The following is a 54,626-nucleotide window of genomic DNA, read 5'->3' as shown; positions in this document are numbered from 1 at the left end:
GCGCTCAGCGCGCAGGCGCGGGCGCAACTGACGGTGCAAGAGAACCTCGGCTATGGCGACACGCCCGCGCAGGTGCTGGATTTCTTTCCCGCCCGCACGCCCAATGCGCCGCTGCATGTGTTCATCCATGGCGGCTATTGGCAGGCGCTCAGCCAGCGCGATTCGGCGATGATGGCGCCCGCGCTGGTCGAAGGCGGGCAGGCCTTTGCAACGGTGAACTACACGCTCGCCCCCGACGCGCGGCTGGACCAGATGGTCGATGAATGCCGGACCGCGCTGCTATGGCTGGCCACCCGGGCCAAGTCGCTGGGGTTCGATGCCTCGCATGTCACCCTGTCCGGGCACAGCGCCGGTGCGCATCTGGCAGCGATGGTCATGGCGACCTCGGCCGACCAATTCGCCCGGATCGGCCTGCGGGTGCGCGAAGTCATCCTGATCAGTGGCGTCTACGACCTGGAACCGATCAGCCTGACCCCGGTCAACGATCCGCTGCAGCTGACCCCGGTCGAGCTGCACGACCTGTCCCCCATCCTGAACCTACCCGCGCCTGGGCCACGCTATCGGGTAACGGTGGGCGAGCGGGACACGGGCGAGTTCATCCGCCAGAGCCGCGACTATGCCGAAGCGTTGCGCAAGGCCGGCCATGCCGTCAGCTTTGACCTGCAGCCGGGCACGCACCATTTCGACATCATCCTCAAGGACGGGACGTTTCTGAACGACCACCCCTGAAAACGAAAACGGCGGCCCCAAGGACCGCCGTTTCTTTCAATTTCGACCGGATCAATCCAGCGTGCGGGTAACTTCCTCACGCTCGAAGATCTCGATCACGTCGCCGGGGCGGATATCGTCGTAGTTCTCGAACGCCATACCGCATTCCTGACCCGACTGAACCTCGGCCACTTCGTCCTTGAAGCGCTTCAGCGTCTTCAGCGTGCCTTCGTGGATCACCACGTTGTCGCGCAGCAGGCGCACGCCGGCCGAACGGCGGGCAACGCCCTCGGTGACCAGACAGCCGGCAACCTTGCCGACGCCGGTGACCTTGAACACTTCCTTGATCTCGGCATAGCCGATGAACTTCTCGCGGATCTCGGCGCTCAGCAGGCCCGAGGCGGCGGCTTTGACGTCATCCACCAGATCGTAGATCACCGAGTAGTAGCGGATCTCGACGCCCTTCTGGTTGGCGGTGTTGCGTGCCGAAGCATTTGCCCGCACGTTGAAGCCAAAGACCGGAGCACCCGACGCTTCGGCCAGGCCGATATCGGTTTCGGTGATGGCGCCGACGCCCGAGTGCAGCACGCGCACGCGCACCTCGTCGTTGCCGATCTTCTCCATCGCCTGCACGATCGCCTCGGCCGAGCCCTGCACGTCGGCCTTGACCAGAATGGGCAGCTCGGCCACGTTCTCGTCTTCCTTGGCCTTCTGCATCAGCTGTTCCAGCGTGGTCGCGGCACCGGCGGCGGCGCGCTTGTCCTTGGCGACCTGCGCGCGGTACTCGGCGATCTCGCGGGCCTGCGCCTCGGTCTCGGTCACGTTCAGAACGTCACCGGCCTCGGGCGTACCGTTGAGACCCAAGACCTCGACCGGAACCGAAGGACCGGCCTCCTGAACGCGCTCGCCCTTGTCGTTGATCAGCGCGCGGACCTTGCCGTACTGCTCGCCCACTACGAAGATGTCGCCCTGGCGCAGCGTGCCCTTCTCGACCAGCACGGTCGCGACCGGGCCGCGGCCCACATCCAGCTGCGCCTCGATCACGGCACCTTGCGCGGCGCGGTTCGGGTTGGCCTTCAGCTCCAGAATCTCGGCCTGCAGCGCGATGGCTTCCAGTAGATCGTCCAGACCCTGTCCCGTGATGGCCGAAACTTCGACATCCTGAACCTCGCCGGACATCTTCTCGACGATCACCTCGTGCTGAAGCAAGTCGGTGCGCACCTTGTCCGGGTTGGCCTCGGGCTTGTCGACCTTGTTGATCGCAACGATCATCGGAACACCGGCGGCCTTGGCGTGGTTGATTGCCTCGACCGTCTGCGGCATCACCGCGTCATCCGCCGCAACAACCAGCACCACGATGTCCGTTACCTGAGCACCGCGCGAGCGCATCGAGGTAAAGGCCGCGTGGCCCGGCGTATCCAGGAAGGTCAGCGTAGTGCCGTCGTTGGTCTGCACCTGATAGGCGCCGATATGCTGGGTAATGCCACCGGCCTCGCCCGCAACGACTTTGGCGTCGCGGATCGCGTCCAACAGCGAGGTCTTGCCGTGGTCGACGTGACCCATGATGGTAATGACCGGCGGACGGGGCTGCAGGTCTTCATCCTTGTCCTCGACATCCGAGATGACATCCTCGACATCCGCATCCGAAACCCGCACGACCTTGTGGCCGAATTCTTCGATGATCAGTTCGGCAGTGTCGGCGTCGATGGTCTGGTTCTGCGTGACCATCATACCCATGTTCATCAGCGACTTGACGACATCGGCGACGCGTTCGGCCATACGGTTGGCCAGTTCCGATACGACGATCGCCTCGGGCAGTTGAACCTCGCGGATCACCTTTTCCCGTTCGACCGAGCCGCCCATGGCTTTCTGCCGCGCACGCTCCTGCTTGCGCTTCATCGATGCCATCGAACGCTGCCGACCACCTTCACCGCCCGAAAGCGCCTGATTCAGGGTCAGCTTGCCCGAACGGCGGCCATCGTCACGGCCCTTGCCGCGCGTCTGACGCTGTTCGCGGTCCGCCTTGCGGGGCGTTTCCGCTGGCGCAGGCTTGCTGGCCGCGGGGGCCTTGGCCTTGGGCGCCTCTTTCGCGGCCGCGGCTTCTGCTGCGGCGCGCTGAGCGGCTTCTTCGGCCTCTTTCTGCTTGCGCTCTTCTTCCTCGGCTTTCTGCCGGGCTTTCTCCTCGGCCTCGCGCTGTTCGCGCTCTTTGGCCTCCTGTTCGGCGCGGCGGCGTTCACGCTCTTCGGCGCGCGCCTTTTCCTCGGCCTCGCGGCGTTCGGCTTCCTCGACCTCACGGGCCTTGGCCGCCTGCAACGCCTTCAGGCGCCGATTCATCTCGGCATCGGAAATCCCGGCCGGCCGGCGCGAAGGATCACCCGACGGCGCAGCGCCACCGCTGGGCTTGGACGCTCCCGGCTTGGGAACCACCACGCGCTTGCGTTTTGTTTCCACCACGACATTCTTGGTGCGTCCGTGGCTGAAACTCTGTTTCACATTCCCGGGGCGTGCCCCACCACGAAGACCCAATGTCTTTTTGCCGTCACTATCGCTCATAAAGCTTCTTACCCTTCCGCGCGGCCCTTGCCGCCGTCATCCATATCGCGCAAGCCACGCAGGCGCTGCGCTTCCTCTACAACACGTTTGGCGAGTCCGCCAGAGGCGAGCGCCGCATGAATCACCGTTTGGCGCCCAAATGCCGCCCCAAGCTCGTCTGCGGTCAGCCAGCCGATGTATTTCCCGAAATGCGGCGTGCTCAGCTTGGACTTGCCGCGCCCGGAACCATCGACCGCCTGAATCAGAACCCAGGCCTCTTCGCGATCAAGCCAGGACTTGACCTTTTCATACCCGGCGACCGCATCGCCGGACTTTCGCGCCAGGCTGATCAATTCGATCACGCGGCGCGACAATTGACGCTCCACCTCGTCCACAAGGTCCTGCGGTACAGTCACCTGCGCCTTGAACCCGCGTGCAAACAGCTTCTTGCCGACGGCCGTGTCCAGCGCCTTGCGATCCGCCGAGACATAAACGCCCCGACCCGGCAACTTGGACGCGACATCCGGGAAAACCTGCCCATCCGGGCCGGTTACAAAGCGGATCAGCCCGTACCGAGGCTGCACCTCGCCCGTGGCGATGCATTTCCGCTCTGGCCCTTCGGACCGTTCCTTATGGACGCCACCGCGACCCATGTGTGCCACCCGAGGCCTGGAATCAGGCCTCGGCCTCCTCGTCTGCTGCTTCGTCCTCGAGTTCTGCCTCGGGCTGCTCCAGATCGGCGGGGTCGACCCAGCCCAGCATGACCCGGGCGGTCATCACCAGATCCTGTGCCTCTTCCAGCGTCACGCCAAAGGGTTCGAGAATACCGTCATCCTTGACCCGCTGGCCATCAACCGTGGTCCAGCCTCCGGCCAGTTCCCAGTCAGCGCAGGTTGCAAAGTCTTCCAGCGTCTTGACGCCGTCCTTGGCAAGCGCCTCAACCATTTGGGGTGTCAGGCCCTCAAATTCAATAAGGCTGTCCTCGGCACCCAGGCTGCGGGCGCTGTCCAGCGCCGCCTTGGCCTGTGCCTCAAGGAATTCGCGCGCACGGGCCTGCAGCTCGTTTGCGGTGCCTTCGTCGACGCCATCGATCACCAGCAGTTCGTCCAGCTCGACATAGGCCACTTCTTCCAGGTTGGTGAACCCTTCCGAGACCAGCAGCTGGGCAAAGAATTCGTCCAGGTCCAGGCTGTCCATGAACAGCTGCGTGCGGGCTTCGAACTCCTTCTGACGGCGCGCCGATTCTTCGGCCTCGGTCATGATGTCGATGTCCAGACCGGTCAGCTGGCTGGCCAGACGCACGTTCTGACCACGACGACCGATCGCCAGAGACAGCTGTTCCTCGGGCACGACGACCTCGATCTTGCCGGCCTCTTCGTCCAGAACCACCTTGGAAACCTCGGCGGGTTGCAGCGCGTTCACCAGGAAGGTCGGCTGGTCTTCGTTCCACGGGATGATGTCGATCTTTTCGCCCTGCAGCTCGTTCACGACGGCCTGCACGCGGCTGCCGCGCATACCAACGCAGGCGCCGACGGGATCGATCGAGTTGTCATACGAGATGACCGCGATCTTGGCACGCGAACCGGGATCACGGGCCACGGCCTTGACCTCGATGATGCCGTCATAGATTTCCGGCACTTCCATCTTGAACAGCTCGGCCATGAACTCGGGCGCCGTGCGCGACAGGAAGATCTGGTGACCGCGCGTTTCGCGGCGCACTTCCTTGATGTAGGCGCGCACCCGGTCATTGGGGCGATAGCTTTCACGGCCGATCTTGTCGTTGCGGCGCAGGACAGCCTCGGCCCCGCCCAGATCGACGATCACGTTGCCGAATTCTTCGCGCTTGACGGCGCCATTGATGATGGTGCCGACACGATCCTTGAAGTCTTCGTACTGGCGGTCACGCTCGGCCTCACGAACCTTCTGCAGGATCACCTGCTTGGCCGACTGAGCGGCGATCCGGCCCATTTCCACCGGCGGGACCTCTTCCACGAAGACATCACCGATCTCGGGCGATTCCATGTATTGCTTGGCCTGCTCGACGGTCATCTCGGCCTGATAGTTCTCAAGCTCGTCATCCGCGACCACGGTGCGGACCCGGGTAAAGGTCGCCTTGCCGGTCTTGCGGTCGATGGACACACGGATGTCCATTTCCGCGCCGTAGCGGCTCTTGGCGGCACGGGCGAGCGATTCCTCCATCGCTTCGACGACCAGACCGGGGTCGATCATCTTTTCGCGGGCCACAGCCTCGGCGGTCTGCAACAGCTCAAGCTGGTTTGCTGAGGTGATTGCCATCAGTTCGTCTCCTCTTCGGACCCTTCGGTCTCAATCTCGTCGAAAGCGTTTTCGTTCAGGGCGCCGGCATCCTTGCGCTGGCGCAACATTTCCTTGATCAGGTCATCAGTCAGGACCAGCTTGGCATCGCTCAGCCAGTCGAATTGCAGACCGATTGTCACGGTATCTTCGCCGTTGGGGATGTTGATCAGAACCTCATCCCCTTCGACACCGGCCAGTTCCCCTTTGAAGCGGCGGCGGCCGTCGATCAGTTCGGTGGTTTCCAGCTTGGCCTCGTAGCCCTCGAACATCTCGAAGTCCTTCAGCCGCGTCAGCGGGCGGTCGATGCCAGGGCTGGACACCTCGAGCGTATAGGCGTCGAGGATCGGGTCCTCGACGTCCAGCGTGGCGCTGACCGCGTTCGAGATCTCGGCGCAATCATCCACCTCGATGCCGCCATCGGGCTTGTCGGCCATGATCTGCAGCGTAGTCTGCTTGCCGCTCATCAGGCGGATGCGGACCAACTCATACCCCAGATCCTCGATCACCGGAGTGATAATCTCGGCCAGTCGTCGGTCGATCGCCGCCTTGGCTATCAGGTCGTTTGTCATATGGTGCTCTACCCTTCAATCGGGCACAAAAAAACGGGCGCGCGGCCCGTCGAATTTTCCGGTGGAGCCTCGGACCAGAAGTCCGACACGCCGCTGTTGCAACTGCATATACGCAGGACGCCCCGAGTCTGCAACCCCTGCCGTCAACCAACGGACAATCCGCGTCAGTTTTCAGGCCGGTCTCAGGCCATCCACCAGCGTTCCGCGATGCGCCCATCGTCCAACGGCGCGCCCCGCCCGATCCGGCGTGGCAGACCCACGGTGCCGGAGATTGCCAGCGACATCTCTGATTCGTTGGGGAAGAACCGCACGCCACCCAGACCGCGCAGCCCTTGCGCCGCCGGCAGCACCGACACGTCCACATAGCGGTCACGCAGCGCCTCGGCCCGCACGGCCGGGTCGGGGATCACGATGATGTCGACCGCCTCCAGCCAGCCAGCATGGCCATCCTTGTAGTGGCCCGCGACCCGGCGGCCGCGGAAATGGCGCCCGTCTTCGGCCCGTTCGACCCGGTAACACCCGGTGCCGTTCGCCTGCTGCAGCGGAGAAACGCTTTGCCCGTCGCGGGTAATGACGAACCGGGTATCGGCCAGCAGGAAAGGCAGGCCGGGGTTGGCCACGGCCAGTTCGATCCGGATGCGGTCCGGCGCCAGGGCTTCGGCGCGCCCGACCTCGGACAGGACCGCCAGAACATCCCCAGCCGTCAGCGCCGCGCCGTCGTGAAACACCGCATCGGCACGCAGGTCGAAGGTCCAGACACGGGCTTCGGAATCGGTCTGCCATGCGGTCGCCAGCTCGCCGCGCAGAGTGCCGTCCGGCGCGATCTCGGTCAGGGTGTCGAACACCGCACCCCGGGCCAGCCGGTCCAGGCTGTCATCGCGCGGCACGGCGATGCGCAGCACGCCGCCCGATTTCGGCGTATCCGCCAGCGAGGCCCCCGTCGCGGCCAGCAGGGCTGCGGCGGCACCCGAGGTGAACAGAGCACGGCGGTCGATGCGGGTCATGCAACCTCCTGCGCGGTTCGGTCCATGATGCGCACCAGTTCGGCGCTGATCCCAGGCTCCGACAGGGCGTGACCGGCCTGCCGCACCATCTTCAGCTCGGCCTCGGGCCATTTCTCGGCCAGGCTCCAAGCCGCCTGCGGGGGGCAGATCATGTCGTACCGGCCTTGCACGATATGGCCGGGGATATGCGCGATCCGGTCCATCCGGTCCAGAATCTGGCCGTCATGTTCCAGAAACGCCTTGTTGATGAAATAGTGATTCTCGAGCCGCGCGAAGGTGCGCGCATATTCGCCGGGGCTTTCACCGACGGCCCCGTTCGTGTGGATCGAGGCCAGCGCGTTTTCCCAGTGCGACCAGGCGCGGGCGTACAGGATCTCAGTCGCGCGATCGCCCGAAAACAGCCGCTTGTTGTAGGCGCCGATTGTGTCGGACAGTTCCGAGTCGCGCAGCAGGGAGGTGAAGCGCGCCCATTGCTCGGGCCAGAACTTGCCGGCCCCGCCGCCATAGAACCAGTCAAGCTCCGCCTGCGTGGCCAGAAACACGCCGCGCAGAACCAGGCGGGTCACCCGGTCGGGATGGGTTTGGGCATAGATCAGCGCCAGCGTGGCGCCCCAGCTGCCGCCGAATACGATCCAGTCGTCGATCTCGAACAGTTTCCGCAGGCGCTCGATATCGGCCACCAGGTGCCACGTCGTGTTGTTCTCGACCGAGGCCGTGGGCCGCGACCGGCCGCAGCCGCGCTGATCGAACAGAATCACCCGGTAGACCTCGGGATCGAAATAGCGCCGCATGGCCGGGCTGCAGCCGCCGCCTGGGCCGCCATGCAGAACCACCACCGCAATCCCGTCGGGATTGCCGCATTGTTCCACATAGATGCGGTGCCCGTCGCCCATATCCACCACGCGCTGGTCGAACGGATCGACCGGCGGGTAAAGATATTGCACTGCGCGCTTTTGGTCCGGGTACTTGTCCATTATGGCCCTATATAGTCCTACAGCGTAAAAGAGCACACGGAGACAGGAATGCAAGCGCATCCGAACACGGTTGACCCGTCCGAGATCGCAAAATTCGAGGCGATGGCCGCCGAATGGTGGGACCCGCACGGGAAATTCAAACCTCTGCACATGCTCAATCCGTGCCGTCTGGACTATATCACACAGCAGATCGCGGGCGAATTTGACCGGGATCTGACGGCAGCGAAACCGTTCGCGGGCCTGCGCCTGCTGGATATCGGCTGCGGCGGCGGGTTGCTGAGCGAGCCGATGGCGCGGCTGGGCGCCGAGGTCGTGGGCGCCGACGCGGCCGAGCGCAACCTGCCCGTGGCCCGCATCCATGCCGAGCAATCCGGCCTGCAGATCGACTATCGCCACACCACCGCCGAGGCGATGGCCGACGCGGGCGAGCAGTTCGACGTGGTTCTGAACATGGAGGTGGTCGAGCATGTGACCGATCCGCTGGCCTATCTGACAGCCACGCAACAGCTGTTGAAACCCGGCGGGCTGGAAATCTGTTCCACCATCAACCGCAACCCGAAATCCTATGCGATGGCGATTTTCGGGGCCGAGGTCGTCATGCGCTGGCTGCCGCGTGGCACGCATGAATGGTCCAAGTTCATCACCCCGGACGAGCTGTTCGATCTGCTGCGCCAAGCCGGTCTGGACCCGGTAGACCGCAAGGGATTCGTCTTCAACCCGATCACCTGGAGCTGGTCGATCTCGGACCGGGATCTGAGCGTGAACTATGTCACCGCCAGCGTGAAGCCGGGCTGAGGCCTATTCCTCTTCCAGCTTCATGCGCAGGTCGCGCAGAACCGGCAGGGTCGTGCGCACACGCTCAAGGCCCAGCTCGCCCACGACCCGGTTGATCAGAGGTGCGATGGCCGAGATCGCCTGATCGCGCGCCCGGCGGCCGGCCGGGCTGATCGCCACCATCTTGCGGCGGGCATCGTCCCAATCGGGGCGGATGTGGATGTATCCGGCCCATTCCAGCTTGGCCAAGGTATTGGTCATCGCCCCACGCGTCACGTGGAATGTGCTGGCAAGTTGGGCAGGCGTCCGCTCGCCTCCGACGAACACCAGGTGGTTCAGCACCGAGAAATGCGAGATCTCCATGCCCTTGGGCAGCACCCGGCTCAGCCGGTTCCGCAGCAATTGGTCCGCGGTCAGAATCTCGCTGAACAGCGCGACCGCAAGGGCGTTGGTTTCGTCAGTCATTACCCGGTTCTGGATCAGGGCCCGTCGAACGGGCGAACATGTGTCAGGGACGGCACGCGCCGCCGTGCCTCTGTAACAGACCTATCATCCAGATCAAAAAAGTGAATGCCGGTCTGAGTGCCTGCGTCGATCAGCACCTCGCCCCAGGGCGACACGACCATGCTGTGCCCGTGGGTATGGCGCGTTTTGCCCCGGGTCTTGGGGTGTTCTCCGGTCTGAGCGGGGGCAATGACCCAACAGCCGGTCTCGATGGCGCGGGCGCGCAGCAGCGGCTCCCAATGGGCCGCCCCGGTCACCGGAGAGAACGCCGCCGGAACCGTCAGGATCGTGGCCCCGCCCTGTGCCAGCGCGGCGTGCAGACGCGGGAACCGGATGTCATAGCAGATGGTCATGCCGACCTTGCCGAAGGCGGTCTCGGCGATCACCGCCCGCGACCCGGGGCGATAGCTGGCCGATTCGCGAAAGGTCTCGGTCTCGGTGACCTGCACGTCGAACATGTGGATCTTGTCATAGCGCGCGACGATCCCGCCCTGTGGGTCGATCATGAAAGACCGGTTGGCGAACCGCCCGTCGGCGTCATGAGTCTTCAGCCCCAGCGATCCGATCAGCAGCCATACGCCCAATTCCGCCGCCTGTTCGCGCAGGCCCGCCAGGGTGATGTCGTCTTCCTCGTGCTGCAGCACCTCGCGTTGGCGCGTTCCGCTGGTCGAGACGCAGTTGGTGACCTCGGGCGTCAGGATGAACCCCGCGCCCCGGTCCGCGGCCTCGGCCATCATGGCGCGCACCATGTCCAGGTTCGCGGCCGGGTCGTCCGACGAGGTGATCTGCAGCAGCGCGGTTCTCATCAGGCGGCCAACAGCGGGTCCAGTTTGCCGGCCTGTTCGAGTTCGTACAGGTCGTCGCAGCCACCGACATGAGTGTCACCAATGAAGATCTGAGGCACCGTGCGCCGTCCGCCCGCCCGCTGGATCATCTCGGGTTTGCGTTTGGGGTTCATCAAAACGTCGATTTCCTCGAAGGCGACGCCTTTCTGATTCAGCAGCCGTTTGGCCGCGTGGCAAAAGCCGCACAGCGGCGAGGTATAGATGACAACCGGTTTCATGGTCCGTTCCCTTGGATTTCGCGCAATCTAGGGGGAATTAGGCATCCTTGGCAACGCGCGCCAGTACCAACACGGAAATATGAGCCGCACCGGCCTCTCGGCAGGCATGGGTGCAGGCCGCCAGTGTCGCACCCGATGTCATCACGTCATCGACCAGCAACACATGGCGCCCCTTCAGGCGGTCCGCCCGGCGCGGATGCACGGTGATCGCATCGCGCAGCGTATCCGCACGCTCGGCGGCCGTTTTCCCTTCCAGCGGTGGGGTGCGCCGCTTGCGTATCAACAGATCCGGACAGACCGGCAGGCCCGTCTCCTTTCCCAGTTGGAGCGACAAAAGCGCGGACTGGTTGTATCGGCGCTTCAGCAGCCGCGACCAATGCAGCGGCACCGGTGCGATCACCGTATCCGGTCGAAACAGAGTGCGACCGGCCTGCGCCATCCAACGTGCCGCAGGTTTTGCCAGTTCGGAACGATCCCCGTGCTTCAGGGCCAGAATCAGTGACCGCGCCCGTCCCTGATACAGCAATGCCGCGCGCCCCTCGGCCCACGGTTGTGGGCGGCGCAAACAATCGTCGCAGTCGATTCGGTGACCATCATCGCTGCCAGGCACCGGCGCACCGCAACTGTGGCAGACCGTCCCGCCGATGAACGGGGTCTCGCGCCAGCACGGCCCGCACAGGCCGAAATCCGAGGCCGCCATCTCGCCGCAGCCGATGCAGCGTGGCGGATACACGACCTCGATCGCGGTTTGAATCCGCTGCCATATGCGATAATTGCGGCTTATGGATTTGCCAGCACCCAATGCACCCTCGCTGTTCGATCGCAAAGCGCTTGCGGCACACCGCGCGCGGATCAGCGACGAAGCCCTTTTTCTGCACCACGCCGCCATGGACGAGGTGCAGGATCGCCTTTCCATGGTTAACAAATCCTTTACTGCGCCAGCGATCGTAGCCCCCTACCCCGAGATTTGGGCGCCGGTCCTGCCGGGCGCCCGGGTCGTGGCCGATGCCGACGTGCTGGACCTCAAACCCGCTGCGCATGATCTGGTGGTCCATGCGATGGCCCTGCATTGGGCCAACGATCCGGTGGGACAGCTGATCCAATGTGCCCGCGCGCTGCAGCCCGACGGGTTGTTGTTGGTGGTGTGTCTGGGCGGTGAAACGCTATACGAATTGCGGGCCGCGCTGGGTCAGGCCGAGGTCGAGGTGACCGGCGGTCTCAGCCCCCGTGTCGCGCCGATGGCCGAGTTGCGAGATCTTGGCGCGCTGCTGCAGCGTGCGGGTTTTGCATTGCCTGTTGCGGACAAAGTGCCCCTGACGGCGACGTATCGCGACCTGTGGCACCTGATGCGGGACCTGCGCGCGATGGGTGAAACCAACGCCATGACCCAGCGGTTGAAACACCCGTCGCGCCGCGCGGTCTTTTCCCGGGCCCAAGAGATTTACGCCGCGCATTTCACATCTCCCGAAGGCCGGCTGAGTGCCACGTTCGAGCTGATCTGCCTGACGGGCTGGGCGCCGGATGCCAGCCAGCCCAAGCCGCTGCGCCCCGGCTCGGCCCAGATGAGACTGGCCGACGCCCTAGGCACGAAAGAAGGCAAACTGTCCGATTGACCCGCTGACCGAACCGATTATTTCAGCCTCTAAACCAGAATTCAGGAAGCTCACCATGTTCGATGCCACCCGCCCGGAACACGCTCCGGCAGACCACCCAAAAGTGAAGATGGGCCGCGTCGGCGTTCTTCTGGCCAATCTCGGCACCCCGGACGACTACAGCTATTGGCCGATGCGCCGCTATCTGAACGAGTTCCTGTCCGACCGGCGGGTGATCGACTATCCGGCCTGGAAATGGCAGCCGATCCTGCAGGCGATCATCCTGACCAAACGTCCCTTCAGCTCGGGCGCGGCGTACAAGTCGATCTGGAACCACGACAAGGGCGAAAGCCCGCTGATGACCATCACCAAGGACCAGACCGGCAAGATGCGTGCGGCGATGCAGGACCGGTATGGCGACAAGGTCATGGTGGATTTCTGCATGCGTTACGGAAACCCCTCGACCAAGTCGAAGGTCCGCCAGATGGTGGCCGAGGGCTGCGACCGCATCCTGTTCTTCCCGCTCTATCCGCAATATGCCGGCGCTACGACCGCCACCGCGAACGACCAGTTCTTTCGCGCACTGATGGACGAGGCCTGGCAGCCCGCCAGCCGCACGGTGCCCGCCTATTTCGACGAGCCGGCCTATATCGACGCCCTCGCGCAGTCGGTCGAGACGGCCTATGCCGCGATGGAGACCAAGCCGGACGTTTTGGTGTGCTCCTATCACGGCATGCCGGAACGCTATCTGATGCAGGGTGATCCGTACCACTGCCAGTGCGCCAAGACGTCACGCCTGCTGAAAGAACGGCTGGGCTGGGCGGATGATCAACTGGTGACCACCTTCCAGTCACGATTCGGGCCCGAGGAATGGCTGAAGCCCTACACCGTCGACCACGTCGCGGAACTGGCTCGGCAGGGCAAAAAGAACATAGCCGTCATCGCCCCGGCATTTTCGTCGGACTGCATTGAAACGCTGGAAGAGATCAACGAAGAGATCCGCGAAAGCTTTGAGCACGCCGGCGGCGAAAGCTTTACCTACATTCCCTGCCTCAACGACGAGGACGCGCATATCGCGGCCGTGGGCAAGGTTGTCGAGGACAACCTCAAAGGCTGGCTGGACTGAACCGGCCCGGAAACAAGCACGAAAAAAGGCGGTGGAAATCCACCGCCTTTCTTTTTTGTCGTAGTCCGTTGGACTTAGCCTGCGGCAACAGCTGCGGCAACAACGACCAGCAGGATCAGCGGCAGGATGATGCCCTGCGACGAGCCCTGGGTTTCTTCGACGACAACAGGTGCCTCAACAACCGGCTCTTCCAGGTTGCCAGCATATGCGGTCGAAGCAGCAGCGGTCAGTGCAGCAGCGAGTACAAGTTTCTTCATATTAACCTCCAGAGTTTGCGCGATCCCAATTGCGGAACCACACACCTAAGACTTACCTCGTGGTTTTTTCTAATCAGCAAAGCAGAACGAATGCAATTGCAACTTGCAGTGCAAGCGGGTTGGCGCGCGAAAATGTCGTCAAATTAGCAACACTTGCGTCCCGACCTTCGCCATGGCGTACAGCTCTGCGATGTTCTCATTGAACAACCCGATGCACCCGTTCGACGACCGGCGGCCGATTTTCCGCGTATCGTGGGTTCCGTGGATCCGGTAATACTTCCAGCTGAGATACAAAGCGTGCGTTCCCAGCGGGTTATCGGGCCCCGGAGGGATGTAATCCGGCCATTCCGGGTTTCTTTTCTTCATCGACGGCGTCGGCGACCAGCTGGGCCCCTCGACCTTGCGGATGACACTCGTGCGACCGCGGCGGGTCAGTTCTTCGGTCAGCGGAACCGACGACGGGTACAGCTTGTAGACGGTCTGGTCTTCCGACCAGTAGTGCAAAGCGCGGGAAACGGTGTCGACCAGAATCGCCCCGTTCCGGGTGTTCGAGAAGTAGGGCTGCCATTGCTGCGCCTTGAAGCCCGACACGTTACGGCGAACGGCCGGTTCAGGATCGGGTGCAGGGCGCAATGGGTCGCCCGGGATGTATTGGGCGATCGCCGGGCTGGCGAGCAAAGACGATGCGCCTGCGAGGAATCCGCGGCGGGACGAAGAGAAAACGCGTTTCTTGACCATGGTGACAGGTCCTCTGCGAAAGATGTGCAAGAATCCGCTCTATGTTATTGCCAGAATGCTTCAGTCGCAAATCAAACCGGCAGAATCATGCGGGTTCGTGCATTTGAGCCTTTGCTCATGGGCCGCTGGCAGGGTATTGCCAATTGGAAACAAGCAAACCGGACTCATCATGACGCGCATTTTTTCCCTGCTCTTGATTTGCCTTGTCGCACTGGCGGCATGTACCGACGTGAGCGGCACTTCAACCCTTGGTGCGGATGGGCGCCCGCTGCCCAAAGCCTACAAGATCCGGGGAAATCCCGAAAAACTGCAGTTCCGCATGCTTGATTCCGTAAACGCCCTGCGGCAGGCGTCGGGACTGCAGTCGGTGCAGTTGAACGCGCAGTTGAACGCAGCGGCGGCGACGCACGCCAAGGACATGTCGCGGCAGAACCGGCCCTGGCATTTCGGCTCGGACGGATCTTCGCCGCTCGACCGGGTGGCCCGTGCCGGTTATGCGGGGCGTTTCCTGGGTGAAGCGATTTCCGAGACCTACGAGACCGAAACCGAAACCCTGGCCGCGTGGATGCAGGAACCGGGTCCGCGATCGGTGATCATGGACCCGCAAGCAACCCAGATGGGGTTTGCATGGCACCAGGAAAACGGCGGGAAGATCTGGTGGACGCTCGAGATGGGAACCGGCGGTTAAGCATGGCCCCAGACGAAAAAAGCCCCCGAAAACCGGGGGCTTTTTTCTTTCTAACAAGTCTCAGGCAGCTTGCATGGACTGAGCTGTGGTCAGGATCGCATACAGCTTGACCGGATCCGGGTTGGCCCGAAGCTTCGAGCAGACCGCGCTGTCGCGCAGCGTGCGCGATACCAACGCCAAGGCCTTAAGATGCTCGACACCGGCATCTTCCGGGGCGAACAGCGCAAAGGCCAGATCCACGGGCTGACGGTCGACCGATCCGAAGTCGATGGGCTTTTCGAGCATGACGAACACGCCGGCAACCGAGTCGATCTCGGACAAACGGGCGTGGGGCAGGGCAACACCATGGCCAACGCCGGTTGGCCCAAGGCTTTCCCGCTCCAGCAGGCAGTCTACGATGGTCTGCGGATCAAGTCCGAGTGCGCCCGCGGCGACGTCACCGATTTCCTGAAACAACCGCTTTTTGCTGGACGCTGCAGATAGCACGCGCACCGCTTCGGGCTTCAGTATGCTCGACAAATCCATGTTTTGCTCCACGGCGACGCCCCCAGAATCCGGGGGCCCCGCCCAATTCTTGCCTGTTACGGATCGATCCAGCCGATATTGCCGTCATCCCGGCGATACACGACGTTCAATCCGTCCTTGTTTTCATTCCTGAACACCAACACCGGGGCGCCGGCCAATTCCATTTGCATGACAGCTTCGCCGACACTCAACGATGGGATCTTGGTTTCCATCTCAGCCACGATGATGGGCTGCAATGAGTCGGGTTCGTCGGCCACGTCCGATTCGTTCGAGGCGAGGATATAAGATGACGCTCCGAAGAGTTCAACCGGCTGAGCCCGTTCACGATGGTGGTCCTTGAGGCGACGCTTGTAGCGACGCAGCTGTTTCTCCATCTTTTCGCAGCACGCCTCGAATGCTGCATAGATTTCGGTTGCATGTGCCTTGGCCTGGGCTGTCAGGCCCGTGGACATATGTATGGTGGTTTCGCACACATACTCATGCGCTGAACGGGAAAAGACGACGTTGGCATCCGTCGGTCGCTGAGCATATTTGCTCACGACCTCGCCCAATGCGTCCTGCACGTGTGTCTGCAAGGCTGCACCAATGTCGATCTGTTTGCCGCTGATTTGGTAACGCATGTGATCTCCTTCACAATTCACACCCATTATGACGTCACGTCAGGTGACATGCTTGTTTTTATCGGGTGGGGGGTAGAGACATGTTTCGCGGTTGTCCTCGGTAGGGCCCTTCGGAGAAGGGAGATCGAGATCCAGTCTGGAACCGCGAAAATGCCATGTCCCAATTGAGCCAAGAGGCGGCAGAAGAGTCAATCAAAACAGGAGTGTATATACGCGAATTCTGTCATGCGCCTAGCGCAATCACAGCTAAGCCTATGAAATCTTGAAGTTTTCACCCAAATACACGCGGCGGACATTTTCGTTTTCCACCACCTCGTCGGGCGATCCGGACATCAGCACCTGCCCGTCGTGCAGGATATAGGCGCGGTCCACAATTTCCAGCGTTTCCCGCACGTTGTGGTCGGTGATCAGTACGCCGATTCCACGCTTTTTCAGATCCGCCACCAGATGCCGGATATCGCCCACGCTGATCGGGTCGACGCCGGCAAATGGCTCGTCCAGCAGCAGGTACTTGGGGTCGGCGGCCAGACAGCGGGCTATCTCGACGCGACGGCGCTCACCGCCCGACAATGCAAGGGCAGGCGCCCGCCGCAAATGCTCGATCGAAAAATCCGAGAGCAGCTCTTCCAGACGTTCCTTGCGGCGGTGCACATGCTTCACCGCAATGTCGAGCACGGCCGAGATATTGTCCTCGACACTCAAGCCGCGAAAGATCGACATTTCCTGCGGCAGATACCCAATGCCCATGCGCGCCCGGCGATACATCGGCAGCGTGGTCACATTCTGACCGTCCAACGTGACCGTTCCGGCCTCGGGGAACACCAGCCCGGCAACGGAATAGAACGTGGTCGTCTTGCCTGAGCCGTTCGGCCCTAGCAACGCAACGACCTCGGACCGGTCCAGCGTCATCGACACGTCCCGGATCACGGTCTTTTTGCGATAAGATTTGCGCAGTTTCTGAATCTTCAGACCCTGAGACCCTTCGGCAACGGACAGTTGCGGGCCCGCCATCAATTGCCGCCCTGCTGAAGGATCGTCTTGACCCGCCCCGACATGGTCGCGGTTCCGCTTGTCAGGTTCGCAATCATCTGGTCGCCGCTGATCGTGCTGGGCCCCTGCGTCAGCAGAACGTTGCCCTTCATCACGATCACACCCGAGTCGATGGTGTATTCCGCCCAGTCCCCTTCGGCGGCATCCGGCGGGCTGACAAGCACGACGTTTTCCGATGCCTCCATGCGTTCGATCCCCGACCGATCCTGGTTGTAGATCACCAACACGCGACCGGCGGACAGGCGCATTTCGCCCTGCACGACAATGACGTTGCCAAGAAACTCGGCCGAACCGTCCTCTTGATTGACGTTCAGCGTCTCGGATGTCACTTCGACCGGCAGACTGGGATCGGCTTTCACCGACCCAAAGGCCACCTGCGCTTCCTGCGCGGACGATGGCACCGAACCCACGGCCAGAGCGAAACAAACGAGGACGAAACGAAAATCAAACACAGTCTATCTTTCGGCTTTTTTCGGCTCATATAACAGCTTAACGCCATCTGTAAAAAGAATATGGACCGGTCCACCGTCTTTTTCAGCGCCGAATGTCATCCGCCCGGCCGAGAAATTGCCGATTGGTCCTGTTCCCTGCACCTGACCTGGCGTATCGCCCCGGATCTCGTCCAATGAAGTATTCAACAGGTCTGTCGTCACCCGGATACCGTCCGTGGTGGTGATCACCACGTCCCCCGTGAAGGTGGCCGTCGCCTTGTCCGGTCGGATCGACCCCGAGTTGGAGTCCAGTGTGATCACCCCACCGTTCAGCAGGCCGAACCGGCCACGGAATTCGGTTGCTCTTGGATCGCTGTCGGCAGTTCCCTGGCTGGCCCGCACCGCCTCGACCTGGACATCTTCGCCCTTGCGGGTGGTCCCCCGATAGTTCGGGCGGGTCACAAGCTGCCCCTCAAGCCGTTCGTCGATATCCTGCTGGGTGAACGGACCCGAGACGTTTGTTTCGATGCTGCGCGACAGCAGGAATACCGTGGACAGCAGCAGAATCGCCGCCAGCGGCAACAGAACCTTCAGGAACTGCACCATTCGGGAATAGCGGTCCACCTGCGCCTCCTGTCAGCCCAGCCCGACGCGCAGGCAATCGTGAATATGCAGAAGGCCCTGCGCCAATCCCGGTTGTTCGGGGTCGACGACGAACAACGAGGTGATCTTGCGCGCGTTCATGATCGCCACGGCTTCTTCGGCCAGCGAATCTGGTGCGATCGTGGTCGGATTGCGGGTCATGACCTGAGCGGCTGTATTGTCCAGCAGCCCCTCCATGTGGCGCCGCAGGTCGCCGTCGGTGATGATGCCGGCAAGCTTGCCGTCCGCGTCCGTCACCCCGACCACGCCAAAGCCTTTCTGGCTGATCTCGATCAACGCGTTGCTCATCGGTGTATCGGCAGAAACCAGCGGCACCGCATCGCCACTGTGCATCAGATCGCGTACTGCGCTCAGCTGCGCGCCCAGTTTGCCGCCCGGATGAAAGGCGCGGAAATCCTCTGGTTTGAAGTCGCGATATTTCATCAGCGCAATCGCCAGCGCATCACCCATGGCCAGCGTCAGCGTGGTCGAAATCGACGGCACCATCCCATAGCCGCAGGCCTCGCCCAGAGAGGGGATCAGCAAATGCACGTCCGCCTGTTTCATCAACGAGCTTTCGGGCTTGCTGGACAGGCCGATCAAAGGGATGCCGAACCGCCGGGTAAAGGCCAGAAGATTGGCCAGTTCCGGCGCCTCGCCCGAATTGGAGATCGCCAGAACCACATCTCCTTTCGACACCATCCCCAGATCGCCGTGGCTGGCCTCGGCCGGATGAACGAAATAGGCCGGCGTACCGGTGCTGGCCAGGGTTGCGGCGATCTTGTGGCCGATGTGTCCAGACTTGCCGATGCCGCTGATGATGATCCGCCCTGTGGCCTGCAGGATCAGCTGAACGGCTTCGGCAAACCGGTCGTCAAGGCTGTCGGCCAAAACATCCAACGCCCGGGCTTCGTCGGTGATTACCTGACGGGCAACCTTCAGAAAGGATTCATTGTCTGTCATGAGTGCGCAAAAATATCCGTTTCAGGCCATCCGGCCAGATCCAGTCTGGCACGCATCGGCAGGAAGTCAAAACAGGCCTGCGCCATCTCGGTGCGCCCTTCACGCGCCAGCCGCGCGTTCAAGGCATCACGCAGACGGTGCAGATACAGGACGTCGGAGGCCGCATAATCCAGTTGGGCCTCGGTCAGGGTCTCCGCACCCCAGTCGCTCATCTGTTGCTGTTTCGAGATATCGACGCCCAGCAACTCCTGACACAGGTTCTTGAGTCCATGACGATCGGTATAGGTGCGCACAAGGCGGCTGGCGATCTTGGTGCAATATACCGGAGCGGCCAACGCCCCGAAGGCATGATACATCGCGGCAATGTCGAACCGCCCGAAATGAAACAGCTTCAGCACATCCGGGTTTTCCAGCATGGCACTCAGGTTTGGCGCCGAGGTTTGGCCCTTTTCGACCTGCACGATATGGCAATCGCCGTCACCCCCGGACATCTGAATCACGCACAGACGATCCCGGTGCGGGTTGAGACCCATGGTCTCACAATCAATGGCCACGATCGGGCCCAGATCCAGCCCATCGGGCAGGTCGTTCTTGTACAGATGGTTCGCCACACGTGTTTCCTTCGTTCGGTATCGTCCCCGAAATAGGGTGTTTGGCCTGCAAACTCAACGCCATCCGGACCGATGCCGCGATTGATCTCAGGCAGGCTTGATGCATCCCCATGGGGAGGATAGGGTTAATGCATGAACCCTCACAAGAATTCAACACACCCGCAGATCATCGCGCGCCTGAAACGCGCGCATGGGCATCTGGCCAAGGTCATCGCCATGCTGGACGACCAGGAGCCCTGTCCGGACATCGCTCAGCAGCTTTTCGCCGTGGAAAAGGCGATCACGAATGCCAAGCGGACACTGATCCATGATCATGTCGACCATTGCCTTGCTTCGGGCGACGCCGACTCGGTCGACGCCTTCAAGGCCATCACCAAGTACCTGTGATGCTGAGCGTTCTGCAAAACCGGGTCTATCGTCACCTGCTTGCTGCGCAAATCGTGGCCTTGACGGGCACCGGTCTTGCCACGGTGGCCTTGGGACTTCTGGCCTACGATCTGGCCGGAAGCTCTGCGGCCCTGGTTCTGGGTACGGCACTGACGATAAAGATGGTTGCCTATGTTTCGGTCGCGCCGGTGGCGGCGGCCTTTGCGGAACGGCTGAACCGACGAAAACTCCTTGTGACGCTGGACCTCGTCCGCGCCGCAGTGGCGCTGTGCCTGCCGTTCGTGACCGACATCTGGCAGGTCTACGTTCTGATCTTCGTTCTGCAATCTGCCTCAGCCGGGTTCACCCCGGCGTTCCAAGCCACGATACCAGACGTTCTGACCGACCAGCAGGACTATACCAAGGCGCTGTCGCTGTCGCGCCTGGCCTATGATCTGGAAAGTCTGGTGAGCCCGATGCTGGCCGCGTTCCTACTGATCTTCGTCAGCTTCGACAGCCTGTTTCTGGGAACAAGCCTCGGCTTCGTCGCCTCGGCCTTGTTGGTCATGTCGGTTGCCCTTCCCTCACCCACGCCCGTCCGGCCGCGCGGGATCTTCGACCGCACGACCCGCGGTCTGCGGATCTATCTGGCCACACCGCGCCTTCGGGGGTTGCTGGCTTTGAGCTGGAGCGCCGCAGCGCTCAGCGCGATGGTCCTGGTCAATACCGTCGTCATCGTGCGTGCAAGCCTGGAGTTGTCCGACAGTGCCGTGGCCATCGCGCTGGCCGGATTCGGCAGCGGGTCCATGCTGGCGGCATTTGCCTTGCCGGCGGTTTTGCGGCGGTTCGAGGACCGCAAAGTGATGCTGGCGGGTGCGACAATTGCCACCGCGGCCATGGCGTTTGCTGCGATCCTGTCTGCAGCTGTACCCATGAGCCTTGCCGGGCTGTCCGCAATCTGGGCACTGGTTGGCTTCGGATACTCGGCAACCCTGACCCCGTCGGGGCGCCTGCTGACCCGGTCGGCCCACGCCGAAGACCGCCCGGCCGTCTTCGCCGCCCAATTCACCCTGTCGCATGCCTGCTGGTTGGTTCTCTACCCGCTGGCCGGATGGGTCATGACAGCGTTCGGTGCGACAGTGGCCATGGCTTTGTTGACCGTTCTGTCACTGTGCGGTCTGGTCGGAGCTCTGTTGGCATGGCCTCGCGCCGAGCCGGGCGCGGTCATCCACCAGCATCCGGACCTGCCGGTCGACCATCCGCACCTGTCCGGATCGGCAGAGCACGCCCACCCGATCATCATCGACGACCTTCACCCCCGATACCCGCATCAGCCTTGAGCGCAGGCGCCAAACTGGCATACACCCGAACCATCCCTTCGGAACACGGAGCATCGATGGACCAGCTTGATCGCCGCATCATTGCCGCGCTGCAACACAATGCGCGCGCCTCGACCACCCATATCGCGGCAACGCTCGGGGTGGCCCGGACTACGGTGCATGAACGTATCAGCCGGATGGAGAGAAACGGTGTGATTGCCGGATACTCGGTGATCCTGCGTCAGGCCGAGGACACGCCCAAGGTCCAGGTCGTTGTCCTGCTGGAGGTACAGCAGAAAGAAACCGCTCGCATCATCAAGCGGCTCGAAGCCTATCCAGAGGTCAAGCTGTGCCTGTCGATCAATGGAGAATTCGATCTGTTGCTGTCCGCCGAAGCGCCCCGGATCGAGGATCTGGACATTCTGGTTGATGAACTAGCAGCGATCCCGGGAGTGCTGCGCACCAACACCAGCGTTGTGTTCGGCCGCCGCATCGATCGGGGCTGAGGTCCCGATAACCCTCTGTAAACCCAAAACTGGCTAGCTTGGCCCGGACACAAGAATCCCCGGACCGGCAGAATGCCAGAGCTCAAGTTTTTCATCTCGATCGCCGTTTGGCTAACCGCCGCCGCGCCTGCCGCCCTAGCATGGTCGGATGGCCACGCGACTGAAGTTTGCGACCGGGCCGCGCGTCGGGCGGCAATGGCCGAAGGTGTGCCGCAGGATATCCTGTTGGCCGTTACCCGAACCGAGACCGGGCGCACGATGAAGGGCCGCCTGACACCCTGGCCCTGGACCGTCAATGTCGAGGGCAAAGGGTACTGGTTCGCCACCGAGACCGAGGCCAAGACCTTTGTCTTCGACGTGTTCAAAGCGGGTGCGCGCAGTTTTGATATAGGCTGCTTCCAGATCAACTACCGCTGGCATGGCAAAGCTTTCCGGTCCATAGACGCTATGTTTGATCCGGATCAGAACGCAGCCTACGCCGCGCAGTTCCTGAAGACGCTCCATGCCGAACATGGTTCGTGGGGGCATGCGGTTGGTGCCTATCACTCGCGCACGCCGGACCTCGCACAGGCTTATACGGACCGGTTTGAAACCATCCTCGCCAATCTCGACGGTGTGCCGCCGGCGCAGCCGGATCCCGCGGGGCGCGATCCGTTTTCCCGGGAGGCTGCGCCTTTGATCCCGTCCGGTCGTAGCCGAACCCAGCCGGGCCGCTTGGGCTCATTGGTTCCCGCCTCCGCCGCTGCTGCTGCCTTCATCGCGTTCGATCAGGAGTGACGCGTGCCAAAGCTTGACGCCCGATCCCTGTTTTCACCCACCGTTATACTGGCGTTGGCCTTGATGACCGTGATCGTCATGATGATCCTTCCAATGCCATCCTGGGTGCTGGACATTGGCCTTGCGGCCTCGTTCGCACTGGCCATCCTGATTTTCACCCTGACCTTGTTCATTGAGCGGCCACTGGATTTCTCGTCCTTTCCAACGATCCTGCTGGCTTCGCTGATGCTGCGCCTGTCGCTCAACGTGTCGTCGACAAAGCTGATCATCGGGCAGGGTCATACCGGGCCCAACGCCGCCGGTGACGTCATCGAGGGCTTTGCCCAATTCGTCATGAGCGGCAGCATCTTCCTGGGCCTCGTGGTGTTCGGCGTGCTGCTGATCGTGAATTTCATGGTGATTACCAAAGGTGCGGCGCGCATGGCCGAGGTCGGGGCCCGCTTCGCCCTTGACGGTATGCCGGGCAAACAGCTTGCCATCGACAGCGACATGTCTGCCGGCGCCATCGACCATCAGCAAGCCAAGGAACGGCGCGAGCTTGAGCAACAGGAAACCACCTTTTTCGGGTCGCTGGACGGGGCATCCAAATTCGTCAAGGGCGATGCAATTGCCGGGCTGCTGATTACCCTGCTCAACCTGGTGATGGGGTTGATCATGGGGGTGATCGTGCACAGTATGCCGGTCGCCTCGGCGTTTGAAACCTATGCGATCCTGACTGTTGGTGACGGGTTGGTCACGCAGATACCGGCTGTCATCATCTCCATCGCATCCGCCCTGTTGCTGGCCCGCGGTGGCACGCAGGGTGCAACCGACACCGCCTTGTTCTCGCAACTGGGGCGGCATCCGGCTGCGCTGGCAACCGTTGCGATCCTGATGGTGCTGTTTGCGCTGGTGCCCGGGTTGCCTTTTCTGCCGTTCATTCTCGGTGGCGTGATCCTGGGCTATGCGGCCTTCGTTGTTCACAAAAAGCAATCAGCTGCCACAGAGGCGGCACAGATGCCGGCTTCGGACGCCGAGCCCAAGGCAACACAAGGCATCGGAGACGTCCTTGACCTCGACGACGTTCACCTCGAATTTGCCCCGGATCTGGTCAGCATGGTGTTGAACCCCGGCACCGGATTGGACGCCCGGATCGCCAACATGCGGACCTACGTGGCGTCGAGCTTTGGATTGATCCTGCCGGAGATCCGGCTGACAGACCGGGCCGACTTGCCGACGGGCACTTACGTCATTCGTGTTCAGGGCGTCGAACAGGCCCGGGGGGTGCTTCACCCCGACCTGATCCTGGCACTGGTGCAGGACGGGCTGGACCTGTTGCCGGAAGGCAATGACGTCACCGAACCGGTCTACGGCGCACCCGCCCGATGGATCCTGCCCAAGGATCAAGAGGCCGCCGCCCTGAGCGGTGCAACCATCGTAACCCCGCCCGAGATTCTGGCCACCCATCTGCTGGAAATCATCAAGCAGAACTTCCCGCGCCTGCTGACCCTGAAATCCCTGCGTCGGCACCTGTCCGAGATGACCCGCCTCAGCGACCCGGTCCGGGCCGAGGCGAACCGAAAGCTGCTGGATGAGCTGATCCCCGACAAGGTTCCGATCGACACCTTGCACGCGGTTTTGAGGCTGCTGCTCGAAGAACGGGTTTCGATCCGCAACATGGCGCTGATCCTGGAAAGCGTGGCCGAAGCGCGGATGACCACGACGCAGCCTGAGGCGATCTGCGAGATCGTGCGCCAGCGACTGGGCTTCCAGCTGGTGGCGGACCTGAAGCGTGGCGACGGCTCGATCCCCCTGATCCAGTTGGCGCCGGAATGGGAGGAGACCTTCTCCACCTACCAGATCGACACTCCGAATGCTGGATTGGATGTGGCGCTGCCCCCCAATCTGTTCAACAAACTGGCCGATGGCGTCGTCACGACGATAACACGCAGCGCGGATCAGGGTGTGTTCCCGGCGTTGGTAACCTCGACGCGGCGGCGCAGGTTGCTGCGTACCATCATACACGCGCGGGGAATTTCGAATCCTGTCCTGTCGTTCGAGGAAATTGGGCTCGAAGCGCGGCCGGCTCTGGTCGGAACGGTGCCGGCGTGATTGAGCTGCCGCCGGACTTGCTGGCTCAGCTGGGAGGCGTGCTGTGGTCCTCATTTGTGGTTTTTCTCAGGGTTTCAGCGCTGGTTTCCCTGCTACCAGCTTTCGGGGAGCGCAGCATTCCAACCCGCGTAAAGCTGGGGGTCGCAATGGCATTCACGCTGGTCGTCGCGCCGTCGGTTTCCGTTGCCGAGCCCGACAGTGGCCTGATGCCGCTGGTTCAATTGATACTGACCGAAATCCTGATCGGCCTGACCTTGGGGATCGGACTTCGGCTACTGGTACTCGCCCTTCAAACCGCCGGGTCGATGGCCGCGCAAGCCACGTCGTTATCGCAGATCCTGGGTGGCGCCGCTGCGGACCCGGCCCCGGCGATGGGTCATTTCTTGACCCTGTCCGGGTTGGCCCTTGCCACACTGATGGGCGTTCACATCCGGGCGGCCCAATTCCTGATCGACAGCTATTCACTATTCCCGGTGGGTGCCGCCCCGATGGCGACCGATCTGTCACGTTGGGGGGTGTCGCAGGTATCGCGCAGCTTTGCATTGGCCTTTGGGCTGGCCATGCCGTTTGTCATTGCATCATTGATCTACAACCTGGCCCTGGGTGTCATCAACCGGGCCATGCCTCAACTGATGGTCGCCTTTGTGGGCGCGCCGGCAATCACCTTTGCCGGTTTGTTCCTTTTGTTCGCGGGAACGCCGATCATCCTTGCGGTTTGGTCTGACGTCCTGTTCCAGTACTTGCTTGATCCGACCGGAGCACCGGAATGAGCAGCACAGACGACGACACTGACAAGTCCTTCGAGGCGACACCACAGAAACTGCAGAAGGCTCGGGAAAAGGGTGAGGTCGTAAAGTCAAATGACCTGTCCGCCGTTGCCGCCTATTCCGGCCTGACAATCGCTCTTTTGGCGGTCGGACAGTTTTCGACCGAACATTTGGGATCATCCCTGATGGTTCTGATTGATCAGGCCCCGGAACTGTCACGGTTGTTGACGTCTGGCATCGCGGCTGCACCGGTCGGCGGGCTGATGGAAAAGGTTGCCGTTTCCGCGGGTATTTTGTTGGCGGTTCCAGCGGCGTTTGTGTTGCTGAACCTCTTGGCACAGCGCGCCCTGGTGTTTGCCCCAAGCAAACTGACGCTGAAGATGTCCCGCATTTCAATCCCATCCAATGCCAAGAACAAGTTCGGTCGTGCCGGACTTTTTGAGTTCCTCAAAAGCTTCATCAAGCTGGTGATCTACAGCATCTGCCTTGCCGTGTTTTTGAAATCCAACCTGGCGGACATCCTGACGGCTGCAGCCAGCCCCGCACGAGCCTCCATCCCGCTGATGATGAAACTACTGTTTCGGTTCCTGTTCATCGTCGTCGCCGTCACGCTGACCATCGGGGTCATCGACTACCTGTGGCAGTATTCCGAGCACATGCGTAAAAATCGAATGTCGCGCAAAGAACTGCAGGACGAGACGAAGGACTCGGAAGGCGATCCGCATGTCAAACAGCAAAGACGCCAGCGCGCGCAAGAGATTGCGACCAACCAGATGATGGCCGAGGTTCCAAAGGCCGACGTGGTCATCGTCAACCCCACCCATTTTGCAGTGGCATTGAAATGGACCCGCGCCCGTGGAACCGCACCCGTCTGCGTCGCAAAGGGCGTTGACGAAGTTGCCGCGACAATCCGCCGAACAGCGATGGAGTCAGGAGTTCCGATTCATTCGGATCCGCCGACGGCGCGGGCCCTGCATGCGACCGTCGAGATCGGAAAGGAGATAACGGAAGACCTTTATCGCCCGGTCGCTGCGGCCATCCGATTTGCCGAAGCCATGCGAAAACGCGCGAAAGGAGCGGTCGGATGACACGCGCGATGCTAAGGGATCTAGCGGCGGTCACGGCGGCTTCTTTCGAAAGAGAGTTTCAGAAACTGAAACCGATACTTGAGGCCGAAAGCCGCATTCAGGCACAGATCAGCGCACTGAACGCGCAGGTCGCCCAAACGGCGTCGGACGCCGCGCAAACCCCTGGGTACCAGATCGCTGGCGCGGACGTCTTGTGGCACGGGTGGGAGTCCAGAACCCGGCGTAACCTCAACACTGAATTGGCGCGCGTCAGATCCCGGAAACTGGCAATGATTGAGGACCTTCGCCGAGCATTCGGCCGCAAACAGGCGGTTGAGTCGTTGCAGCGCGATCAAGAAACCGCGCTGCGCATTGCACGCGCCAGGAAACTGATGAACCAGTAAACCGAAAGCTGAAGCCCGACCTTTGGCGTCAGGTGTCCTGGCGGCTCACGCTCATGATCAAAACACGGGACACGTCATCGCCAAGGTCCTTTCGGGCAACCTCCAACAGAGACCTTCGCAGCACCTCAAGATTGTCCGATTGCGTGAATTCGCCGTCGAACCCACCAATATTCGCGTGATCAAACAGCACTTGAAGAAACCCGTCCCGCAGTTTCGGTTCGATTTCGTAGAACTCCTCCGAGATGCCCGGCCGGGTTTCCAGGCTCAGCGACATGGTCACCAGAGCAGAGATTTCGTTTTCTTCGACGACCGGAACGACGAACTGTTTGGTCAACTTGAGATACTCATAGGGACCGGCCTTGACTGACGTCTCACTGTGGCCGGAGGTTTTGTTCGCCTTGTCTGTTGTCTCCTTGGCGTGGCGCTCCGGCGCTTTGGCATCGGCCTCGGTATCCGCTGGTCCCGGTGTCAAAAAAAGCCCAGCCGCAGCGCCGGCCCCGAGACCTGCAATCAAAAAGAGAACGGGGAGCAGTTTCTTCATCATTTGAACACCTTAGAACGGCAACAGCGCGTCCAGCACCTGTTGCCCGTATCGTGGCTGCTGAACATCCGTGATCTGGCCGCGGCCGCCATAGGACACCCGTGCAGACGCAATCTTGTCATAGGTAATCTCGTTCTGGCGCGAGATGTCCTGCGGACGCACATAGCCAGACACCAGCAGCTCGCGAAGTTCGAAATTCACCCTCAGTTCCTGTGTTCCGGAAATCGACAGGACGCCGTTCGGCAGGACATCGATCACCGTTGCGGCGACGCGCAGTGTCAGCTTTTCCTTGCGTTTCACCGACCCCTTGCCCTTGCTGACTGACGCGGAATCGATCGAAACCGCTTCGTCCAGTGACGCACCATCTGGCAGGTGTTTCGCTGCGCGCTGGGGCAATCCCAAGAGGCCGGGAACCTTGAGATCTTCCGAGCTGCCGCGCGACCGGTTTGTATCGTTCGAGATTTCGGCCTTTTCATCAAGCTCGATCACGACAGTCAGAATATCGCCCTTCTTGATGGCGCGCTGATCACCCAGCAGAGATTGCTGACCCCCACTCCAAAGAGACGCCCGGTCCACGGCGCGCTGGGATTGAGTGTGCAACGGCAAACCCGGCCACAACATTGCCACGTGTTCCGGAGTTTCCGTAGTTGGCGACAGGCTGGGCGGTTTGCCCAGATGGTCCAAACGCCCGCAGGCGGAAAGGGACAGGATGGCCAGCAACAGGGGTCTGGACAGTTTCATGATCAAAATACCTCGATTTGGCCGTCGGGACGGATTTTTCCGGTTACCGTCGTTCGTGACGACAGGTTCATGACTCGGATGCGATCTCCGGCGGCGCCACGGCCCAGCGCGCGCCCTTCGACCGCGATGGACAGTCCGCCTTTCACGAAGACAAGCGTCACCAGATCGTTTCGATCGACCAGGGCGGGAGGGCCGACACTTGCCTTCAGAATTGGCCGACCGGGATACAGAGCGGTCTTGGCTTCCTGCCCGATCAGGTCTGCAGGATCGCTTACCGCGCCGGACGCCTCACCGGATTTCACCTGAATATCAGCGGATTCAATGATCTCCTTGGCCCGGATCGTTCTGGTCGGCACGACTATGTCAGCAAAGGCGGCAACCGGAAGAAGCCACAGCGATATGAAGCCCACGACCCGCATCAGCGTACCTGTGTCGTCGCGCCCATCATCTGGTCGACGGCCGAAATCACCTTGGCATTCATTTCATAGCCGCGCTGCGCCTCGATCAGATCGGTCACCTCACGTACCGCATCAACCGAGCTGTCTTCCAAATAGCCTTGACGCAGCATCCCGAGCCCGTCCTCGCCCGGGGTGCCCTCGATCGGGGCGCCCGAAGCCTCGGTTTCCTTGAACAAGTTGCTGCCGATGGCCTCGAGGCCCTTGGCATTGGAAAAGCTGGCCAGTGTGAATTCCCCCAGCAGTTGCCCTTCCGCGGTGTCGTCAAAATAGGCGTAGACCTCGCCGGACGCGTTGATGGAAATCGACCGCGCGTCGTCCGGGATGGTAATTTCGGGGGCAACCGCAAACCCGTCCGACGTGACGATGAGGCCTTCGGCCGATCGCTTCAGACTGCCGTCACGGGTATAGGCCGACTGGCCGTTTGGCAGAACCACCTCGAGATATCCGCGCCCTTCGATCGCGATGTCCAGGTCACTGCCCGTCGCGGACAACGCGCCTTGGGCCAACTCGACGGTCACGGCCGCGGGACGAACACCCAGACCAAGCTGTATTCCCGTCGGCAGGACAGTCCCGTCCGCGGCGTTCACCGTGCCGGCGCGAGCCATCTGCTGGTAGTGCAGATCCGCAAATTCAGCTCGCCGGGCATTGTAGCCCGTAGTCGACATGTTCGCCAGGTTGTTCGAGATCGTCTCGACCCGCATTTGTTGCGCCGCCATTCCAGTCGCGGCAATTTTCAGGGCTCGCATTTCGGTTTCTCCTGCAGTTTCAGATCAGCGCATCAAGGTCTTCAAGGCGCCGCGGACCCTTTCATCTTCGGCGTCAAGAAAACTCTGACCCAGTTCGTAGGCACGCTGGATTTCGATCAGCCGGGCCACCTGGCCGATGGCGTTGACGTTCGAACCCTCCAGAAACCGGTTCAGAACCACTGGCTGCTCGACCGGCTCGACCTCGCCTTCCGGTTTGAACAGGGTGCTGCCTTCCCGCACCAACTCGGTGCCTTCCGTGGGCTGAACCACCCCGATCTGCCCCAAAGCCTGTCCATTCGCGCTGAGCGTCCCGTCGCCGCCCACATCAATGGTTGCTGCGTCCGGTGGGATGAAGACCGGGGCCCCGTTGCTGTCCAGCACGCGGTGCCCATCCATCGTCACCAGATCGCCATTGGCGTCCGGTGAAAAGCTGCCCGCCCGGGTCAAACGGTTGCCGGACGGAGTTTCAACCAAGAAAAACCCACTGCCCTCGATTGCAAAATCGAATTGCCCACCGGTTTCCGTCAACACGCCCTGTGCAAAAGACGTGTTGCGCGCCTGTGCACGGCTCATGGACAGAGAGGGGCTGCCGGGAAGGTCCCTCACAAACTCGGAAAACACCAAACCCTGCTGGCGGTAACCCGTCGTGTGCGCATTGGCGATATTGTTCGCGACCAAGCGCATTTCGTTCATCAGCCCGGTTTGACGGGACAAGGTAACGTAGGCTGTATCCATCAGCGGCCTCCTGCAATCAGCGGAACCAGTGTTGAGGTGAAGAATGTGACCAGCGTCTGGGTCATGAACCCCATCGAGACCCAGAACACGATGACGATGGCCACCAATTTGGGAACGAAGGTCAGGGTCATCTCCTGGATGGATGTCAGGGCCTGGAACAGGCCCACGGCCAAACCCGTGACCAGCGCGACCGTCAGAATCGGAACTGACGTGATCACGGCAATCCAAAGGGCCTGACGTACGACGTCATAGAACAGACCTTCGCTGAGCATCGTTCAGACCGGCATCCGGAGAATTTCCTGGTAGGCCTCAACGACCTTATTGCGCACCACAACCGCTGTTTCGACCGCAAGTTCGGTCTGGGCCAGTGCCTGCACGAGGGCATGTGGGTCGGCCTGACCAATCATGGCCGCACTGGCAACCTCTTCGCTGTGTTTTAGGGTTGCCGCAAAGTCCTGAAATGATGCGCGCAGCCCTTGTGCCGCGCCACTTGTTCCCGGATCCGCTTGGGTGGCCGGGCGGGCATGCGCATAGCTCTGAGCCGCGGTGATCGATCGGATATCCATTCTGGCTTTCCTTTATTTTCTCAACAATTCCATGAGGCTGGCCGACATCTGTCGGGTCTGGTCGAACATCTTGAGGTTTGCTTCGTAACTGCGTTGCGCTTCACGCGCGTCGGCGATCTCGACCATAAGATCGACATTGGACCCTGCGTAGTATCCGCTGGCGTCCGCTATCGGGTGACCGGGATCATAGATCCGGGGCAACGCCCGCCGGTCCAGCCTGACCCGACCGGCCTGAACCAGATCAGTGCCGTCCTTCTGCACCGTCTCGAAAGGAACCGATTTGCGCCGGTAACCCGGAGTATCCGCGTTGGAGATGTTTTCCGAAACATGGCGCAGGCGCGCAGCCTCCGCCCGCAGCGCGCTGGCGGTGACGGCAAGGGACTTGGAGAAATCGCTCATGACGGCCTCCTCACGCCTTGCCCAGACCGGTGCGCAGGATCCCGATCGAGGACTTGTAGATGGCCAGCGCGCGGTCATGCTGTCGCTTGACCTCGACCGCATTCAGCATTTCTTCTTCAAGCGAAACACCATTGCCATTGGGATCGACGGCGCCGCCGCGCATATGTTCGGCCCAAGTCATGCCGCCCGGCCCGACACCGTTCAAATGACCTTCGCGGGTCGCGCTCATTGCGCTGGTGGCACTGGATTTTTCTAAGGCTTCCGCAAACGGCTCAATATCGCGGGCCCGGTAGCCGGGCGTATCCGCATTGGCCATGTTGCGCGAGATGACGGCCTGCCGTTGTCCGGCGTGGGTTGCCAGGGCGTACGCAACTTTAAAGACGTTCAGGTCCGAGAACATCGGGGCTTCTCCCTCGATCAATTTCAATCAAGGCTTAACCCCGATTCCTTTAGAAACCGTTTTCAGAAACCAATTGGAGCCGACGCCATGTCCGACCTCGATCCCTCGATTCTGAAGTGCCAGTTCGAACGGCTTTCTCCGGTGCGGCACATGGGTCTGGTCGCGGGTGTTTCCGGTGGGGTGATCGAGGTCGAAGGGCTGGCGGAACACGCGCGCATCGGCGACCATCTTATTTTGCAGCGACGCGACGACCAACCGTTGGCCGGCGAAGTGCTGCAGGTCGAGGCCGGGGCTGTTCACATGCTGCCTGGCAGAGCCCCTGACGGCGTGCGCTTGGGGGACCGGGTCTATCTTGAGCCGACTCCGGTTTTTGCACCCGGCTTGCATTGGCTTGGTCGCGTGGTCGATCCCTTCGGCAAACCGCTGGACGGCAAACCGCTTCTGCCCGGGAGGCAGGCCCGCAACGTGATGTCCGCGCCCCCCCGGGCCGTCGACCGCAAACCGCTGGGAGACCGTATGGCCACCGGGTTGGCAATTTTGAACACCCTGCTTCCGATCGTCCAGGGGCAGCGCGTCGGCCTTTTTGCGGGGTCGGGTGTGGGAAAATCAAGTTTACTGGCAACGCTGGCCAGATCCATGCAAGCCGATGCAGTGGTCGTCGCGCTGGTGGGCGAACGCGGGCGCGAGGTGAATGAATTCGTCGAGACCGCGTTGGGCGCCGAAGGTATGGGGCGCTCGATCGTGGTTGCGGCCACGTCCGACCAATCAGCTCTGGCCCGCCGGCGCTGCGCCTGGTCTGCGATGACAGCGGCCGAGTTTTTGCGGGATCAGGGTCTGAGCGTTCTGTTCCTCTGCGACTCGGTCACCCGGTTCGCCGAGGCGCATCGCGAGATCGCCGTCGCCATGGGTGAGGCCCCGTCCCTGCGGGGGTTTCCGCCTTCGGTCACACCGATGATCGCCGGTCTTTGTGAACGCGCCGGTCCGGGAACTGCCGATCAGGGCGACATCACCGCCGTGTTCAGCGTTCTGGTCGCGGGTTCGGACATGGATGAACCGGTGGCCGACATCCTGCGCGGCGTTCTTGACGGGCATATCGTGCTTAGTCGCGAGATCGCCGAGCGAGGGCGCTTTCCAGCCATCGCGCTCAGCCGGTCAGTCTCGCGCTCTTTACCGGCTGCGGCGACACCCGAGGAAAACAAGCTGATCGCTGAAGCCCGCCGGCTGGTCGGAAGCTATGAGCAGTCCGAAGTGATGATCAAGGCGGGTCTGTACACGCCGGGCACGGACCCGCTCCTGGATCAGGCGGTTCGCATCCATGACGAGCTTGACGGCTTTTTCGGCAAACTCGATCCGGACGGAATCCAGAACAGTTTCAACCGCCTTTCGGTCATCCTGCGCCGGGCCAGCGCCGGAATGGTCCAATGAGGGGTCGGCAAAGGTCTAAACAGTTTTAGATATTAAGCCGCCCTTAATCCTCGCCCTGCTAATCCAATGAGTGGGTGAAAAAGGGTGGTTTAGATGGGTGCGCAATCAAATGCGGCGCCGATCATCATCAAGAAGAAGCGCGTTTCGGGTGGCGATGGCCATCACGGCGGCGCCTGGAAGGTCGCGTATGCGGACTTCGTGACGGCCATGATGGCGTTCTTCATGTTGATGTGGCTGCTGAACGCAACGACCGAAAAGCAACGCAAGGGTTTGGCGGACTACTTCTCTCCGACAATTCCGATCAATCCCGTTTCCGGCGGGGGCGACGGGGCCTTTGGGGGCGACAACATGTTCTCGGAGAAAACCATGGTGATGGACGGCTCGGGAGCGACGAACAAGAACCCGACCGAGTCCAAACGCGCGCGAGGTTCGACCGGTGTGGATGCCGATGGCGGCGGGCGCGGCGCGTTCGAAGACTTCTCGTCGCTCGAGGCGCGGCTGCTGGGGCGGTCCGGCGAAAGCATGGTGTCCAAAAAGGCCTTGAAGCATATTGTCACTCGAGTGACGGACGAGGGTCTGATCGTCGAGCTGTTCGATACCGAAGATGAGCCGCTGTTCGAGAGAGGTTCCGATTCTCCGACCCAGATGATGCGTGCACTGGTGCTGCTGGTTGCACGTTCATCGGACATGGTGACCAATTCCATTTCGGTCGAGGGTCACGTTCATTCCTCTCCGGTGGTTCTGGCCCGATATCCGTCGTGGGATCTGTCGACTTCGCGCGCGCAGGTGGTACGTCAGATGCTTCAGGACAAGGGGGTCGGCGCCAAACGGCTTGAACGGATCACGGGTCATGCAGATCGCAAGCTGGCGGTGAAAAACCCGATGGCGGCCCGCAACAACCGGATCGAGATCGTGTTTCTGCGCAATCCCTGAGATCGGAGGATATCTGGCATTTTACTTGTTAGCGCGCTGTTAAGGCCCAGCGCGTTAGCTGTTGCGGGAACGATTGACGCAACAGAAAGGCGTGCCGATGACAATTTCCTCTTCGCTGAATGCCGGTGTGGCCAGCTTGAAGGCCAACGCGAACAGGTTGGCGACCGTATCGGACAATATCGCCAACTCTTCGACCTACGGTTACAAGCGGGTTGAGACGGATTTTCAGTCGATGGTGACGTCGGGCCAGGGCGGAAGCTATTCGGCGGGCGGCGTCCGGACCACCAGCCAGCGACTGATCGATCAGCGCGGCTCGCTGGTTACCACCAACAACTCAACCGACCTGGCCGTGCGCGGCCGGGGCATGCTGCCGGTTCGCCCAAGTTCACAGATCGGCACCGATTCAAACGAAATGCTTCTGACCACCACCGGATCCTTCCGAACCAGCGCGGAAGGGTATCTGGTTACCGAGTCCGGACTTGTGCTGTTGGGCTGGCCCGCCAACGCCGATGGGTCCATTCCCAACGTTTCGCGCGACACACCCGCAGCGTTGCAGCCGGTTCAACTCAGCGTCAATCAACTGTCCGGCTCGCCGACCACCGCAATGAACCTGCGCATGAACCTGCCCGCCACGGCCACCGATGCCGGCGCACCCGGTGACACGCAGCCCTTGTCCGTCGAATATTTCGACAATTTGGGCAAACCCGAGAATGTCGATATCGAGCTTGTCCCGACGGTGCCGGCCGCCGGGTCCAGCAACGAATGGACGATGATCTTGCGCGATTCCGCTTCGGGCGGTGCCGTGATCGGTGAATATACGCTGACATTTACGGACAGCAGAACCGCAGGCGGCACCCTTGCCAGTGTGACCACCGTGTCCGGTGGCACCTATGATCCGACCACCGGCAGCTTTGTCGTCAACGTCGCCGGCGGCCCGATGGAGGTAAATATCGGCCTGATCGGTGACAGCGATGGAATCACTCAACTGTCCGAAACGTTTGCGCCGGTTTCGATCACCCGGGACGGATCCGCAGTCGGAACCATGTCCAGCGTTCAGGTCGATGAAAACGGATACGTCTACGCGCTGTATGACACGGGCGTCACCCGTCGGATGTACCAGATACCGCTGGCGGACGTCCCCAACCCGAATGGACTGACCGCACTCGACAGCCAGACATATGCGCCGTCTCGCGACAGTGGAACTTATTTCCTGTGGGATGCCGGCGAAGGTCCGACGGGCGAATTGATTTCCTTCGCGCGCGAAGAATCGACGACCGACGTTGCGACTGAACTGACGTCGATGATCCAAACCCAGCGCGCCTATTCGTCCAGCGCGAAGGTGATCCAGACAGTCGACGAGATGTTGCAGGAAACAACCAACATCAAGCGCTGATCTGAACCTGCAAAGCGGAAAGGAACGGCCTCATGAGCATGTCAACGGCCCTGAATAACGCGCTGGGTGGGCTGGGCGCGGCAAGCCGCGGCGCAGCCGTCGTCTCGGGCAACATAGCCAATGCGCTGACGCCCGGCTACGCCAAGCGGACGTTGGAGCTGACCACCAACTCTGTTTCCGGCAACGGCGTCAGGGTCGTGGGAATCACCCGCCATCAAGATCCTGTTCTGATGGCGAACCTGCGCGCGGCAACGGCGGATAGCGCGACGGCCTCCGCAATCTCGGAGTTTTACTCGCAATATGAAGCATTGGTCGGTACCCCCGATGACGGCAGATCGATCGCGGTATCTTTGAGCGCATTCGAGAACAGCTTGATCACGGCTGCAAGCAATCCCGGCTCGGTCGAGCGTCTGGATCTGGCGGCGCGCGCAGCTGGGGATTTGGTTGCCGATTTGAATAAAGCGTCCGACGGCCTCAGCAAGATGCGTTCTGACGCGGACCGAACAATCGGGACGTATGTCGAAACACTGAATACGACCCTGAAAGATATCGAAGCGTTGAATGTCAAGATCCCGGCTGTTGAGAACGCGGGCGGCGATATCAATGGGTTGCTGGATCAACGCCAGGTTCTCATTGACCAAGTCAACCAGCTGGTTCCGGTCAATGTCGTGACGCGCGACAACAACCGCGTCTCACTGTATTCCGACGGTGGGCTGATACTGCTGGAAGGATCCGCCGCAGAGTTCGCGTTCTCGGTTACCGGTGATACCAAACCGCACATGACCGTAGGGAACGGACTGCTCTCCGGGCTCGAGCTCAACGGACGGCCAGTCCGCACATCCGGTGATTCCGCACAGATCCGCGGCGGCGCTCTGGCAGCCCAGTTTGACATTCGCGACGTGTTGGCCATCGACGCGCATGAGGACTTGGACGCAGTCGCGCGCGATCTGATCGAACGGTTCGAAACTGCCGGCCTTGACCCGACCGCGATGCCGACTGATCCAGGCTTGTTCACCGATGCCGGCGCCCGTTTCGATGCCACGGCGCCGGCGGGGCTCGCGTCCCGTCTTGAGCTCAACCCGATTGTCGATCCTGATGCCGGCGGCGACAGTTGGAAACTGCGCGCGGGGTTGGGGGCCGTTGCACCCAACGACCCCGGTGAGGCAACCCAGCTGCAGGCTTTTGGCGCGGTATTGACCACGCCGCGCCCTGCCCCGGCTTTCGGCACAGGGGCCCTGCGGGCCAGTGAGGTGTCGGCGGCGCTTTTGTCCAAAGCTGGCACCGCTGCCCATACCGCTCAATCGCGCCAAAGCTACGCATCCAACGCGCAACACCAAATGGAACAGTTAGTGGCCGAGCAAGGCGTGGACAGTGACACCGAGTTGCAGCGCATGATGCAGATTGAACAGGCCTATGCCGCCAATGCGCGGATCATCACCGTTGTCGACGAATTGATGGATTTGCTGCTGAGGATGTAACCATGACCCTGAACTCGATTGGTGATCTGGCCCGCGGTCTGACCTTGCGTGCGCGCAGCACCGAGATCAAAACGCAGATCGAAACCCTGTCCTATGAAATGTCTACGGGTCAAACCGCTGACATTTCTGGGCGTCTCAGTGGCGATTACTCGCATCTGCTGGACCTGGATCGAAAAATTGCACAGCTGGACGCATTCTCTACGGCGACCGCCGAGGCAAATCTGTTTGCTGATGCCACTCAGATCAGTCTCGAGACATTTGAGACCTCGATCGGCGAGGTTTCGGCTTCTCTGCTCGCGTTTGGGACGTCCAACCAAGCGACTTCGCATGCTCAGGCCTCGGCTCAGGCACGCAACGAACTGGACACGATGATTTCTTCCCTGAACACGCGGGTCGGTGGCCGCAGCTTGTTCGCGGGAACCGCCACGGACGCCTCGCCGTTGCAGTCGACGGACACGCTACTGGCTGCCCTGCGAACCGAATTGGCAGGGCTGACAACCCTGACCGATATTCGCCAGGCGGCCGAAGATTGGTTCAATGATCCTGCCGGATTCGAGGCAGTCATGTACAACGGGTCAAACACGACCCTCGCGCCAATGCAGATTTCGGAGACCGAGCGGGTGAACATGCAGTTCACGGCCAATGATCCGAAACTTCGGGATGGATTGCGCAATGTCGCGCTTGCGGCCTTGGCGACGGAGGGCGCGCTGGAATGGCCACCAGACCTGCAGACTGCCTTGTTCACCGATTTGGGCGTGGCTCTGGCCAACACCAAGGATGACGTCGTGACGATGCGCGCTCAGATCGGAGCGGTGCAAGCCCGCATCGAACAGGCCGAAACACGAAATGCGGCGGCCAGGACCAGTTTTGAATACGCGCGCAACGAACTTGTCGCCGCCGATCCCTACGAAACTGCGGCACACCTGCAGACCGTGCAGTTCCAGCTCGAAAGCCTCTATTCGGTCACTGTCCGCAACTCGACCCTATCATTGGTGAATTTCCTGAGATGAGACTTCTGGCCTTCCTTCTGATCATGCTGCCTTCGGTGGCGTTTTCCGGGGCTGTCCGGCTCAAGGATCTGGTGAATTTTGACGGCGTACGCGGCAACGATCTGGTGGGATATGGCCTTGTCGTCGGACTGAACGGAACCGGTGACGGGTTGCGCAATTCCCCGTTCACCGAAGAAATCATGTCGAACATACTGGAACGGTTGGGCGTAAACGTCACTGGCGAGGACTTTCGCCCCAAGAACGTCGCCGCCGTCCTTGTCACCGCCACCCTTCCGCCCTTTGCGCGGGTGGGCGGGCAGATCGATGTGACCGTTTCGGCGATCGGAGACTCCAAAAGCCTGCTGGGCGGCACCCTCGTCATGACACCGTTGAACGCCGCGGATGGGCAAATCTACGCAGTTGCGCAGGGCACCGTTCTGGCAGGTGGTGCAGTCGCCGAGGGCGACGCTGCATCGGTTGTTCAAGGAGTCCCGACATCCGGTGTCATCCCCGCCGGGGCCCGGGTCGAGCAGGAGATCGATTTTGAACTGTCAGGTCTTTCCCAATTGCGGTTGGCCCTGCGCGAGCCGGACTTTACGACCGCAGGCCGGATCGAAGCGGCCATCAATCGCGAGTTCAATCGCGCCGTTGCAGTCATGCGCGACTCGGGCACGGTGGAATTGAGCATCCCGGAAACGCGGGCCCCTTCCACCGCGCATGCGATCGGCCGGATCGAAAACATCCTGATTGAACCCGAAACCAAGGCTCGTGTGGTTGTTGATCAGCGCTCCGGCACAATCGTCATGGGGCAGGAGGTCCGAATCTCACGTGTCGCGGTTTCCCAAGGCAACCTGACACTTCGGGTAGAGGAATCTCCGATCGCCGTTCAGCCCAACCCCTTTGCCAGAGGGGAGACCGTTGTTGTGTCGCGAACCATCGCAGGGATTGAGGAGGACCCCGGCACCGGGTTGGCAGAAATACCCGAAGCGACGACGCTGTCGCAGGTGGTTGCGGGCCTGAACGCGTTGGGCGTGTCTCCGCGGGATATGATCGACATCCTCAAAACCATCAAAGCCGCCGGAGCCCTTCACGCCGAGTTTGTCGTCAGATAGCGGTCCGCATAGGCAGGAAGCCGACTTTCAGGCAAATTCCCGGTTCCGTTCTATTTTGACTTCCAACTGTCCAGCCAGCGCCGGAAGCTGGACCTTCGTTCGTCGATCGCATCCCCAGCGGCGTAGAGACCATCCTCGACGCTTTCAAGCATGGGGTCGATGCGGGCTTCGCGGAACCTGCGCCAACGCACCCAAAGCGCCCAGACGATGGCAAAAAACACGGTCAGGAAAATGATGTTGAACCAGGGAATGATGCGGACGTCCGGTCCTTCGACATGTTTGATGAAGATAGCATTCGGGAAGATCGACAGAAACTCGTTGCGCCAGCCGTAGTGGGTCACGACAACCCAATCCGGATCATCCTTGTCCGAGATTGCGTCGTTGGCTTCGGTGTAAAGGTTGGCGGTATCGAACTTGAAATAGGGTGGCCAACCCCAGCTGGTATCTTCGTTCCGATAGACGATCGGCTTGCCGTTCGCCCGCACGGCTTGGATGAACTGCACATCGCGGTTCGAAAGGCTGGTCGACTGATCATCGGGCTCAGACCAGAAAATGCGGGTCCAATCCGTCAGATCCTGCCGCTCTTCGTAGGTGTTTACGATGCGGACAATGTCGTGCTGCGGCAGCGAGTATTGCAGGATCGCACCCAGCGTGATCCAGAAAAACAGGATGAACGCCCATTTGATGTAGACCATTCCCAAAACCTCACATGTAGTTCACGACATAGATCAGCGCGGCGATCGCCACCCAAGGCACGATATAAACACCCAGGATCAGTTTGCGACGGAACGAATTGTCATAGACGTGCAATCCGCGTTCGACAAAGGCTTCCTTGTTGCCAGTCTTGCCCTTCTCCTCCCACCACGTCTCAAGCTTTTGTCGCCGGACGCGACGCGAGTAAAGAGACAAGGCGAAATAGGCAATCGTCTGAACGACGAGCAGACCGAGAAACAGGCGCATTGCTCCGAACATATTACTCTTTCCTTACCGCGCCCCAAGGGCCGACCCGTGCGATCACCGCCTCGCTGACCCGGTCTTCGCCGCTCATGTCGGGTTCATGCCCGAACAGTGCGGCGCGGGCCCCGGCCTTGTCCACTTGATATTCACGGGCAAGAAACTCGGCCACATAGGCCTTTTTCGGCTCCGGCCAGCCACCATACGTGCGGTAGAACAGTTCCTTGTGGCAAATGAACATCTGGCGCGGGTCCAGCGGGGCAAGCTCGGCCAGCAGCATATTCACAAGATCGCGGTTTGGGGTATTGGCGGCGCGCAGCGAATAGAAATAGGCCGGATGATCCGAAGTGATACGCGGCCAAGGCCCGCCATCGGTCGCCCAGCGCAACAATTGCGCGAGGCCATGATAGGCTTCGGGCAAGCGATCCGCGTGGTTGCGCGCCAAACGCCGCATGTCGCTGCGGTCCAGCCCGGTCAGATCAATGCCCGCATCCGCGGCGGCGTCAACGGTCAGAAAGTCCATCTTCTGTTGCAGGATCGCGGCGGCATCCACGCCGCGGGCCTTGACGATCGGCTCGACCAGATCGTTGTAATTCAGAAATTTGGCAATCTGGTTTCGCTGCGACGGATCAAAGACATATTTGATCGGCAAATCCTCTGGCCTTTCACCCATGCAGATCGCCGCCGGGTGATCCAGATCCGGGAACAGATACATGCCGCCGAAATGCGCCGTCCAGAAGTTGCGCTGTTCAAACACCGTGTGGCGCAGCCGGACAGGGTTGCGGGTGACGTCGCCGGTTTCCTTAGCGGTTTCGATCATTTTCGCGATCAGCACATCATCGAACCAGGCGTCTTCCTCGGTCTTGAACCGCTCGACCATGCCTGCCAGCTGCTCGGCTTTGCGCAGGGTGCCGCCCACGGTGTCGGCCTCGATTTCAATATTGCGCAGGTTCAGCAGGTCGCTCGGCGTCGTGAGTTTGAAGACCGAGTTCACCAGCTCTCCGGCCACCGCATCGGTGGCGGTCAGGGCGAACAACTGCGCCTCGTTCATCTCGATGAATTCGCGCAGGATATCGCGCGAGGTCGAGAATTTGACGTTCAGCAGCGGCGCGCGTTTCTGCTCGGTCGTCAGCAGAATGAACTGCCGGTTGACCCCGTTGGGGTTGAGGTAGAGCGGGTCATCCAGTTCAATCCCCACCTCGGGCGAATAGCCCGAGATATCGACATGGAAATCCGTCAGCGCCGTGGTCTTGCCCGCCAGATGTTGCAGCGCGCGGTTATACCGCTCGACCAGAGCCGGGCTGGAGATGTGGACAAGGTTGCCAAACATCAGACCTTTTTTGATGAGGCGGATCATGCGTGTACCACACTCAGACCCAAAAGGTCCAAAAACAATGTATAAGATCGAACAATATGAAGATTTCTAACCCGTTGCCGATCTGCTTCGGATAATGTGTCGAAGTCTTCAATAATAACTTTCAACAGCTCATTGATTTCGTCGACACGTTCTACATCAAATCGTTGATTGGTATACTTTGAACCATTTGTCTCGTTATTTTCGATTGTACGTGACAGATCCTCTAGCTCATAGTTGAAATGCTTTATGATGACATCTGTGTTCTGATCATCTGCGAGTTCAGTTCCTAGAGTAAATTTTGAAAACTGCACGCTGGAATCAGGTCGCTCGAAATCTACTTCCACTAGCAGCTTCGGTTTCTTCACCAATCGTTCAGCTAATCCCCTTAGTCTCTCTTCTAACAATTTGCCCGCTTGGTGGTCCCGGCGGGATCGTTGTTCATCTCGGAATATTTCGGCCTGAGCTCGCAAGACTTCAACTTGTTGCTGATGCGCTTCTCTGCTGAGCTTCAATTCATCCCGAGTTGCCGCAAGTTCCTTTCTCTGCTCAGCCAATTCCAAGCTTTGAAGCCAAACCGTTACGATGATCCAGATGAAAGCTAAGGTTCCCGCGAACCCTGCAAGAGTGTCTCCTACTTCGTTCGGGCTCGCAGACAAGAAAGTGTGATACTTCGACTTACAGGCCCCATCTAGCTGACAATACTCCTGAGCGCCGATCCAACTACCAAATAAGACAACGACAGCTGTCGCGGTCAGCCCCCAAAAAACTGGATGGCCCCAAATTCGGTTCATTAAACTTCCTTCCCCTCCAGATACCGCCGCTTGGCCTCTTCCATCCGGCCCATCTCGCGGACGGCGTTTTCGATGGCGACCTCGTCGCTCTTGTCGGCATATCGGAACTCGCTGTCGGCGTAGCGGTTGATTTCCTGGATCACCATTTCGACCGTGATCGGCTGGCGCAGGTCCTCGATCATCGCCTTCTTGGTGTCGTAGTCGCGGAACAGGAACAGGTCGGGGTTTTCCATCCATTCGTCGGGCAGTTCGAAATCCATCGCGCGGACCTTGACCGCGTCGGTGATGTTCTTGATCGCGCGACCGGTGAAGCGCTCATCCGCCTGTTGGATCGCCTTGAGATAGGTGCCCAGCTTGGCGATCGTGTCCATCTGGCCGATATCGCCCGACACCCGGTCATAGACCTGCAACAATGCATCCTCATGCGGGCGGGAATGGCTTTCGAAACTGGCAGCGACGGCTTTCTTGATTTCCTGCGCAGCATAGGCCTCGTGTTCGCCCAGCGGAATGTCGTGGTTACGGCCCATCAGCAGGTGCAGGATGTCGATGTAATCCTCGCGCGTTTGCGGCCCATCCACCAGAAACCGCGCACCGGCCCGCTGGCGCAGGGCGTCGTCCACATTCTCGGGGTAGTTCGAGAACATGCCAAAGGTGCAGTTGCCGCGCACCACGGTGTTGGCGCCGGCAAAGCTCTCCATCAGCACGGCGGTGATTTCCAGCTGGCCCGCGCTGGACTGCCGGTCGCCGCGTTTGCCCGCCAGTTGGTCGATATCGTCGATGGTGCCAAAGCCGATGACCGAGGGGTCGATGATCGTGTTGATGAACGCCTTGGCATTCTGGCCGGATTTGCCCTGATAGCTGTCGATATTGTCGGTGCTCAGGTTCTGATAACGAAACGGATAGCCCGCGTTCTGGCAGTAGTCATTGATCAGCCCGGCCATCATCTGGATCAGAGTGGTCTTGCCGGTGCCCGGTTTGCCGTCGCCCATGAAGGTAAAGATGAATCCGCCAAGCTCCGCGAACGGGTTCAGGCGACGGTCAAAATCATAAGCCATCAGCATTTTGGCCAGCTTCATGGCCTGATATTTGGCGATATGGTTGCCCACCACCTCGTTCGGTTTCTTGAACGTCATGGTGAGCGTGGTGGATTTGGCCTTCGACGCGGGCTCAAACCCCCGGATCGTCAGATCGTCGGCCTCGATATGCCAGGCGGCGTTCTGGAACGGGGCCAGATGGCCAGCCGTTTGCGCGCGCAGAGCAGCTTTTTCCATCAGTTGCTCTGCATAGGCACTGGTGGCCGCGATCAGATGGGCATCATCGGGCGCGTGCTTGGCCAGAACCTGATCCAGTTCCCACAGGGCACCGTGCAGGGCGAGTTGGCCGTTGTCTGTCAGGACCTCTTCGATTTCACCGATTTCGACCGTGGTCTCACCCAGATGCGAGGACATCAAATAGGCCAACGCATTGCCGAAGGTGTGCAAGGTGATCAGTGCTTCGGCGGTCAGCAATTCCGAAAACTCGGTCTTGCGCGCGACAGGCAGGTCCCCCGCCAGATTGGCGCGTTTCAGATCGGCCAGCGGGGTCTGGTCCGCATAGGTTTCGGCCACGGCAAAAGAGATGGCAATCGCCCGGCGGATCGCCTGCTGTGTGGTCGCCTGCGGTGGGGACACCAGCGCGTCGCCGTCATCCGCGGCCTCTATCCGTTCGACCAGATGCACCCCATCGGCCCGGGCAGTGCGGCGGGTTACCAACCCCGGCGTGGTCGACCGGAACCGCCGCCCCGTCGACACACCCGGTGACCGTTCGACGGCGGCCTCGGCGGGTTTGGCTATGCGCGGCGCATGCTCGAACCCGTTCAGCAATGCGGTGGCGGCAGGATAGTGTTTGCGAATATCGTTTTCGCGCAATTCCATCTGGTCTGACGTCAAACTCATTTCAAAATCGCCTTTGTATTATCAATATCGCAACACCTGTCCGGACTTGCTGACCACAAACTTGCGCACATCCGCAAAGCCCGGCGGATTGCGTTCGGCCAGAACCTGGAACGGACGCTGCGGAAGGATGATCGAGCGCTGGGTGCGTGTGGCCCCGGTCTCGGCCCCCTGCCCACCAAACGGGTCCAACGCAAAGACCTCGCGCTCGACGGTCGAGAACCATCCGGCGCGTTCTTCGATGACCTCTTCGCTGTGCAGTTCTTCGGTGGTCCAAGCCAGAGCCCAATCCTGCCCCTCGGGGGCTTGCGCGTCTTCAAGCACCTGCCGCAGGGGGCCGGATTGCTCGGTATAGGCCGAGGAATACATCGGACCCACATGAATCCGGCGCAGATGTTTGGGGTGCAAGTCGTCGAAATCCTGGTCGAAGCCTTTGGCGATGGTCACCAGTTTCAAGCCACCAAGCGACTGCGCCATCAGATGCGCCTGCACTTCGGGCCAGCGACGCTGGTCCTTGGGCAGGGCCGTTTTACCGCTGTCCTCCAACTGCATCAGGTAGATGACCGGCAGGTTGATCTGGCTGTCATAGACCGCCCAATGAATCAGGAATTTCCTACGCTCGCCCTCGGTTTCGATCCAATGGCATTCCGGGTCATTGCGGGCCCAGAACAGCTGACCTTTCAACACTTCCTCGTAATAGAGCCTTTGGGACAGCGCGAATTGCAGCTTGGTGGGGATTTCCCTGTCGCTGATGATTGTCCGCACCATCTCGGTTTTCAGGTCCTCTTCCGAGGGCATATTCGCCAGATGTACCTGCGCCTGCTGCGCGTCATTGGCCATGGTCAGCAGTTCGGCCGCCACCGGAAATCCGCTGTCACGCTTGTCCATGGCGAGACTACCAAAGAACCGCCCCGTATCACGCCCGACCAGCAGGTATTTCATGCTGAGCGCGCGGAAGGTGTAGAGCAGCCCCGAAAGGTAGCGCGACACGATCCGCACCTCTTGCTTCGAGATCAAGCCTTCCGCCTCCATCGTCGCGGCCACGCGTAGGAGGTGTACGGTGATCACCTCGAATTTGCGGAAATAGCGGCGCGAGGCGAAGGTGTCGGTCAGGCCAACATGGTCTTGGGTTGGGTTACTCATTTAGCTTATCGACCAATAGAAGGAATACCTCGAATGCCAACCAAAGTGCGCCCCAGACTGCGAACACGGCTGAAACTCCAAATGAGCCGAGCGCGAAGACCAATGGCACGAACAACATCATCAATCTCAGATCGGGACCAAGGTATGCTGGAATCAATTGGGTCAGGTACCCGAACAGGATGAGAAGCGCCCCTAAGAGCGCAACGCCCACTGCTGAACTTAGCATCTTTAGCGGCGAACGGATCGCGTCCTCACCCCCCATACAAATTCTTATCATGCTTCTCGACAATCGAGGCAAACCGGCGGGCAAAGCGCTCGTCCGCCTTGGCCTTTTTCTCCAGCACGTCGCGGGCAAAGACCATGTGGTCCTCATGCGCCTCAAGCATGTCGGCCATTTTCTGGTTGGTCGCGGTGCCGATGGCGGCCATTGCCGTCTGAGCCTCTTGGTCGGTCTGCACGCCGATCTCGTTGATGCGGTGGGCCACGTCCTGCTGCTGCGCGGTTTTCAGCGATTTGGTCAGGGCGTCATACAGCACCACGCGTTGCTGCGTGTCTGTCTGCAGCTTGTTGATCAGCACCATCTGCGTCGCCGCCTGGTTCTGCAGTGAATCGACCCAGGTCTTGCCCTTTTCGATATAGCGCTCCAGCGTCTGGGACTTGGCCAGCTTGACCTGTTCTTCCTGAACCTTCGCGTTGTACTGCTTGTTCAGCTCGGCCAGTTCGGTTTCGAGCTTGGTGCGCGCGGCGGCGTCCTGCTCGACACTGATCTTGTTTTCCAGCGTGATGATCGCCGGGTCCATACCCTGAATCTCGGTACGCAACGCTTCCAGTTCGGCCACGGTCGCCTCGCGGTCGTCCAGCGTGACGGTCAGGTTGTTCTCCACCTTCACGCGCTGCTCTTCCAGCACGGCCAGTTGTCCTTCCAGCAGCTTCACGATCACGTCTGATTTCGCGATCAGGTCCTGCAGTTTGTCGTCGATATTGGCTGAGCGCATCCGTTCTTGGCGCATGGACTCGGATTTTCCCTTCGAGAAGATGCCCACGAATGATTCCCACCCGGTCTTCGAGCGCATCTCGTCAAAATCCTTGGAAAACGCGCTGGTGACGTCGTCCAGCCCCATGATCAGTTCGGCGATGTTCGCGTTCATCACCTCGGTATGGGCGTGCACGTCTTCAAGCGTGGCATTTTCGATGTCGATATCCGCTTCGGCCGTTCCGATCTTGGCGCGTGCGGCCTCGATCCGCGAGGTCAGCCCTTCGATCTGCGACTGGCTTTCGCGCACCTTGGCCTGGGTTTCCTCGATCAATGCTTCGAATTGCTGGTTCGACATCTGTCCAATCCTTGTTTTTATTATCTACCCAACAAGATAGGGAATGTTATAACTATTTACATCCCCTTGGGTCTCTCAAATCACCGGAACTTTGGCAAAACCCTATCGAAAAAGATAGGCGTCAAAACCAAGAGCTGGCTGGCTTTTGATGCTTTCCGGCCCTTGCATCGCACGTCGATCGATTTTTTGATCAAATCTGGATTGATTGACGCCCCCGGGTGGCCCTAGACATGTTCTGCGCCACCTGATTGGGTACGCGCAAATTCTTTCCCTGCCCGGAGGCCGACCCATGCTGGATACCACGACCGACCTGAAATCGCTTTTGAAGAACCCCGACCTTCTGGTCACCAAGGCCTATATCGGCGGGCAGTGGGTCGATGGTGACAACGGCACCTTTGCCGTCACCAACCCGGCCCGCGGCGACGTGATCGCCGAGGTCGCGGATGTCAGCCGCGCCCAGGTGGCCGGTGCCATCGCGCAGGCCGAGGCGGCACAGAAGGAATGGGCCAAGCTGACCGGCAAGGAGCGCGCCGCGATCCTGCGCCGCTGGTTCGACCTGATGATGGAAAACGCCGAGGATCTGGGCAAGATCCTGACTGCCGAACAGGGCAAACCCCTGGCCGAGGCGGTGGGCGAGATCGCCTATGGCGCGTCCTTCATCGAATTCTTCGGCGAAGAGGCCAAGCGGGTCTATGGCGAGACCATCCCCGGCCATCAGCGCGACAAGCGGATCATGGTGCTGAAACAGCCGATCGGGGTGGCGGCCTCGATCACGCCGTGGAACTTCCCCAACGCGATGATCACGCGCAAGGCAGGCCCGGCACTGGCCGCTGGCTGCGCCTTCGTCGCGCGCCCGGCCACCGAAACGCCCCTGTCGGCGCTGGTGCTGGCGCTGCTGGCCGAACAGGCCGGCGTTCCGGCGGGCGTGTTCAACGTGGTGCCTTCGTCACAGGCCAGCGAGATCGGCAAGGAGTTCTGCGAGAACCCCGGCGTGCGCAAGCTGACCTTTACCGGCTCGACCGAGGTGGGCCGGATCTTGCTGCGTCAGGCCGCGGACCAGGTCATGAAATGCTCGATGGAGCTGGGCGGCAACGCGCCGTTCATCGTGTTCGACGACGCCGATCTGGATGCCGCCGTCGAAGGCGCGATGCTGTGCAAGTTCCGCAACAACGGCCAGACCTGCGTCTGTGCCAACCGCATCTATGTGCAGGCCGGTGTCTATGACGCCTTTGCCGCCAAGCTCAAGGCCGCGGTCGAAGCATTGAAAATCGGCGACGGCCTGTCCGATGGCACAACGACCGGCCCGCTGATCAGCGACGAGGCGGTGGCCAAGGTGCAGGAGCACATCGCCGATGCCACGGCCAATGGCGGCGCGATCCTGACCGGAGGCCTGCCGCACGACCTGGGCGGCACCTTCTTCCAGCCGACGATCATCACCGACGTGACCCAGGACATGAAGGTCGCGCAGGAAGAAACCTTTGGCCCGCTGGCGCCCCTGTTCAAGTTCGAGGACGAGGACGAGGTCATCGCCATGGCCAATGACACGATCTTCGGCCTCGCCTCGTATTTCTACGCCAAGGATCTGAGCCGCGTGTACAAGGTGGCCGAGGCGCTGGAATACGGCATCGTCGGCATCAACACCGGCATCATCAGCTCGGAACTGGGCCCGTTTGGTGGCGTCAAGCAATCCGGCCTTGGCCGTGAAGGCAGCCACCACGGCATGGAAGACTATCTCGAGATGAAATACATCTGCATGGCGGTTTGATCGGACGGACCATGAGACTAGGGCGCCTTTGGGCGCCCTTTTTCTTTGCAAGCGTCATGAAAAAACCCCGCGTCCGGAGGAACGCGGGGTTGTGCGACAACCGAGGGAGGAGACGATCATCGCCGCTTGGGCGGTCTCAGCCTCAGTTCACGGGCTTGGCGTCAACCACGTCCTTTTCGATCGCCTTGGTCGAGGTGATCTCGATCCGGCGCGGTTTCAGCGCTTCGGGCACCTCGCGCTTCAGGTCGATGTGCAGCATGCCGTTTTCCAGGTTGGCGCCGGTCACGCGGACGTGGTCGGCCAGAGCAAAACGACGCTCGAAGGCGCGGGTGGCGATGCCGCGATGCAGATAAGTGCGCTTGGTGTCTTCGGTGGCTTTCTTGCCGGCCACGACCAGAGCGTTTTCCTTGACTTCGATCGTCAGATCATCTTCGGCAAAGCCGGCGACTGCGATCGAAATGCGATACGCATCGGCATCGGTTTTTTCGATGTTGTACGGGGGATAGCTGGGTTGTGACACTTCGCTGGTCATGACCCGATCCATGATGTCGGCAATCTGGTCAAAGCCGACGGTTGCACGGTGCAGTGGTGCAAAATCAAAGCTACGCATGTTCGTTATCCTCATGTTCAGAGCGATTTACGAGTTTTGCCCTCCGATTGGACGGGCGTTGGCGATTGTCGGACCCCGGTTTGGCTGCCCGACACACATGAGATGGGAAAGGATCTGGCTGAGTTCAAGACCCGCCGGAGCTGATGAATTTCGCGCCCGAGCTGGACTTGCCCGAGCCCACCTGCAGCCGCCGGATCTTGGCCTTTGGCTGCGGCGCATCCCGCCGCATAATGGCCTTGAGATCCGAGACAATCCCCTCAAGTTCCATGCCGAACCCGACCTTGCGACGGCCGTCGGTACCAACCGCCGAAACCACAGAAAGGATCTGCCAACGCGGCCCGTTTCGGGCCAGAATGGCCGAACCGGAGGATCCAAACGTGACATCGCAATTGAAGGTGATCAGACCTTGGCGCCGCTCCAGAATCCGGCAGGACCGCTGGCGCGTGATTGCCTCGGATCGGCCGCGCCCGTACGAAGCGATGCTGATCTCATCTCCGGCGACCCGGCCACTGTGCAATGCAAATGGGTTGGCGACGGTGTACGGGATCGGTTGATCCAGTCGCATCAGGGCGACATCGACCCGGACCATCTCGGGTGACAGGCCAACCCGGGGATCATAGTCGGGAAGGACGGCGATCTGCACGACCGTGCCTTCGGCAAGCGCATGTCCATCGCTCAAACCTGCGCGAAAGGTGACTTCGCCGGGTGCGTAGGTCCGACCGGTGGCCTTGTCCGTCGCACAATGGGCTGCGGTCAGGACAAGATCCTGCGCGATCAGCGTGCCGGTGCAGAACGAGCGGTCTCCGATGTCCAACCGCCCGATCGCCTCCCAACCATACAGGTCGTCCCGATCGGTCAGCCGGCGCTTGCCACTGTCCTGGGCCACCGCCGACGCAGCAATCCCGGCCAAAATCAGGGCCAATGTCACGATGCGGCAGGTCATGGCCGGACAAACCTTGCGCCGACGTTCTTTCCAGGCTCGAGCGTATTGCCGGAAGCGCCAAATCCATTCCCTGCGGACAGCTCGGTACGCAGCACCTCCAGCGACTCTTCCAGCGCTGTTCCCAACGATACCCGCCGGCCTTCCAATTCGGCCTTTGCGGACACGACCGATACGATCCGGGGGTGATCCCCTGAGAACGAGAAGATCGGCGCGCCGGACGCACCCAAATCCACGTCACAGGACATGACCAGCACCCCCGATTGCTGCGCCATGACCGAGCAGACCTGTTGCAGCGAAGGGGCTTCTGCGCGGTTGTGGGCGTACGAAACCACTCCGACATCCTCGCCTCGCGTCGGCCTGTAGCCGGTTTCAAACGGGATCACGGTCGTATTTCGGATCGGCTGCCACAACTCGATCAGCGCGACGTCGTGGCGCACACGACTGACGGATGCGGCGCGGTCATACTCGTACTCCGGATGAATGACCGCCTGGCGCGCTGTGCGATAGGCCGATGCGCGGCCGTGTCGCCACCCCGCCAGAAACTCGATTTGGCCCGGATCAATTCGTTGGCGGGTCGCTTGGTCGAACAGACAATGCGCTGCGGTCAGAACAAGCGTGGGTGAGATCAACGCACCAGTGCAGAAGCCGGTGCCGTCGATGTTCAGCCGTCCAACCGCCATCCATTCGCGCCCGGAATCCGAGGTTTCAAGGCTTTGCAGCCCAGTATCCTGCGCCGTGGCTGCCAATGGCAGAACACATAACGCTATCGCCCTGATCCATGTACGCACGCGGTTCTCCGGCATGAGGTATCGGCCAATCTACTTACGCGTGGCGTTTGGCGAAAATAGGGCAGAGCCGGACCGCGCCTAATCCGCACCAGACTGATGCGTCGGCGCATCAGGCCCGATCACCGCAGGATCGGCACCGCATCCGCAGGCTGTCCGGCCCGATCCAGCGCAGGGGGCCGAGGCCCGCCCGTGGCCCAATCCAACAGCTCGACCGTATGCACGATGGGCAGTTGGGTACCCGACCCGATCTGCATCATGCAGCCGATGTTCCCGGCCGCGATAAAATCGGGGTTCTTGGCCTCCAACGTGCGCACCTTGCGCTGTTTCAGCTTGGCCGAGATCTCGGGCTGCATCAGGTTGTAGGTGCCCGCGCTGCCACAGCACAGGTGGCTGTCGGCGGGTTCGACCACGGTGAACCCCGCCTTTTTCAGCAGGTCCTTGGGATAGGTCTTGATCTGCTGCCCGTGTTGCAGCGAGCAGGCCGCGTGATAGGCAACCGTCAACCCCTTGTCGTCACCCTGCGGCAAGTCCAGCTGCATCAGGATCTCGCTGACATCCATGGCAATGCCCGACACCCGCGCCGCGTCCTCGGCCAGCGGATCGTCGCGGAACATGTGCCCGTAATCCTTGATCGTGGTGCCGCAGCCCGAGGTGTTGATGACGATTGCATCCAGCCCCTTGCCGTCCATCTCGCGGGTCCAGGCGCGGATATTGGCGGCGGCGGTGGCATGGCTTTCGCGGGTTTTGCCCATGTGATGGGTCAACGCCCCGCAGCAGCCGGCGCCCTCGGCCACAACGACCTCGCAGCCCAGCCGGGTCAGCAGGCGGATCGTGGCATCGTTGATGTCGGTGTTCAGCGCCTTTTGCGCACAGCCCGTCATCAGGGCCACGCGTTTGATCGCCTGCCCCTTGGGCGCAAAGCTTTGGGGGTCGTCATTGCGGCTGACCGGCGGGATGTGTTTCGGCGCCATGTCCAGCATCGCCCGCAGGCGCGCGTCGGGCATCAGAAAGCGGAACGGCCGCCCCAGCTTGGCCCCGATCAGCGCCCAGCGAAACCGCATCGGATAGGGCAGGATCCGCGCCAGAATCCACCGCAGCGCCCGGTCCGAGAAGGAGCGCTTGTAGCGGTTTTCAATATATTCGCGGGCGTGATCGACCAGATGCATGTAATGCACGCCCGACGGGCAGGTCGTCATGCAGGCCAGGCAGGACAGGCAGCGGTCGATATGCTTGACGGTCTTTTCGTCCGGCACACGCTCGTTTTCCAGCATGTCCTTGATCAGGTAGATGCGCCCGCGGGGGCTGTCCAATTCGTCGCCCAACACCTGATAGGTCGGGCAGGTGGCGGTGCAGAACCCGCAATGCACGCAGTTGCGCAAAATCTCGTTTGCGCGGCGGGTACCGGGGTCTTTCAACTGGTCTTCGGTGAATGTGGTCTGCATCGCCCTATCCCATCAGCCCGGGGTTGAACATGCCGCGCGGGTCGAATTTCTGTCGAATCCCCTGTGTCAGAGCCGAAATGCCCTGCGCTTCCGGCTGGAACCGGCCCAGCCGGGCAAGGGTATCGGCCCCGGCCCGCACCAGCGTGGCGTGGCCGGAAAACACGCCAATGCGGGCGCGCAGGTCGGTGCCTGCGGGCACCAGCGCCCAGATCAACCCGCCGCCCCAGTCGAACAGGGTCCGATCAGCCTCGGCCCGCGCCGCGATTTCGGGCGCGTCGCCGGGTTTGACCGAGATCCGCCAGACATCGCCGGGCGTGTCGGCGAAATCGGCCGCATCGCGGACCCTCTGCCACAGGGCGTCCGACGGCTCGATCGGATCAACCGCGCCGAACTGGCTCAGCAACTCCTGCAGGCGCCCGGTGCGATACGAGACCGATTCCGCAAACCCCTCGATCCGGATCAAGGCGCGCTGCTGCTGCGGATCATAGGCCGCGCCGGTGACCTCAAAGGGTGATTTCAGCGCCTCGGACAGGATGCGAACCGCAGTCGCGGCGTCCTTGGCGGGTAAGGCCAGCGTCGCGCTGGCCTCGGGTTTGGGCAGCACCTTCAACGACACCTCGGTCAGCACACCCAGCGTGCCCCAGGACCCGGCCATCAGCTTGACCAGATCATAGCCGGTGACGTTCTTCATCACCCGGCCGCCATTCTTGATGATCTGCCCCTGCCCGTCGACAAAGCGCACGCCCAGCAGGAAATCGCGGCAGGCCCCGGCCTGGATCCGGCGCGGCCCCGAGACGTTGGCGGCCACGACACCGCCGATCGTGGGCGCGCCCGAGGACCCCAGCAAGGCGCGGTGATCCATCGGTTCGAATGCCAGTTGCTGGCCTTCGGCCTCCAACGCGGCCTCGATCTCGGCCAGCGGCGTTCCGGCCTGCGCCACAAGTGTCAGCGCTCCGGGCTCGTAAAGTGTGGTCCCGCGCAGCCCCTCGGTGCTCAGCGTCCGGTCGGAGCCGGTCACACCGCGCGTGCCGCCACCGACAACGCGTACCGGTTCGTTCAGGCCGGCCACGATTTCGGCCAGTTCAGACTCTGATTCAGGTCTCATTGCGGGGTCCGTTCTGTCTTGGGATTCATTCCGCCGCCATCGGCACGACGCGTCGGGCCGCACTGGCATCCAGCGGGAACACCTTGGCGGGGTTCAGCAGCCATTTCGGGTCAAACACGTCCTTCACGGCCATTTGCGCCTCAAGGTCCTGAGGCGCGTATTGATGATGCATCAGGTCGCGCTTTTCGATGCCCACCCCATGCTCGCCGGTCAGGCAGCCGCCGGCATCGACGCACAGTTTCAGAATCTCGGCCCCGAAAGCCTCGCATTTTTCCAGATCGCCGGGCTTGTTCGCATCGAACAGGATCAGCGGGTGCATGTTGCCGTCGCCGGCATGGAACACGTTACCCACGGGCAGGCCAAACTCTTTGCTCAGTTCGCCGATGCGGCGCAGCACGTCCGGCAGGGCCGACACCGGAATCGTGCCGTCCAGACACATATAGTCGTTGATCTGCCCCATCGCGCCAAAGGCCGATTTCCGGCCCAGCCAGATGCGGGCGCTTTCCTCGGCCGACTGGCTTTCGCGCAGCTCGACCGGGTTGTGTCGTTTGGCGATCTCGACGATCTTGGCCAGCTGGCTGTCGATCTCGGCGTCCGAGCCCTCGACCTCGACGATCAGCAGCGCCTCGCAATTCGGATAGCCGGCATGGGCAAAATTCTCGCAGGCCTCGATGCACAGCCGATCCATGAACTCGATCGCCACGGGCAGGATGCCCGACTTGATGATGTCCGAGACGCATTCACCCGCCACCGCATTGTCATCAAAACCCATTAGGACCGGGCGCGCGCCCTCGGGCTTGCGCAGGATGCGCAGCGTCGCCTCGGTGACGACCCCCAGCTGCCCTTCCGAACCGCAGATCACGCCCAGCAGGTCCAGACCGCCGGAATCCAGATGCGCGCCGCCGATCTCGACCACGCCGCCATCCATCAGCACCATGGTCACGCCCAGCAGGTTGTTGGTGGTCACGCCGTATTTCAGGCAATGCGCGCCGCCCGAATTCATCGCGATATTGCCCGCGATGGCGCAGGCCAGCTGCGACGACGGATCGGGCGCATAGAAGAAATCCTGCGCCTCGACCGCGCCGGTGACGCTCAGATTGGTGCGGCCGGTCTGCACGCGGATGAAGCGGTTGTCATAGTCGACCTCAAGCACCTCGTTCATGCGGGCCACGCCCAGGATCACGCAATCGGCGGTGGGCAGCGCCCCACCGGCCAGCGAGGTCCCGGCCCCGCGCGGCACGACCGGCACGCCTTCGTCATGGCAGATGCGCAGAATGTCCGAGACCTCCTGCGTCGAGGACGGCAGAACCGCGATCATCGGCGCGCATTTGTAGGCGGTCAGGGCGTCGCATTCATAGGCGCGGGTTTCGGACGGATCGGCGATGATGGCATCTTCGGGCAGAACCTGCCGCAGACGGGCTAGCACGTTGGCCTTGCGGGCCAGAACGTCGGGGTTGGGCTGTGGCATGTCCATGGCGGGTCCTCCGGTTTGGTAAAATAATATTACCAATTTCTGCATCTGGCAAGTTGCCTTCGTCGGACGTACTGTCGCGCTATGACATTGAC

The 54,626-nt window shown here is 61.2% G+C and carries 62 protein-coding genes (2 of these 62 cut by a window edge); 21 read left to right on the top strand and 41 right to left on the bottom strand.

The genetic code is table 11. The features are described 5' to 3' along the window. Positions 1-729 carry the 3' portion of an alpha/beta hydrolase gene (locus K3752_RS17500; protein ID WP_170369908.1) on the top strand. Its footprint begins 99 nt before the window's first position, so 729 of the gene's 828 nt are visible here — the last part of the coding sequence; its start codon lies off the left edge, out of view; the stop codon is at positions 727-729. 51 nt (positions 730-780) lie between these two features. Here K3752_RS17500 and infB read toward each other — a convergent pair whose 3' ends face one another. The 6 genes from infB to pip form a co-directional block, all read right to left on the bottom strand. Further along, complete coding sequence (gene infB / locus K3752_RS17495) at positions 781-3,261, bottom strand: translation initiation factor IF-2 (protein ID WP_260063937.1); 2,481 nt, start codon at positions 3,259-3,261, stop codon at positions 781-783. Between the two features lie 8 nt (positions 3,262-3,269). Further along, positions 3,270-3,893, bottom strand: coding sequence for an RNA-binding protein (locus K3752_RS17490; RefSeq protein ID WP_170343128.1), 624 nt, complete (start codon positions 3,891-3,893; stop codon positions 3,270-3,272). A 22-nt stretch (positions 3,894-3,915) separates the two neighbouring features. Continuing rightward, complete coding sequence (nusA, locus tag K3752_RS17485) at positions 3,916-5,535, bottom strand: transcription termination factor NusA (protein ID WP_260063936.1); 1,620 nt, start codon at positions 5,533-5,535, stop codon at positions 3,916-3,918. Then, complete coding sequence (gene rimP / locus K3752_RS17480) at positions 5,535-6,125, bottom strand: ribosome maturation factor RimP (RefSeq protein ID WP_170343129.1); 591 nt, start codon at positions 6,123-6,125, stop codon at positions 5,535-5,537. The genes nusA and rimP overlap by 1 nt, the downstream gene beginning before the upstream one ends. 182 nt (positions 6,126-6,307) lie before the next feature. Then, positions 6,308-7,129: an ABC transporter substrate-binding protein gene (locus tag K3752_RS17475; RefSeq protein ID WP_260063935.1), complete on the bottom strand. Its 822-nt coding sequence runs from the start codon at positions 7,127-7,129 to the stop codon at positions 6,308-6,310. Beyond that, entirely contained in the window at positions 7,126-8,103 is a 978-nt protein-coding gene (gene pip / locus K3752_RS17470; RefSeq protein WP_170359916.1) for a prolyl aminopeptidase, read from the bottom strand. Before pip ends, K3752_RS17475 begins: the two co-directional genes overlap by 4 nt. A gap of 48 nt (positions 8,104-8,151) precedes the next feature. Between pip and ubiG the strand changes: the two genes are divergently transcribed. Further along, the gene (ubiG, locus tag K3752_RS17465; protein WP_260063934.1) at positions 8,152-8,898 is read left to right on the top strand and encodes a bifunctional 2-polyprenyl-6-hydroxyphenol methylase/3-demethylubiquinol 3-O-methyltransferase UbiG; all 747 of its coding nucleotides are present in this window, start codon (positions 8,152-8,154) and stop codon (positions 8,896-8,898) included. A gap of 3 nt (positions 8,899-8,901) precedes the next feature. Here ubiG and K3752_RS17460 read toward each other — a convergent pair whose 3' ends face one another. From K3752_RS17460 to K3752_RS17445, 4 genes are read right to left on the bottom strand one after another with little or no spacing between them, the layout of a single operon-like run. Further along, complete coding sequence (locus tag K3752_RS17460) at positions 8,902-9,342, bottom strand: MarR family winged helix-turn-helix transcriptional regulator (protein ID WP_170343133.1); 441 nt, start codon at positions 9,340-9,342, stop codon at positions 8,902-8,904. A gap of 14 nt (positions 9,343-9,356) precedes the next feature. Further along, complete coding sequence (locus tag K3752_RS17455) at positions 9,357-10,187, bottom strand: carbon-nitrogen hydrolase family protein (RefSeq protein ID WP_260063933.1); 831 nt, start codon at positions 10,185-10,187, stop codon at positions 9,357-9,359. After that, positions 10,187-10,444 (bottom strand): glutaredoxin 3, encoded by a 258-nt coding sequence (gene grxC / locus K3752_RS17450; protein WP_170342430.1) that lies wholly within the window; start codon positions 10,442-10,444, stop codon positions 10,187-10,189. Before grxC ends, K3752_RS17455 begins: the two co-directional genes overlap by 1 nt. 37 nt (positions 10,445-10,481) lie before the next feature. Continuing rightward, positions 10,482-11,144 carry a ComF family protein gene (locus K3752_RS17445; protein ID WP_260066357.1) on the bottom strand — a complete coding sequence of 221 codons (663 nt, stop codon included), beginning with the start codon at positions 11,142-11,144 and terminating at the stop codon, positions 10,482-10,484. An 82-nt stretch (positions 11,145-11,226) separates the two neighbouring features. On the opposite strand from K3752_RS17445, the gene K3752_RS17440 reads away from it, so the two are divergent. After that, complete coding sequence (locus K3752_RS17440; protein WP_170343136.1) at positions 11,227-12,057, top strand: methyltransferase domain-containing protein; 831 nt, start codon at positions 11,227-11,229, stop codon at positions 12,055-12,057. Between the two features lie 55 nt (positions 12,058-12,112). Continuing rightward, on the top strand, positions 12,113-13,162 hold the full coding sequence (gene hemH / locus K3752_RS17435) for a ferrochelatase (protein WP_260063932.1): 1,050 nt from the start codon (positions 12,113-12,115) through the stop codon (positions 13,160-13,162). Between the two features lie 74 nt (positions 13,163-13,236). Here hemH and K3752_RS17430 read toward each other — a convergent pair whose 3' ends face one another. Then, positions 13,237-13,419, bottom strand: a complete 183-nt coding sequence (locus K3752_RS17430; RefSeq protein ID WP_005979327.1) for a hypothetical protein — start codon at positions 13,417-13,419, stop codon at positions 13,237-13,239. A 138-nt stretch (positions 13,420-13,557) separates the two neighbouring features. After that, positions 13,558-14,157: a L,D-transpeptidase gene (locus tag K3752_RS17425; protein ID WP_170343138.1), complete on the bottom strand. Its 600-nt coding sequence runs from the start codon at positions 14,155-14,157 to the stop codon at positions 13,558-13,560. 169 nt (positions 14,158-14,326) lie between these two features. Between K3752_RS17425 and K3752_RS17420 the strand changes: the two genes are divergently transcribed. Beyond that, positions 14,327-14,845, top strand: coding sequence for a CAP domain-containing protein (locus K3752_RS17420; protein WP_093963636.1), 519 nt, complete (start codon positions 14,327-14,329; stop codon positions 14,843-14,845). A 60-nt stretch (positions 14,846-14,905) separates the two neighbouring features. On the opposite strand, the gene ptsN is transcribed toward K3752_RS17420, so the two are convergent. The 7 genes from ptsN to K3752_RS17385 all read right to left on the bottom strand — a co-directional run bounded on the left by ptsN (position 14,906) and on the right by K3752_RS17385 (position 19,687). Beyond that, on the bottom strand, positions 14,906-15,370 hold the full coding sequence (gene ptsN, locus K3752_RS17415; RefSeq protein ID WP_093963782.1) for a PTS IIA-like nitrogen regulatory protein PtsN: 465 nt from the start codon (positions 15,368-15,370) through the stop codon (positions 14,906-14,908). A gap of 56 nt (positions 15,371-15,426) precedes the next feature. Continuing rightward, on the bottom strand, positions 15,427-15,990 hold the full coding sequence (hpf, locus tag K3752_RS17410) for a ribosome hibernation-promoting factor, HPF/YfiA family (protein WP_170342438.1): 564 nt from the start codon (positions 15,988-15,990) through the stop codon (positions 15,427-15,429). Between the two features lie 252 nt (positions 15,991-16,242). Continuing rightward, a complete protein-coding gene (lptB, locus tag K3752_RS17405) occupies positions 16,243-17,001 on the bottom strand; it encodes an LPS export ABC transporter ATP-binding protein (protein WP_093963638.1) in 759 nt (252 codons plus the stop codon). Beyond that, positions 17,001-17,492 carry an LptA/OstA family protein gene (locus tag K3752_RS17400; protein WP_170359910.1) on the bottom strand — a complete coding sequence of 164 codons (492 nt, stop codon included), beginning with the start codon at positions 17,490-17,492 and terminating at the stop codon, positions 17,001-17,003. Before K3752_RS17400 ends, lptB begins: the two co-directional genes overlap by 1 nt. 3 nt (positions 17,493-17,495) lie before the next feature. After that, positions 17,496-18,095: an LPS export ABC transporter periplasmic protein LptC gene (gene lptC, locus K3752_RS17395; protein ID WP_170359908.1), complete on the bottom strand. Its 600-nt coding sequence runs from the start codon at positions 18,093-18,095 to the stop codon at positions 17,496-17,498. A gap of 12 nt (positions 18,096-18,107) precedes the next feature. Beyond that, a complete protein-coding gene (locus tag K3752_RS17390) occupies positions 18,108-19,076 on the bottom strand; it encodes an SIS domain-containing protein (protein WP_170391736.1) in 969 nt (322 codons plus the stop codon). Beyond that, positions 19,073-19,687, bottom strand: a complete 615-nt coding sequence (locus tag K3752_RS17385; RefSeq protein WP_170343143.1) for a ribonuclease D — start codon at positions 19,685-19,687, stop codon at positions 19,073-19,075. Before K3752_RS17385 ends, K3752_RS17390 begins: the two co-directional genes overlap by 4 nt. Before the next feature lie 132 nt (positions 19,688-19,819). Between K3752_RS17385 and K3752_RS17380 the strand changes: the two genes are divergently transcribed. The 8 genes from K3752_RS17380 (at position 19,820) to K3752_RS17345 (ending at position 26,984) form a co-directional block, all read left to right on the top strand. After that, on the top strand, positions 19,820-20,074 hold the full coding sequence (locus tag K3752_RS17380; RefSeq protein ID WP_170372452.1) for a metal-sensing transcriptional repressor: 255 nt from the start codon (positions 19,820-19,822) through the stop codon (positions 20,072-20,074). Continuing rightward, a complete protein-coding gene (locus K3752_RS17375; RefSeq protein WP_260063931.1) occupies positions 20,074-21,393 on the top strand; it encodes an MFS transporter in 1,320 nt (439 codons plus the stop codon). Before K3752_RS17380 ends, K3752_RS17375 begins: the two co-directional genes overlap by 1 nt. A gap of 56 nt (positions 21,394-21,449) precedes the next feature. Next, complete coding sequence (locus K3752_RS17370) at positions 21,450-21,878, top strand: Lrp/AsnC family transcriptional regulator (protein ID WP_093963783.1); 429 nt, start codon at positions 21,450-21,452, stop codon at positions 21,876-21,878. A 72-nt stretch (positions 21,879-21,950) separates the two neighbouring features. Then, on the top strand, positions 21,951-22,655 hold the full coding sequence (locus K3752_RS17365; protein WP_260063930.1) for a transglycosylase SLT domain-containing protein: 705 nt from the start codon (positions 21,951-21,953) through the stop codon (positions 22,653-22,655). A gap of 63 nt (positions 22,656-22,718) precedes the next feature. Continuing rightward, positions 22,719-24,746: a flagellar biosynthesis protein FlhA gene (flhA, locus tag K3752_RS17360; protein WP_409233623.1), complete on the top strand. Its 2,028-nt coding sequence runs from the start codon at positions 22,719-22,721 to the stop codon at positions 24,744-24,746. After that, the gene (locus K3752_RS17355) at positions 24,743-25,516 is read left to right on the top strand and encodes a flagellar biosynthetic protein FliR (protein WP_170367529.1); all 774 of its coding nucleotides are present in this window, start codon (positions 24,743-24,745) and stop codon (positions 25,514-25,516) included. The genes flhA and K3752_RS17355 overlap by 4 nt, the downstream gene beginning before the upstream one ends. Next, on the top strand, positions 25,513-26,601 hold the full coding sequence (flhB, locus tag K3752_RS17350) for a flagellar type III secretion system protein FlhB (RefSeq protein WP_260063928.1): 1,089 nt from the start codon (positions 25,513-25,515) through the stop codon (positions 26,599-26,601). Before K3752_RS17355 ends, flhB begins: the two co-directional genes overlap by 4 nt. Further along, positions 26,598-26,984: a hypothetical protein gene (locus K3752_RS17345; protein WP_260063927.1), complete on the top strand. Its 387-nt coding sequence runs from the start codon at positions 26,598-26,600 to the stop codon at positions 26,982-26,984. The genes flhB and K3752_RS17345 overlap by 4 nt, the downstream gene beginning before the upstream one ends. Positions 26,985-27,012: 28 nt before the next feature. Here the strand turns inward: K3752_RS17345 and K3752_RS17340 are convergent, their stop codons facing one another. The 9 genes from K3752_RS17340 to K3752_RS17300 are packed head-to-tail and all read right to left on the bottom strand — an operon-like array spanning position 27,013 to position 31,570. Continuing rightward, a complete protein-coding gene (locus tag K3752_RS17340; protein WP_170436431.1) occupies positions 27,013-27,525 on the bottom strand; it encodes a flagellar basal body-associated FliL family protein in 513 nt (170 codons plus the stop codon). Positions 27,526-27,537: 12 nt separating this feature from the next. Further along, a complete protein-coding gene (flgH, locus tag K3752_RS17335) occupies positions 27,538-28,266 on the bottom strand; it encodes a flagellar basal body L-ring protein FlgH (RefSeq protein ID WP_260063926.1) in 729 nt (242 codons plus the stop codon). A gap of 2 nt (positions 28,267-28,268) precedes the next feature. Further along, a complete protein-coding gene (gene flgA / locus K3752_RS17330; RefSeq protein WP_260063925.1) occupies positions 28,269-28,685 on the bottom strand; it encodes a flagellar basal body P-ring formation chaperone FlgA in 417 nt (138 codons plus the stop codon). Beyond that, positions 28,685-29,470: a flagellar basal-body rod protein FlgG gene (gene flgG / locus K3752_RS17325; RefSeq protein ID WP_260063924.1), complete on the bottom strand. Its 786-nt coding sequence runs from the start codon at positions 29,468-29,470 to the stop codon at positions 28,685-28,687. The genes flgA and flgG overlap by 1 nt, the downstream gene beginning before the upstream one ends. Positions 29,471-29,494: 24 nt before the next feature. After that, the gene (locus tag K3752_RS17320; RefSeq protein ID WP_260063923.1) at positions 29,495-30,205 is read right to left on the bottom strand and encodes a flagellar hook-basal body complex protein; all 711 of its coding nucleotides are present in this window, start codon (positions 30,203-30,205) and stop codon (positions 29,495-29,497) included. Then, positions 30,205-30,477, bottom strand: coding sequence for a flagellar biosynthetic protein FliQ (locus tag K3752_RS17315; protein ID WP_093963653.1), 273 nt, complete (start codon positions 30,475-30,477; stop codon positions 30,205-30,207). The genes K3752_RS17320 and K3752_RS17315 overlap by 1 nt, the downstream gene beginning before the upstream one ends. A gap of 3 nt (positions 30,478-30,480) precedes the next feature. After that, a complete protein-coding gene (fliE, locus tag K3752_RS17310; RefSeq protein WP_260063922.1) occupies positions 30,481-30,771 on the bottom strand; it encodes a flagellar hook-basal body complex protein FliE in 291 nt (96 codons plus the stop codon). A 12-nt stretch (positions 30,772-30,783) separates the two neighbouring features. Next, positions 30,784-31,170: a flagellar basal body rod protein FlgC gene (gene flgC / locus K3752_RS17305; protein WP_260063921.1), complete on the bottom strand. Its 387-nt coding sequence runs from the start codon at positions 31,168-31,170 to the stop codon at positions 30,784-30,786. 10 nt (positions 31,171-31,180) lie between these two features. Further along, a complete protein-coding gene (locus tag K3752_RS17300; RefSeq protein ID WP_170438585.1) occupies positions 31,181-31,570 on the bottom strand; it encodes a FlgB family protein in 390 nt (129 codons plus the stop codon). Positions 31,571-31,657: 87 nt separating this feature from the next. Between K3752_RS17300 and K3752_RS17295 the strand changes: the two genes are divergently transcribed. The 6 genes from K3752_RS17295 to K3752_RS17270 all read left to right on the top strand — a co-directional run bounded on the left by K3752_RS17295 (position 31,658) and on the right by K3752_RS17270 (position 38,900). Next, positions 31,658-32,995 carry a FliI/YscN family ATPase gene (locus tag K3752_RS17295; RefSeq protein ID WP_170373241.1) on the top strand — a complete coding sequence of 446 codons (1,338 nt, stop codon included), beginning with the start codon at positions 31,658-31,660 and terminating at the stop codon, positions 32,993-32,995. 93 nt (positions 32,996-33,088) lie between these two features. Further along, entirely contained in the window at positions 33,089-33,928 is an 840-nt protein-coding gene (locus tag K3752_RS17290) for a flagellar motor protein MotB (protein ID WP_260063920.1), read from the top strand. 97 nt (positions 33,929-34,025) lie between these two features. Continuing rightward, entirely contained in the window at positions 34,026-35,321 is a 1,296-nt protein-coding gene (locus K3752_RS17285; RefSeq protein ID WP_260063919.1) for a flagellar hook protein FlgE, read from the top strand. A gap of 38 nt (positions 35,322-35,359) precedes the next feature. Then, positions 35,360-36,799, top strand: coding sequence for a flagellar hook-associated protein FlgK (gene flgK, locus K3752_RS17280; protein WP_260063918.1), 1,440 nt, complete (start codon positions 35,360-35,362; stop codon positions 36,797-36,799). 2 nt (positions 36,800-36,801) lie between these two features. Beyond that, complete coding sequence (locus K3752_RS17275) at positions 36,802-37,809, top strand: flagellin (RefSeq protein WP_260063917.1); 1,008 nt, start codon at positions 36,802-36,804, stop codon at positions 37,807-37,809. Beyond that, positions 37,806-38,900, top strand: a complete 1,095-nt coding sequence (locus K3752_RS17270; protein ID WP_260063916.1) for a flagellar basal body P-ring protein FlgI — start codon at positions 37,806-37,808, stop codon at positions 38,898-38,900. Before K3752_RS17275 ends, K3752_RS17270 begins: the two co-directional genes overlap by 4 nt. 50 nt (positions 38,901-38,950) lie before the next feature. Here the strand turns inward: K3752_RS17270 and K3752_RS17265 are convergent, their stop codons facing one another. The 7 genes from K3752_RS17265 to K3752_RS17235 form a co-directional block, all read right to left on the bottom strand. Beyond that, positions 38,951-39,595 carry a DUF1523 family protein gene (locus K3752_RS17265; protein WP_170421031.1) on the bottom strand — a complete coding sequence of 215 codons (645 nt, stop codon included), beginning with the start codon at positions 39,593-39,595 and terminating at the stop codon, positions 38,951-38,953. 10 nt (positions 39,596-39,605) lie between these two features. Continuing rightward, on the bottom strand, positions 39,606-39,872 hold the full coding sequence (locus K3752_RS17260; RefSeq protein ID WP_093963662.1) for a hypothetical protein: 267 nt from the start codon (positions 39,870-39,872) through the stop codon (positions 39,606-39,608). Between the two features lies 1 nt (position 39,873). Further along, on the bottom strand, positions 39,874-41,211 hold the full coding sequence (locus K3752_RS17255) for a DUF6638 family protein (protein ID WP_260063915.1): 1,338 nt from the start codon (positions 41,209-41,211) through the stop codon (positions 39,874-39,876). Continuing rightward, complete coding sequence (locus tag K3752_RS17250) at positions 41,208-42,002, bottom strand: hypothetical protein (RefSeq protein ID WP_260063914.1); 795 nt, start codon at positions 42,000-42,002, stop codon at positions 41,208-41,210. The genes K3752_RS17255 and K3752_RS17250 overlap by 4 nt, the downstream gene beginning before the upstream one ends. Continuing rightward, positions 42,002-43,936 (bottom strand): ATP-binding protein, encoded by a 1,935-nt coding sequence (locus K3752_RS17245; protein ID WP_260063913.1) that lies wholly within the window; start codon positions 43,934-43,936, stop codon positions 42,002-42,004. Before K3752_RS17245 ends, K3752_RS17250 begins: the two co-directional genes overlap by 1 nt. Before the next feature lie 21 nt (positions 43,937-43,957). Beyond that, positions 43,958-45,076, bottom strand: a complete 1,119-nt coding sequence (locus K3752_RS17240; RefSeq protein ID WP_260063912.1) for a hypothetical protein — start codon at positions 45,074-45,076, stop codon at positions 43,958-43,960. A 251-nt stretch (positions 45,077-45,327) separates the two neighbouring features. Beyond that, positions 45,328-46,407, bottom strand: coding sequence for a hypothetical protein (locus tag K3752_RS17235; protein ID WP_170359858.1), 1,080 nt, complete (start codon positions 46,405-46,407; stop codon positions 45,328-45,330). 289 nt (positions 46,408-46,696) lie between these two features. Between K3752_RS17235 and K3752_RS17230 the strand changes: the two genes are divergently transcribed. Continuing rightward, entirely contained in the window at positions 46,697-48,172 is a 1,476-nt protein-coding gene (locus K3752_RS17230) for an NAD-dependent succinate-semialdehyde dehydrogenase (protein ID WP_170342490.1), read from the top strand. A 142-nt stretch (positions 48,173-48,314) separates the two neighbouring features. Here the strand turns inward: K3752_RS17230 and K3752_RS17225 are convergent, their stop codons facing one another. The 6 genes from K3752_RS17225 to K3752_RS17200 all read right to left on the bottom strand — a co-directional run bounded on the left by K3752_RS17225 (position 48,315) and on the right by K3752_RS17200 (position 54,534). Beyond that, the gene (locus K3752_RS17225; RefSeq protein WP_170421045.1) at positions 48,315-48,782 is read right to left on the bottom strand and encodes an Hsp20 family protein; all 468 of its coding nucleotides are present in this window, start codon (positions 48,780-48,782) and stop codon (positions 48,315-48,317) included. A 124-nt stretch (positions 48,783-48,906) separates the two neighbouring features. Continuing rightward, positions 48,907-49,725: a serine protease gene (locus K3752_RS17220; protein WP_170359854.1), complete on the bottom strand. Its 819-nt coding sequence runs from the start codon at positions 49,723-49,725 to the stop codon at positions 48,907-48,909. Next, entirely contained in the window at positions 49,722-50,513 is a 792-nt protein-coding gene (locus K3752_RS17215) for a serine protease (protein ID WP_260063911.1), read from the bottom strand. The genes K3752_RS17220 and K3752_RS17215 overlap by 4 nt, the downstream gene beginning before the upstream one ends. A gap of 119 nt (positions 50,514-50,632) precedes the next feature. Then, entirely contained in the window at positions 50,633-51,955 is a 1,323-nt protein-coding gene (gene glcF / locus K3752_RS17210; RefSeq protein WP_260063910.1) for a glycolate oxidase subunit GlcF, read from the bottom strand. Between the two features lie 4 nt (positions 51,956-51,959). After that, positions 51,960-53,060, bottom strand: a complete 1,101-nt coding sequence (locus K3752_RS17205) for an FAD-binding protein (RefSeq protein ID WP_260063909.1) — start codon at positions 53,058-53,060, stop codon at positions 51,960-51,962. Positions 53,061-53,085: 25 nt separating this feature from the next. Then, on the bottom strand, positions 53,086-54,534 hold the full coding sequence (locus K3752_RS17200) for an FAD-linked oxidase C-terminal domain-containing protein (protein WP_260063908.1): 1,449 nt from the start codon (positions 54,532-54,534) through the stop codon (positions 53,086-53,088). Between the two features lie 81 nt (positions 54,535-54,615). On the opposite strand from K3752_RS17200, the gene K3752_RS17195 reads away from it, so the two are divergent. Next, on the top strand, positions 54,616-54,626 hold the start of the coding sequence (locus K3752_RS17195) for a DUF599 domain-containing protein (protein ID WP_260063907.1). 700 nt of this gene lie beyond the right edge of the window; only the first 11 of its 711 coding nucleotides appear in the window; its start codon is at positions 54,616-54,618; its stop codon lies beyond the right edge, outside the window.

Origin of the sequence: Ruegeria sp. B32 (genome assembly GCF_025141855.1) — a bacterium.
In the GTDB taxonomy this organism is placed as follows: Bacteria; Pseudomonadota; Alphaproteobacteria; order Rhodobacterales; family Rhodobacteraceae; genus Ruegeria; species Ruegeria arenilitoris.
The sequence above is the reverse complement of the archived record's forward strand: the minus strand, read 5'-3'. Positions and strand labels throughout refer to the sequence as shown.

Excerpts from the sequence above, each read along its gene's own strand:
- infB (WP_260063937.1), bottom strand. The coding sequence starts at position 3,261 with ATGAGCGATAGTGACGGCAAAAAGACATTGGGTCTTCGTGGTGGGGCA.
- K3752_RS17490 (WP_170343128.1), bottom strand. The coding sequence starts at position 3,893 with ATGGGTCGCGGTGGCGTCCATAAGGAACGGTCCGAAGGGCCAGAGCGG.
- nusA (WP_260063936.1), bottom strand. The coding sequence starts at position 5,535 with ATGGCAATCACCTCAGCAAACCAGCTTGAGCTGTTGCAGACCGCCGAG.
- rimP (WP_170343129.1), bottom strand. The coding sequence starts at position 6,125 with ATGACAAACGACCTGATAGCCAAGGCGGCGATCGACCGACGACTGGCC.
- K3752_RS17475 (WP_260063935.1), bottom strand. The coding sequence starts at position 7,129 with ATGACCCGCATCGACCGCCGTGCTCTGTTCACCTCGGGTGCCGCCGCA.
- pip (WP_170359916.1), bottom strand. The coding sequence starts at position 8,103 with ATGGACAAGTACCCGGACCAAAAGCGCGCAGTGCAATATCTTTACCCG.
- ubiG (WP_260063934.1), top strand. The coding sequence starts at position 8,152 with ATGCAAGCGCATCCGAACACGGTTGACCCGTCCGAGATCGCAAAATTC.
- K3752_RS17460 (WP_170343133.1), bottom strand. The coding sequence starts at position 9,342 with ATGACTGACGAAACCAACGCCCTTGCGGTCGCGCTGTTCAGCGAGATT.
- K3752_RS17455 (WP_260063933.1), bottom strand. The coding sequence starts at position 10,187 with ATGAGAACCGCGCTGCTGCAGATCACCTCGTCGGACGACCCGGCCGCG.
- grxC (WP_170342430.1), bottom strand. The coding sequence starts at position 10,444 with ATGAAACCGGTTGTCATCTATACCTCGCCGCTGTGCGGCTTTTGCCAC.
- K3752_RS17445 (WP_260066357.1), bottom strand. The coding sequence starts at position 11,144 with ATGGCGGCCTCGGATTTCGGCCTGTGCGGGCCGTGCTGGCGCGAGACC.
- K3752_RS17440 (WP_170343136.1), top strand. The coding sequence starts at position 11,227 with ATGGATTTGCCAGCACCCAATGCACCCTCGCTGTTCGATCGCAAAGCG.
- hemH (WP_260063932.1), top strand. The coding sequence starts at position 12,113 with ATGTTCGATGCCACCCGCCCGGAACACGCTCCGGCAGACCACCCAAAA.
- K3752_RS17430 (WP_005979327.1), bottom strand. The coding sequence starts at position 13,419 with ATGAAGAAACTTGTACTCGCTGCTGCACTGACCGCTGCTGCTTCGACC.
- K3752_RS17425 (WP_170343138.1), bottom strand. The coding sequence starts at position 14,157 with ATGGTCAAGAAACGCGTTTTCTCTTCGTCCCGCCGCGGATTCCTCGCA.
- K3752_RS17420 (WP_093963636.1), top strand. The coding sequence starts at position 14,327 with ATGACGCGCATTTTTTCCCTGCTCTTGATTTGCCTTGTCGCACTGGCG.
- ptsN (WP_093963782.1), bottom strand. The coding sequence starts at position 15,370 with ATGGATTTGTCGAGCATACTGAAGCCCGAAGCGGTGCGCGTGCTATCT.
- hpf (WP_170342438.1), bottom strand. The coding sequence starts at position 15,990 with ATGCGTTACCAAATCAGCGGCAAACAGATCGACATTGGTGCAGCCTTG.
- lptB (WP_093963638.1), bottom strand. The coding sequence starts at position 17,001 with ATGGCGGGCCCGCAACTGTCCGTTGCCGAAGGGTCTCAGGGTCTGAAG.
- K3752_RS17390 (WP_170391736.1), bottom strand. The coding sequence starts at position 19,076 with ATGACAGACAATGAATCCTTTCTGAAGGTTGCCCGTCAGGTAATCACC.
- K3752_RS17380 (WP_170372452.1), top strand. The coding sequence starts at position 19,820 with ATGAACCCTCACAAGAATTCAACACACCCGCAGATCATCGCGCGCCTG.
- K3752_RS17375 (WP_260063931.1), top strand. The coding sequence starts at position 20,074 with ATGCTGAGCGTTCTGCAAAACCGGGTCTATCGTCACCTGCTTGCTGCG.
- K3752_RS17370 (WP_093963783.1), top strand. The coding sequence starts at position 21,450 with ATGGACCAGCTTGATCGCCGCATCATTGCCGCGCTGCAACACAATGCG.
- K3752_RS17365 (WP_260063930.1), top strand. The coding sequence starts at position 21,951 with ATGCCAGAGCTCAAGTTTTTCATCTCGATCGCCGTTTGGCTAACCGCC.
- flhA (WP_409233623.1), top strand. The coding sequence starts at position 22,719 with ATGACCGTGATCGTCATGATGATCCTTCCAATGCCATCCTGGGTGCTG.
- flhB (WP_260063928.1), top strand. The coding sequence starts at position 25,513 with ATGAGCAGCACAGACGACGACACTGACAAGTCCTTCGAGGCGACACCA.
- K3752_RS17345 (WP_260063927.1), top strand. The coding sequence starts at position 26,598 with ATGACACGCGCGATGCTAAGGGATCTAGCGGCGGTCACGGCGGCTTCT.
- K3752_RS17340 (WP_170436431.1), bottom strand. The coding sequence starts at position 27,525 with ATGAAGAAACTGCTCCCCGTTCTCTTTTTGATTGCAGGTCTCGGGGCC.
- flgH (WP_260063926.1), bottom strand. The coding sequence starts at position 28,266 with ATGAAACTGTCCAGACCCCTGTTGCTGGCCATCCTGTCCCTTTCCGCC.
- flgA (WP_260063925.1), bottom strand. The coding sequence starts at position 28,685 with ATGCGGGTCGTGGGCTTCATATCGCTGTGGCTTCTTCCGGTTGCCGCC.
- flgG (WP_260063924.1), bottom strand. The coding sequence starts at position 29,470 with ATGCGAGCCCTGAAAATTGCCGCGACTGGAATGGCGGCGCAACAAATG.
- K3752_RS17320 (WP_260063923.1), bottom strand. The coding sequence starts at position 30,205 with ATGGATACAGCCTACGTTACCTTGTCCCGTCAAACCGGGCTGATGAAC.
- K3752_RS17315 (WP_093963653.1), bottom strand. The coding sequence starts at position 30,477 with ATGCTCAGCGAAGGTCTGTTCTATGACGTCGTACGTCAGGCCCTTTGG.
- fliE (WP_260063922.1), bottom strand. The coding sequence starts at position 30,771 with ATGGATATCCGATCGATCACCGCGGCTCAGAGCTATGCGCATGCCCGC.
- flgC (WP_260063921.1), bottom strand. The coding sequence starts at position 31,170 with ATGAGCGATTTCTCCAAGTCCCTTGCCGTCACCGCCAGCGCGCTGCGG.
- K3752_RS17300 (WP_170438585.1), bottom strand. The coding sequence starts at position 31,570 with ATGTTCTCGGACCTGAACGTCTTTAAAGTTGCGTACGCCCTGGCAACC.
- K3752_RS17295 (WP_170373241.1), top strand. The coding sequence starts at position 31,658 with ATGTCCGACCTCGATCCCTCGATTCTGAAGTGCCAGTTCGAACGGCTT.
- K3752_RS17290 (WP_260063920.1), top strand. The coding sequence starts at position 33,089 with ATGGGTGCGCAATCAAATGCGGCGCCGATCATCATCAAGAAGAAGCGC.
- K3752_RS17285 (WP_260063919.1), top strand. The coding sequence starts at position 34,026 with ATGACAATTTCCTCTTCGCTGAATGCCGGTGTGGCCAGCTTGAAGGCC.
- flgK (WP_260063918.1), top strand. The coding sequence starts at position 35,360 with ATGTCAACGGCCCTGAATAACGCGCTGGGTGGGCTGGGCGCGGCAAGC.
- K3752_RS17275 (WP_260063917.1), top strand. The coding sequence starts at position 36,802 with ATGACCCTGAACTCGATTGGTGATCTGGCCCGCGGTCTGACCTTGCGT.
- K3752_RS17270 (WP_260063916.1), top strand. The coding sequence starts at position 37,806 with ATGAGACTTCTGGCCTTCCTTCTGATCATGCTGCCTTCGGTGGCGTTT.
- K3752_RS17265 (WP_170421031.1), bottom strand. The coding sequence starts at position 39,595 with ATGGTCTACATCAAATGGGCGTTCATCCTGTTTTTCTGGATCACGCTG.
- K3752_RS17260 (WP_093963662.1), bottom strand. The coding sequence starts at position 39,872 with ATGTTCGGAGCAATGCGCCTGTTTCTCGGTCTGCTCGTCGTTCAGACG.
- K3752_RS17255 (WP_260063915.1), bottom strand. The coding sequence starts at position 41,211 with ATGATCCGCCTCATCAAAAAAGGTCTGATGTTTGGCAACCTTGTCCAC.
- K3752_RS17250 (WP_260063914.1), bottom strand. The coding sequence starts at position 42,002 with ATGAACCGAATTTGGGGCCATCCAGTTTTTTGGGGGCTGACCGCGACA.
- K3752_RS17245 (WP_260063913.1), bottom strand. The coding sequence starts at position 43,936 with ATGAGTTTGACGTCAGACCAGATGGAATTGCGCGAAAACGATATTCGC.
- K3752_RS17240 (WP_260063912.1), bottom strand. The coding sequence starts at position 45,076 with ATGAGTAACCCAACCCAAGACCATGTTGGCCTGACCGACACCTTCGCC.
- K3752_RS17235 (WP_170359858.1), bottom strand. The coding sequence starts at position 46,407 with ATGTCGAACCAGCAATTCGAAGCATTGATCGAGGAAACCCAGGCCAAG.
- K3752_RS17230 (WP_170342490.1), top strand. The coding sequence starts at position 46,697 with ATGCTGGATACCACGACCGACCTGAAATCGCTTTTGAAGAACCCCGAC.
- K3752_RS17225 (WP_170421045.1), bottom strand. The coding sequence starts at position 48,782 with ATGCGTAGCTTTGATTTTGCACCACTGCACCGTGCAACCGTCGGCTTT.
- K3752_RS17220 (WP_170359854.1), bottom strand. The coding sequence starts at position 49,725 with ATGACCTGCCGCATCGTGACATTGGCCCTGATTTTGGCCGGGATTGCT.
- glcF (WP_260063910.1), bottom strand. The coding sequence starts at position 51,955 with ATGCAGACCACATTCACCGAAGACCAGTTGAAAGACCCCGGTACCCGC.
- K3752_RS17205 (WP_260063909.1), bottom strand. The coding sequence starts at position 53,060 with ATGAGACCTGAATCAGAGTCTGAACTGGCCGAAATCGTGGCCGGCCTG.
- K3752_RS17200 (WP_260063908.1), bottom strand. The coding sequence starts at position 54,534 with ATGGACATGCCACAGCCCAACCCCGACGTTCTGGCCCGCAAGGCCAAC.